The 54,939-nt window shown below is 42.4% G+C and carries 56 protein-coding genes; 46 read left to right on the top strand and 10 right to left on the bottom strand.

Features of this window, described 5'->3' with window-relative positions:
- The first annotated feature begins 126 nt into the window (after positions 1–126).
- From HMPREF2686_RS02255 to HMPREF2686_RS02230, 6 genes are all read left to right on the top strand, one after another.
- Complete coding sequence (locus tag HMPREF2686_RS02255) at positions 127–729, top strand: hypothetical protein (RefSeq protein WP_049506546.1); 603 nt, start codon at positions 127–129, stop codon at positions 727–729.
- Positions 730–750: 21 nt separating this feature from the next.
- Complete coding sequence (locus HMPREF2686_RS02250) at positions 751–1,386, top strand: copper homeostasis protein CutC (protein ID WP_049506545.1); 636 nt, start codon at positions 751–753, stop codon at positions 1,384–1,386.
- 85 nt (positions 1,387–1,471) lie between these two features.
- Positions 1,472–2,155 (top strand): MmcQ/YjbR family DNA-binding protein, encoded by a 684-nt coding sequence (locus HMPREF2686_RS02245; RefSeq protein ID WP_049506555.1) that lies wholly within the window; start codon positions 1,472–1,474, stop codon positions 2,153–2,155.
- 1 nt (position 2,156) lies between these two features.
- The gene (locus HMPREF2686_RS02240) at positions 2,157–3,911 is read left to right on the top strand and encodes an ABC transporter ATP-binding protein (protein ID WP_049506544.1); all 1,755 of its coding nucleotides are present in this window, start codon (positions 2,157–2,159) and stop codon (positions 3,909–3,911) included.
- Positions 3,898–5,652, top strand: a complete 1,755-nt coding sequence (locus HMPREF2686_RS02235) for an ABC transporter ATP-binding protein (RefSeq protein ID WP_070449055.1) — start codon at positions 3,898–3,900, stop codon at positions 5,650–5,652. The genes HMPREF2686_RS02240 and HMPREF2686_RS02235 overlap by 14 nt, the downstream gene beginning before the upstream one ends.
- A gap of 246 nt (positions 5,653–5,898) precedes the next feature.
- Positions 5,899–6,147 (top strand): hypothetical protein, encoded by a 249-nt coding sequence (locus HMPREF2686_RS02230; protein ID WP_049506456.1) that lies wholly within the window; start codon positions 5,899–5,901, stop codon positions 6,145–6,147.
- A gap of 29 nt (positions 6,148–6,176) precedes the next feature.
- Here HMPREF2686_RS02230 and HMPREF2686_RS02225 read toward each other — a convergent pair whose 3' ends face one another.
- The 3 genes from HMPREF2686_RS02225 to HMPREF2686_RS02215 form a co-directional block, all read right to left on the bottom strand.
- Positions 6,177–7,469, bottom strand: a complete 1,293-nt coding sequence (locus HMPREF2686_RS02225) for an aminotransferase-like domain-containing protein (protein WP_049506457.1) — start codon at positions 7,467–7,469, stop codon at positions 6,177–6,179.
- Positions 7,470–7,532: 63 nt separating this feature from the next.
- Positions 7,533–8,180: a PAQR family membrane homeostasis protein TrhA gene (locus HMPREF2686_RS02220; RefSeq protein ID WP_049506458.1), complete on the bottom strand. Its 648-nt coding sequence runs from the start codon at positions 8,178–8,180 to the stop codon at positions 7,533–7,535.
- A complete protein-coding gene (locus tag HMPREF2686_RS02215; protein ID WP_049506459.1) occupies positions 8,158–8,655 on the bottom strand; it encodes a DUF1836 domain-containing protein in 498 nt (165 codons plus the stop codon). Before HMPREF2686_RS02215 ends, HMPREF2686_RS02220 begins: the two co-directional genes overlap by 23 nt.
- A gap of 66 nt (positions 8,656–8,721) precedes the next feature.
- Here HMPREF2686_RS02215 and yaaA point away from each other — a divergent pair, with 66 nt between their 5' ends.
- Positions 8,722–9,447 carry a peroxide stress protein YaaA gene (yaaA, locus tag HMPREF2686_RS02210; protein ID WP_049506460.1) on the top strand — a complete coding sequence of 242 codons (726 nt, stop codon included), beginning with the start codon at positions 8,722–8,724 and terminating at the stop codon, positions 9,445–9,447.
- 118 nt (positions 9,448–9,565) lie between these two features.
- Here yaaA and HMPREF2686_RS02205 read toward each other — a convergent pair whose 3' ends face one another.
- Positions 9,566–10,012, bottom strand: a complete 447-nt coding sequence (locus HMPREF2686_RS02205; protein WP_003001765.1) for a MarR family winged helix-turn-helix transcriptional regulator — start codon at positions 10,010–10,012, stop codon at positions 9,566–9,568.
- A gap of 291 nt (positions 10,013–10,303) precedes the next feature.
- Between HMPREF2686_RS02205 and HMPREF2686_RS02200 the strand changes: the two genes are divergently transcribed.
- The 7 genes from HMPREF2686_RS02200 (at position 10,304) to HMPREF2686_RS02170 (ending at position 19,359) form a co-directional block, all read left to right on the top strand.
- A complete protein-coding gene (locus HMPREF2686_RS02200) occupies positions 10,304–10,717 on the top strand; it encodes a cell wall elongation regulator TseB-like domain-containing protein (protein WP_049506461.1) in 414 nt (137 codons plus the stop codon).
- 16 nt (positions 10,718–10,733) lie between these two features.
- The gene (locus HMPREF2686_RS02195) at positions 10,734–11,912 is read left to right on the top strand and encodes a pyridoxal phosphate-dependent aminotransferase (RefSeq protein WP_049506462.1); all 1,179 of its coding nucleotides are present in this window, start codon (positions 10,734–10,736) and stop codon (positions 11,910–11,912) included.
- Positions 11,913–12,060: 148 nt separating this feature from the next.
- A complete protein-coding gene (gene asnS / locus HMPREF2686_RS02190) occupies positions 12,061–13,407 on the top strand; it encodes an asparagine--tRNA ligase (protein ID WP_021153339.1) in 1,347 nt (448 codons plus the stop codon).
- A gap of 70 nt (positions 13,408–13,477) precedes the next feature.
- Positions 13,478–14,215 carry a DUF1003 domain-containing protein gene (locus HMPREF2686_RS02185; RefSeq protein WP_021153338.1) on the top strand — a complete coding sequence of 246 codons (738 nt, stop codon included), beginning with the start codon at positions 13,478–13,480 and terminating at the stop codon, positions 14,213–14,215.
- 58 nt (positions 14,216–14,273) lie between these two features.
- Positions 14,274–15,473 (top strand): MFS transporter, encoded by a 1,200-nt coding sequence (locus HMPREF2686_RS02180; protein WP_070449053.1) that lies wholly within the window; start codon positions 14,274–14,276, stop codon positions 15,471–15,473.
- Positions 15,474–15,892: 419 nt separating this feature from the next.
- The gene (locus HMPREF2686_RS02175) at positions 15,893–17,620 is read left to right on the top strand and encodes an ABC transporter ATP-binding protein (RefSeq protein WP_070449051.1); all 1,728 of its coding nucleotides are present in this window, start codon (positions 15,893–15,895) and stop codon (positions 17,618–17,620) included.
- Entirely contained in the window at positions 17,617–19,359 is a 1,743-nt protein-coding gene (locus HMPREF2686_RS02170; protein ID WP_024055544.1) for an ABC transporter ATP-binding protein, read from the top strand. Before HMPREF2686_RS02175 ends, HMPREF2686_RS02170 begins: the two co-directional genes overlap by 4 nt.
- 242 nt (positions 19,360–19,601) lie before the next feature.
- Here the strand turns inward: HMPREF2686_RS02170 and HMPREF2686_RS02165 are convergent, their stop codons facing one another.
- Both HMPREF2686_RS02165 and HMPREF2686_RS02160 read right to left on the bottom strand, forming a co-directional pair.
- Positions 19,602–20,342, bottom strand: coding sequence for an amino acid ABC transporter ATP-binding protein (locus tag HMPREF2686_RS02165; protein ID WP_003007564.1), 741 nt, complete (start codon positions 20,340–20,342; stop codon positions 19,602–19,604).
- Positions 20,342–22,525, bottom strand: a complete 2,184-nt coding sequence (locus HMPREF2686_RS02160; protein WP_070449049.1) for an amino acid ABC transporter substrate-binding protein/permease — start codon at positions 22,523–22,525, stop codon at positions 20,342–20,344. Before HMPREF2686_RS02160 ends, HMPREF2686_RS02165 begins: the two co-directional genes overlap by 1 nt.
- Before the next feature lie 262 nt (positions 22,526–22,787).
- Between HMPREF2686_RS02160 and HMPREF2686_RS02155 the strand changes: the two genes are divergently transcribed.
- From HMPREF2686_RS02155 to HMPREF2686_RS02140, 4 genes are all read left to right on the top strand, one after another.
- Entirely contained in the window at positions 22,788–23,744 is a 957-nt protein-coding gene (locus HMPREF2686_RS02155) for a CPBP family intramembrane glutamic endopeptidase (protein ID WP_186822855.1), read from the top strand.
- Positions 23,745–23,877: 133 nt separating this feature from the next.
- The gene (gene uvrB / locus HMPREF2686_RS02150; protein WP_070449047.1) at positions 23,878–25,866 is read left to right on the top strand and encodes an excinuclease ABC subunit UvrB; all 1,989 of its coding nucleotides are present in this window, start codon (positions 23,878–23,880) and stop codon (positions 25,864–25,866) included.
- Between the two features lie 13 nt (positions 25,867–25,879).
- A complete protein-coding gene (locus HMPREF2686_RS02145; RefSeq protein WP_070449045.1) occupies positions 25,880–26,377 on the top strand; it encodes a GNAT family N-acetyltransferase in 498 nt (165 codons plus the stop codon).
- Between the two features lie 93 nt (positions 26,378–26,470).
- Positions 26,471–27,094 (top strand): NAD(P)H-dependent oxidoreductase, encoded by a 624-nt coding sequence (locus HMPREF2686_RS02140; protein ID WP_070449043.1) that lies wholly within the window; start codon positions 26,471–26,473, stop codon positions 27,092–27,094.
- Positions 27,095–27,224: 130 nt separating this feature from the next.
- Here the strand turns inward: HMPREF2686_RS02140 and HMPREF2686_RS10505 are convergent, their stop codons facing one another.
- On the bottom strand, positions 27,225–27,398 hold the full coding sequence (locus tag HMPREF2686_RS10505; RefSeq protein WP_186822854.1) for a hypothetical protein: 174 nt from the start codon (positions 27,396–27,398) through the stop codon (positions 27,225–27,227).
- Positions 27,399–27,608: 210 nt separating this feature from the next.
- On the opposite strand from HMPREF2686_RS10505, the gene HMPREF2686_RS02130 reads away from it, so the two are divergent.
- From HMPREF2686_RS02130 to HMPREF2686_RS02075, 12 genes are all read left to right on the top strand, one after another.
- On the top strand, positions 27,609–28,043 hold the full coding sequence (locus HMPREF2686_RS02130) for a hypothetical protein (RefSeq protein ID WP_261673666.1): 435 nt from the start codon (positions 27,609–27,611) through the stop codon (positions 28,041–28,043).
- A 23-nt stretch (positions 28,044–28,066) separates the two neighbouring features.
- Positions 28,067–28,534 carry an 8-oxo-dGTP diphosphatase gene (locus tag HMPREF2686_RS02125; RefSeq protein WP_173020169.1) on the top strand — a complete coding sequence of 156 codons (468 nt, stop codon included), beginning with the start codon at positions 28,067–28,069 and terminating at the stop codon, positions 28,532–28,534.
- A 291-nt stretch (positions 28,535–28,825) separates the two neighbouring features.
- Positions 28,826–29,530, top strand: a complete 705-nt coding sequence (locus HMPREF2686_RS02120; RefSeq protein ID WP_070449037.1) for an ATP-binding cassette domain-containing protein — start codon at positions 28,826–28,828, stop codon at positions 29,528–29,530.
- Between the two features lie 432 nt (positions 29,531–29,962).
- Positions 29,963–30,631: a hypothetical protein gene (locus HMPREF2686_RS10620; RefSeq protein ID WP_261673665.1), complete on the top strand. Its 669-nt coding sequence runs from the start codon at positions 29,963–29,965 to the stop codon at positions 30,629–30,631.
- Between the two features lie 84 nt (positions 30,632–30,715).
- Positions 30,716–31,120 carry a PaaI family thioesterase gene (locus HMPREF2686_RS02110; protein ID WP_003016342.1) on the top strand — a complete coding sequence of 135 codons (405 nt, stop codon included), beginning with the start codon at positions 30,716–30,718 and terminating at the stop codon, positions 31,118–31,120.
- A complete protein-coding gene (locus HMPREF2686_RS02105) occupies positions 31,095–31,847 on the top strand; it encodes an HAD family hydrolase (RefSeq protein WP_070449033.1) in 753 nt (250 codons plus the stop codon). The genes HMPREF2686_RS02110 and HMPREF2686_RS02105 overlap by 26 nt, the downstream gene beginning before the upstream one ends.
- Before the next feature lie 127 nt (positions 31,848–31,974).
- On the top strand, positions 31,975–32,310 hold the full coding sequence (locus tag HMPREF2686_RS02100; RefSeq protein ID WP_003016288.1) for a zinc ribbon domain-containing protein YjdM: 336 nt from the start codon (positions 31,975–31,977) through the stop codon (positions 32,308–32,310).
- Between the two features lie 44 nt (positions 32,311–32,354).
- Entirely contained in the window at positions 32,355–32,990 is a 636-nt protein-coding gene (locus HMPREF2686_RS02095; RefSeq protein ID WP_070449031.1) for a Pr6Pr family membrane protein, read from the top strand.
- A gap of 262 nt (positions 32,991–33,252) precedes the next feature.
- Positions 33,253–33,771: a bifunctional pyr operon transcriptional regulator/uracil phosphoribosyltransferase PyrR gene (gene pyrR / locus HMPREF2686_RS02090; RefSeq protein ID WP_003001719.1), complete on the top strand. Its 519-nt coding sequence runs from the start codon at positions 33,253–33,255 to the stop codon at positions 33,769–33,771.
- 40 nt (positions 33,772–33,811) lie between these two features.
- Positions 33,812–34,735 (top strand): aspartate carbamoyltransferase catalytic subunit, encoded by a 924-nt coding sequence (locus HMPREF2686_RS02085; protein ID WP_003007497.1) that lies wholly within the window; start codon positions 33,812–33,814, stop codon positions 34,733–34,735.
- A 124-nt stretch (positions 34,736–34,859) separates the two neighbouring features.
- On the top strand, positions 34,860–35,951 hold the full coding sequence (locus HMPREF2686_RS02080; RefSeq protein WP_049507381.1) for a carbamoyl phosphate synthase small subunit: 1,092 nt from the start codon (positions 34,860–34,862) through the stop codon (positions 35,949–35,951).
- Complete coding sequence (locus HMPREF2686_RS02075; protein WP_049507379.1) at positions 35,948–37,687, top strand: ATP-binding protein; 1,740 nt, start codon at positions 35,948–35,950, stop codon at positions 37,685–37,687. The genes HMPREF2686_RS02080 and HMPREF2686_RS02075 overlap by 4 nt, the downstream gene beginning before the upstream one ends.
- A gap of 250 nt (positions 37,688–37,937) precedes the next feature.
- On the opposite strand, the gene pepT is transcribed toward HMPREF2686_RS02075, so the two are convergent.
- The 3 genes from pepT to HMPREF2686_RS02060 are packed head-to-tail and all read right to left on the bottom strand — an operon-like array spanning position 37,938 to position 40,734.
- Positions 37,938–39,158 (bottom strand): peptidase T, encoded by a 1,221-nt coding sequence (gene pepT, locus HMPREF2686_RS02070; protein WP_049507377.1) that lies wholly within the window; start codon positions 39,156–39,158, stop codon positions 37,938–37,940.
- Positions 39,159–39,160: 2 nt separating this feature from the next.
- Positions 39,161–39,982 carry a Cof-type HAD-IIB family hydrolase gene (locus HMPREF2686_RS02065; protein ID WP_024056087.1) on the bottom strand — a complete coding sequence of 274 codons (822 nt, stop codon included), beginning with the start codon at positions 39,980–39,982 and terminating at the stop codon, positions 39,161–39,163.
- On the bottom strand, positions 39,979–40,734 hold the full coding sequence (locus HMPREF2686_RS02060; RefSeq protein ID WP_024056088.1) for a LexA family transcriptional regulator: 756 nt from the start codon (positions 40,732–40,734) through the stop codon (positions 39,979–39,981). The genes HMPREF2686_RS02065 and HMPREF2686_RS02060 overlap by 4 nt, the downstream gene beginning before the upstream one ends.
- A 195-nt stretch (positions 40,735–40,929) precedes the next feature.
- On the opposite strand from HMPREF2686_RS02060, the gene HMPREF2686_RS02055 reads away from it, so the two are divergent.
- The 16 genes from HMPREF2686_RS02055 to HMPREF2686_RS01980 all read left to right on the top strand — a co-directional run bounded on the left by HMPREF2686_RS02055 (position 40,930) and on the right by HMPREF2686_RS01980 (position 54,929).
- Positions 40,930–41,367: a GNAT family N-acetyltransferase gene (locus tag HMPREF2686_RS02055; protein WP_024056089.1), complete on the top strand. Its 438-nt coding sequence runs from the start codon at positions 40,930–40,932 to the stop codon at positions 41,365–41,367.
- Between the two features lie 66 nt (positions 41,368–41,433).
- Complete coding sequence (gene lepA, locus HMPREF2686_RS02050; protein WP_009731117.1) at positions 41,434–43,260, top strand: translation elongation factor 4; 1,827 nt, start codon at positions 41,434–41,436, stop codon at positions 43,258–43,260.
- A gap of 161 nt (positions 43,261–43,421) precedes the next feature.
- Positions 43,422–44,066: a hypothetical protein gene (locus tag HMPREF2686_RS02045; protein ID WP_070449029.1), complete on the top strand. Its 645-nt coding sequence runs from the start codon at positions 43,422–43,424 to the stop codon at positions 44,064–44,066.
- An 84-nt stretch (positions 44,067–44,150) separates the two neighbouring features.
- Complete coding sequence (locus HMPREF2686_RS02040; protein WP_003001664.1) at positions 44,151–44,645, top strand: YkgJ family cysteine cluster protein; 495 nt, start codon at positions 44,151–44,153, stop codon at positions 44,643–44,645.
- Entirely contained in the window at positions 44,645–45,310 is a 666-nt protein-coding gene (locus tag HMPREF2686_RS02035) for a pyrimidine 5'-nucleotidase PynA (RefSeq protein WP_070449027.1), read from the top strand. Before HMPREF2686_RS02040 ends, HMPREF2686_RS02035 begins: the two co-directional genes overlap by 1 nt.
- 147 nt (positions 45,311–45,457) lie before the next feature.
- Entirely contained in the window at positions 45,458–45,730 is a 273-nt protein-coding gene (gene rpsP, locus HMPREF2686_RS02030; protein ID WP_003007475.1) for a 30S ribosomal protein S16, read from the top strand.
- Positions 45,731–45,750: 20 nt separating this feature from the next.
- Positions 45,751–45,990: an RNA-binding protein KphA gene (gene kphA / locus HMPREF2686_RS02025; protein ID WP_003001620.1), complete on the top strand. Its 240-nt coding sequence runs from the start codon at positions 45,751–45,753 to the stop codon at positions 45,988–45,990.
- 42 nt (positions 45,991–46,032) lie between these two features.
- On the top strand, positions 46,033–46,365 hold the full coding sequence (locus HMPREF2686_RS02020; RefSeq protein WP_070449025.1) for a MazG nucleotide pyrophosphohydrolase domain-containing protein: 333 nt from the start codon (positions 46,033–46,035) through the stop codon (positions 46,363–46,365).
- Between the two features lie 53 nt (positions 46,366–46,418).
- Positions 46,419–46,937, top strand: coding sequence for a ribosome maturation factor RimM (rimM, locus tag HMPREF2686_RS02015; RefSeq protein ID WP_003007471.1), 519 nt, complete (start codon positions 46,419–46,421; stop codon positions 46,935–46,937).
- Complete coding sequence (gene trmD / locus HMPREF2686_RS02010) at positions 46,927–47,643, top strand: tRNA (guanosine(37)-N1)-methyltransferase TrmD (RefSeq protein ID WP_070449023.1); 717 nt, start codon at positions 46,927–46,929, stop codon at positions 47,641–47,643. The genes rimM and trmD overlap by 11 nt, the downstream gene beginning before the upstream one ends.
- Positions 47,644–47,781: 138 nt before the next feature.
- A complete protein-coding gene (locus HMPREF2686_RS02005; protein ID WP_070449022.1) occupies positions 47,782–50,103 on the top strand; it encodes a CAP domain-containing protein in 2,322 nt (773 codons plus the stop codon).
- Positions 50,104–50,332: 229 nt separating this feature from the next.
- On the top strand, positions 50,333–51,076 hold the full coding sequence (locus tag HMPREF2686_RS02000) for a DeoR/GlpR family DNA-binding transcription regulator (RefSeq protein WP_049507360.1): 744 nt from the start codon (positions 50,333–50,335) through the stop codon (positions 51,074–51,076).
- On the top strand, positions 51,073–51,984 hold the full coding sequence (gene pfkB, locus HMPREF2686_RS01995; protein ID WP_049507359.1) for a 1-phosphofructokinase: 912 nt from the start codon (positions 51,073–51,075) through the stop codon (positions 51,982–51,984). The genes HMPREF2686_RS02000 and pfkB overlap by 4 nt, the downstream gene beginning before the upstream one ends.
- Positions 51,981–53,948, top strand: coding sequence for a PTS fructose transporter subunit IIABC (locus HMPREF2686_RS01990; RefSeq protein WP_049507357.1), 1,968 nt, complete (start codon positions 51,981–51,983; stop codon positions 53,946–53,948). The genes pfkB and HMPREF2686_RS01990 overlap by 4 nt, the downstream gene beginning before the upstream one ends.
- A gap of 123 nt (positions 53,949–54,071) precedes the next feature.
- Positions 54,072–54,509: a hypothetical protein gene (locus tag HMPREF2686_RS01985; RefSeq protein WP_049507355.1), complete on the top strand. Its 438-nt coding sequence runs from the start codon at positions 54,072–54,074 to the stop codon at positions 54,507–54,509.
- A gap of 57 nt (positions 54,510–54,566) precedes the next feature.
- The gene (locus HMPREF2686_RS01980; protein WP_049507352.1) at positions 54,567–54,929 is read left to right on the top strand and encodes a hypothetical protein; all 363 of its coding nucleotides are present in this window, start codon (positions 54,567–54,569) and stop codon (positions 54,927–54,929) included.
- The last annotated feature ends 10 nt before the right edge of the window (positions 54,930–54,939 follow it).

Below are 54,939 nucleotides of genomic sequence, written 5' to 3'. Positions count from 1 at the left end.
GAATTCTAACGAATTACCGATTTCTGTCCCACGCTCTCTTTTGCTTTGTAAAGGCCCCTCTTAGTCGCAATTTCTTTAGAATTAAGGTACAATAAGAATACAACTTTACACGTATTGGAGGAGCAGATGTTTAAGTGGATGAGACGCCTGATTGGCATGGTGATCGTTTTATTTATTTTATTAGTGGTCCTGTTGGTTCCTGGATCTATTCCTGAAGGGGAGCAGCTGAGAAATGTGCAGGCAGGGAGTTCTTTGATTGAGCTGGCTCAAAATGCAGTTTCAAATGCTTCTGTGAGCACTGAAGGGGTCTCAACTGAGCTAAGTCTCAATTCTGTACAATTAAGTCAGGTCGTCAAAACAAGTGCTGGATCCGCCCTTGACAATTCTGACTATCAAAAGATAGCATTAGGAATGGATGGCAATGACCTTCACGTCAAAGTTCCTGTATCATTAGGGCCAGTCGATAGCTATCTAGATTTAACCATGACCGGTCAAGTTGAAAACAATGTCATGAATTTGACTGTGACAGCTGCTAAATTAGGGAAAATGCCGATTCCAAAATCCTTAGTTCTCAACTATTTGAAGGATCAATCCAATCAAAATGGAGGCGGCTTCACAGTGAACGGTGATCAGATTACGCTTGAGATCCCTCAAGCAGGTTATACTATCTCAAAAGCGCGAGTAGAAAATGGCAATGCCAAGGTGACGGTTAGTATCTCCTTATTTTAAGACTATGAAAATGGAGTTGTCATGCTTATCTTTGAATTTTGTGCAGAGAATTTAACGTTTATTGATAAGGCGATTGCTGCTGGGGCAGGTCGCATTGAACTGTGTGACAACCTGGCAGTAGGCGGGACCACACCGAGCTTAGGGGTTATCCAGGAAGCAATCAAACTGACAGAAGAGAAGTCTGTGGATCTATGTGTCATTATCCGGCCTCGTGGTGGAGACTTTGTCTACACAGATCTTGAAGTCCAAGCTATGCTAGCGGATATTCGGGCTGCGAAGGAAATAGGTGTTTCTAGTTTTGTGCTGGGTGCACTGACGAGCGATCGAAAGTTGGACCAGAGGGTCATGCAGCTTTTACTAGCAGCCTGTGGAGAGGCAGAGGTTGTCTTTCATATGGCTTTTGATGAGTTAGCTCATACAGATCAGCTAGAAGCGATTGAGTGGCTTTCTATCCATGGTGTGGCTCGAATTTTAACTCGAGCTGGAGGTCTAGGTGCCACACTAGAGCAACGTTTTGAACATTACCATCGTTTATTAGATGCGGCTAAGGGAAAGATTCAGATCCTGCCAGGTGGAGGTGTGACCCTTGACAATCGTCAGCTCTTTTTGGAGCAATTGGGCGTTTGTCAACTGCATGGCACGCGCATTGTGTTTTAAAAAAGAAACGATCACTGCTTGAAGTAGTTTTGAAGATCCGTTATCAAGGTTGGGGACGTTGTTCCCAGCCTCTTCTAGTGCAAAAATGAATAAGGGAGAGAAATTGTTTTTAGAGAATTATTTTGACCGCTACACTTTTCAGCCAGAAAAGGGAATGGCTTATGGATTTGAGAAAATAGAGGCAGGCTATGAGTATCAGTGCCCCGTCTTTTCGGACACATTTCTCTTAAAATTCCGAGTCTGCGACCAGAAGATTTCCTTTCGGGTCTATGATCAGGATACAGGGGACGAGTATATCCAGATCCATCTGGAACAGCTACAAGGAAATTTCGTTGGCCAAGTCAGAGAAGCCTGTCAAGAAAGTCTTGCAAGGATCCGCCAAGCCTGTTTTGAGGTAGAAGATTTTCTCTATCCTCAAACCAAGCGTCTCATGGCCTATATTTCCCAACACTATCAGGGAACGATTGAATATTTGTGGGAAAGATCTCCTGAATCTGGTGCGATTCGCCACCGAGACACCCTCAAGTGGTATGGTGTCTTTATGACCATTAATTGGAAAAAACTAGATGCTGGCAAGTCAGGGAAAATAGAAGTTTTGAATGTCAAGTCTGATCAAGTAGCTCAGTTCGTTCAACAAAAGGGGATATATCCAGCTTTTCATATGAATAAAAAATATTGGGTGAGTATCCCGCTCGATGGAACAATTGCTGATGAGGAGTTGTTTGCTCTAGTGGACAGTAGCTGGCAACTCACCAAAAAGGGGAAATAAGATGCATCTGTTAGGGAAATTATCTTGGTTTTTTAAATTAGAGAAGAAGCATTACTTCATCGGGATAGGGTCCTTGATCTTGGTTAGTTTTTTAAATCTCATTCCTCCAAGAATCATGGGACTTGTGATTGATTTGATCGATAAAAGAAGGCTGACACTTAGGCAGTTAGTTGTGGATATCGCCCTTTTGGTCCTCGCAGCTCTAGCCATGTATGGCCTTCGTTTTGTTTGGAGACGCTATATTTTTGGGACGGCCAATAAGTTGGCTCGGATCTTGCGTTACCGTTTGTTTCAGCAATTTACGCTCATGTCTCCGTCTTTTTATCAGCGTTATCGGACAGGGGATCTCATGGCCCATGCTACTAATGATATCAATGCGGTAACCATGTTTGCTGGTGGTGGGGTTATGTCTGCTGTAGATGCTTCTGTGACAGCCTTGGTGACCCTAGTCAGCATGTTTTTCATGATTGATTGGCGCTTAACCCTCTTAGCTATTTTGCCCCTACCGGTCATGGTAGTAGTAACTTCGGCTATCGGACGCAAAAATCACAAAGCCTTCAAAGAGGCCCAAGAAGGCTTCTCAGAGCTGAACAACTTTGTTCAGGAATCAGTATCAGGAGTCAAGGTGACCAAATCCTTTGGCTTTCAGGCAGATGAGATTCAGGCTTTTGAAAAAACCAATCAAATGGTCTTTTCAAAGAATATGACTTCAGCCGGTTACAATGCTTTGTTTGATCCGACCACTCTTCTTTTTGTCGGTCTCTCCTATGTCTTGACGCTCTACTTCGGGGGGCTATTTGTTCAGGAAGGGAGCCTGACGGTTGGACAAATCGTAACCTTTATAACCTATCTCAATATGCTCGTCTGGCCTCTTCAAGCTATGGGCTTCTTGTTTAATATTAGTCAGCGTGCTAGCGTTTCCTATGATCGGATTGAGACACTTTTAGCAGAAACACCTGATATCCAAGATCCAAGTCAACCAGTCAAAAACATTCAAAATGGCGATCTGGAATATGACATTGAAGAATTCGCCTATGAGAAAGAGCCTGTCCTTGAAAAGGTTGTCTTTCATTTAGAAAAAGGGCAAACCCTTGGAATTGTGGGTCCAACTGGATCTGGAAAGACCACCTTGTTGCGTCTCTTGCTTAGAGAGCACGACTTGGAGCAGGGAGATATCTTGCTCAATGGAATCTCCATCAAACATTATCGCTTAGAAGATCTTCGAAGCTTGATCGGCTACGTCCCTCAAGATCAGATTCTCTTTGCCATGACCATTCGCGAGAATGTCGCTTTTTCAGATCCACAGATCAAGGAGGAAGAGGTGATGAAGGCTCTGAGAACTTGTGGAGTCTATGAAGATATTCTGGCCATGCCAGACCAGATGGAGACAGTGCTAGGAGAGAGAGGGGTCTCTCTTTCTGGCGGACAAAAGCAACGGATTGCCATGAGTCGTGCTTTGGTCATGAATCCTGAGATCCTGATTTTGGATGATTCCCTGTCTGCAGTAGACGCTAAGACGGAGCATCAGATTATCGAAAATATGAAACAGGAACGCAAGGGGAAAACAACCATCATCACAGCTCACCGCTTATCAGCGATCGTTCACGCGGATTTGATTCTGGTAATGGAAAACGGACAGATCAAGGAGAGAGGAAATCATGAGGAATTAATGGCTCAAAAAGGTTGGTACTATGAAACCTACCAAGCCCAACAATTATCAGAAGAAATGGAGGGAAAGCTGAATGAAAATATCTGAAGCTCATGTTATGAAGCGGCTCTTGACTTACATGTGGCGTTATAAATGGTTAACGGCCCTAGCTTTAGCCTTTACCTTCCTGACTAGTCTGTTATTGACGGCGATCCCTCTTGCAGCACGCTGGTATATTGATCACCTAGTGGATCCAACAGAAGCAGGCTCTCCAGTACTGACAGCTTTTCAGTTTCTCATTCTCTACTATGGGTTATTCATTGGGCGCGTGCTGGCAACTTACCTGAGTCAATTAACCTTTGCGCGTGTATCCAATTCTATCGTAAGAGACATCCGTCTAGATATTTTCCAAAATCTTCAAAGGCTGGGCATGTCCTTTTATGACCAGACAGCAGCAGGTTCAATTGTTTCGCGGGTGACCAATGATACACAGGCAGTCGCAGATATGTTTTCTACGGTCTTTTCAAGCCTGGTTTCATCCTTTTTACTCTTTCTAGTCACCCTGGTAACCATGTTTAGTTTGGACTGGCATTTGACCATTTGGATCCTGCCTTTTCTTCCCATTATTTGGTTTTCCATCCGTCTCTATCGCAAGTTATCCAATCGCTTGGTCAAGATGACCCGACAAAAATTATCAGATATCAATGTGAAATTATCGGAATCCATTGAAGGAATGCGGATCGTCCAGGCCTTTCGTCAAGAAAAACGCTTGACGGATGAATTCGAACAGATTAATGGGGAACATTTGGATTACGCCAACCGATCTGTGGATGTCAATTCCCTCTTTTTGAGGCCAGCAATGACCCTGTTACAGGTCCTGGCTTATGCGGTCATTCTAACCTTTTTTGGCCTAAATTGGCAGTCCTCTGGCTTTACAGCAGGTCTTATCTATGCCTTTATCCAGTATGTTAGCCAGCTTTTCCAGCCCTTGATTGATGTCACCCAAAATTTTGCAACCTTGCAGACCTCAACCATTTCTGCAGGTCGTGTGTTTGAAATGATGGATCGAGACGACTATGAGCCCAAGCAAGCTGGTAGCCTGAAAGAAATTGAGCAGGGAGATATTCGTTTTGAGCATGTATCTTTTTCTTATGATGGCAAACGGGATGTCCTAAAAGATATCTCCTTTGAGGTCAAAAATGGACAAACCATCGCTTTTGTTGGTCATACTGGTTCTGGTAAATCCTCTATTATCAATCTCTTCATGCGATTTTATGAATTTGATCGTGGCCGGATCTTGATTGATGGACAGGATATCAAGGACTACAGCCAGGAAGCCTTGCGCAATTCTATCGGTTTAGTGTTGCAAGAGCCTTTCCTCTATCATGGGACCATTGCTTCTAATATCCGGATGTACCATGAAGAACTGACTGATGAGGAAATCCGACAAGCAGCTGCATTTGTGGATGTAGCAGACTTTATTGAGGGTCTACCTGGTGGCTATGATCATCCTGTAACAGAGCGGGGTTCTACCTTATCGACTGGTCAGCGTCAGCTTCTGGCTTTTGCCCGGACCATTGCTGCCCAGCCTAAGATCCTCATTTTGGATGAGGCCACTGCCAATATCGACCAAGAGACGGAAGAGATGATCCAAAATTCTCTGAAGAAGATGCGCCAAGGACGGACAACCATTGCCATTGCCCATCGCCTTTCTACCATCCAAGATGCCGATTGCATCTATGTTCTCGATAAAGGAAAAATCATCGAATCGGGCAATCACGATCAACTCATTGCTCTAGGAGGAACGTATAAGAAAATGTATGACCTCCAGGCCGGTATGATGAAATAAGGAAAACAATGAGGCTGGGACAAAAGTCCTAGCCTCTCAGTTGTTTTTGGATTGTCGAGCAAGACGCAGTGGTTGAGTGGGCTCTACTACGCTGATTTTATCAGCTTTTACAGCCCTACTCAACTGTGCGGAGGTGGGGCGACGAAATCGAATTCTAACGAATTACCGATTTCTGTCCCACTCTCTTGTTTTTCTTCTTTGAAAGCTGTAAAATATAGAAAAGAACAGAAAAAGGGAGCATAAACCATGTCAAACGATCTGATCATGATGGGAGTTGTGATTGTCTTATTTGGACTCTACTTCACCCTTCAAGTTGAGCTCAATAGAGTCAGAAATCAATTTACTCATTATCTTCTAAAACCAGGTAGTATTTCCAAGGAACAAAGAGAGAAGTACCTCAAAGAACCAGAGATGGAAGCGATTCGCTTAATTCGCATCGACTATCGGATTGGCCTTCAAAATGCCAAACTTGTCTATGAGCACTTAAAGAAATAAGAAGACCCTCGTATAGTCTATACGAGGGTTTATCTTTCAAAAAAAGGCGTAAGCTTTGGTAAAACATTGGCCACATCTGCTGATTTGATCTTGGCGAGTTGATAAGGACAAGCCGTGATGTAGGCTGCTTCAAAGAAATCAAGCGGGAGTCCACTGTGTTTTACGGCAGCAAGAGATTGAACTTGGCTGAGTTCTAAAAGGATCCCGTCGTGGGTCAGGGTCAGATGGGGAAGAAGAGTAGACTGGGCCATCAAGGTCTTTAGACTGGCTTCTTCCTCTTTTTTTCTGGCTAGGAGTCGCTTTTTATTGGTCAGATACATACCGTTATCAATGTAGAGACTTAAGGCCTTTTGCATGATCAGATTGCTATCATAGTCCAGAATCGTCTTATAGGTTAAGACCGGCTTTAGAAGGGCTTGGGGAAGGATCATGGAAGTGATGCGAAGAGCAGAAAAGAGATTGGTCGAAAAAGATTTGATATAGATGACACGGTTCTTTTGATCCAAATAATGAAAAGATGGAGCATTGCTGCCATCAAGATCTCCCAAATAGTCGTCCTCAACAAGGTAGACATCATATTGGTCAGCTAGTTGCAAGATCGCTTCTTTCTGCTTGGTCGAATAGCTATGACCGAGCGGATAGTGAAAACGAGGGATCGTGTAGAAGAATTTGATATGGCCACTTTTGAAAATCTCTTCAAGCTCCTCAAGATCAATCCCCGTTAAATTACGTTGAATGGTACGGTAGGCAAGTTGCTGTGAATCTAAGAGTTGGTTCATCCGGTGATAAGTCGGTTGCTCGATCAAGATCTGCGATTTTTTATTGGGAAAGTCAATCTGGCTGAGGATATTAAGCGCCTGTTGAGTACCAGCAGTCAAAACAATCTGATCTGCAGTCGAATAAATACCTTCTTCCTTCAATAAGCCTTGAATGGATTGGCGTACTTCGAGCAAGCCTGCTTGGTCCGAAAAGTTGTTGAAGAGATAATTCTCCCGTCCAATCAAGGTTTCATTGATACAGGTCCGAAAGTCCTCGAAAGCCTGGTTGCGGTCTTTCTCTAATTTTAGTGGAAGATCCTCATGTCGATTAGGTTCTTGCTCCAAAACATAGTAGCCACTTTGAGGCTTAGCATAGAGGAAGTGCTGGTAAGTCAAGTCCAGCAAGGCTCGTTGCACTGTGTCCTTGCTACAAGAAAATTGACCGGCTAACTGGCGAACAGAAGGAATTTTCTCTCCAGTCTCCAGTTCGCCATCTTGAATGGCTTTTTTTAGAACATGAATAATTTGTTGGTATTTGCTCGTCTTCATCTTGACTGTCCCCATACAGTTTTTTACTATTGTACAGAAAAAATCACAAAAAAACCACTCATAAGAGTGGTGAGCGTATTACATAAAGTAAACGATGGCTAAATACTGAAGGGCAGAAGCAGCAAGGATGAAGAGGTGCCAAATCATATGGAAATAGGGTTTCTTCTTAGCATAAAAGCCAGCTCCCACCGTGTAGCACAGACCGCCCATGAGCATGAGCCCCCAGAAGATAGGGGTAGTTTGACTAACAATTTGGGGAATAATAAAGATAACCAACCAGCCCATGATCAAGTAAAGAGCTAGGCTGAATTTTTCATTGACTTTTTTAGCAAAGATTTTGTAGAGGATGCCAAAGATAGTGGTTCCCCATTGGATTAAGATAATGCTGTAGCCCATCCAGTTGTTCATCAAGGTGAGGACAACTGGCGTGTAACTGCCTGCGATCGCAATGTAGATCATGGAATGGTCGATAATGCGAAGCACATACTTTTGTGGAGAATCATAAGACATGGCATGGTAGATAGTCGAAGACAGAAACATCAAAAAGAGGCTAATGACAAAAATAGAAGTCCCAAAAGCACTAAGAAAACCGTGTTGCTCAAAACTGTAGACTGCTGAGATCGGAAGCAGGATGAGCATAAGGAGGGCGCCAACAGCATGGGTTACGCTATTGGCGATTTCCTCGCCAAAAGATAATTTTTTACTAAGTTTCATGGTATAATTCATCAGTTTCTTCCTCCTTGTTTGCTGGTTGTATATAAGATAGGGTTTCTAGATAAAGTTGAACTGTCTGACAGGCAGAGCGAATAATGGGTGCAATCGGCTCTTTTTGCTCATTGAGATAAGCAACAAAGCTATTATAGAGAAGATCTGAGCTTGCCTGGTCCTGTAAGAAATTTAAGGTAGAAGCGATCTCCTGAATAGAAAAGACCGTTTTTAAGGTTGTAATAGCGATCAAACGAGCCACCTGTCTACGCTGGTATTTCTTCTTATCTGGTTTTTCAACATAGCCATGTTTTACGTAATTATTGATCATGGCAGCCGTCAAGCCCTTGTCAGAAGAAGAGAGGACAGGTGCACAGGTTTTATTGACATAAAGAAGGACCTGATCAAGATAGAGATCTAGCTCAGGTAGTTGCTCCCACGTTGGATAGGAAAAAGTGGACACGAAATCTTCACCTTTCTTTAATCTAGTTTTCATAACTAGATAATAACATTTATAAAAACTCCTGTCAAGAAAATTTGAAAAATATGGTACAATAGACCTATGAAACTATTAATTCCATCCGCCAAAGAACTGAACGAACAGGCTCGTATCGTCGAGCCCCAACCCTTGTCAGAGAACACAAAAACCATCCTTCAAGCTATGAATCAATTCTCGCTAACAGAATTAGCGACCTTTTACGGGATCTCAGAGGAAAGAGCTCTAGTAGAAAAGGAAAGAATTGGGGCTCTGTTAGCTGGGAGTGCTAAAACCTATCCTGCTTTGGAACTGTTTGATGGCCTTATGTATCGTAGTATCGAGCGTCAAGACTTATCCGAAAAAGAGCAGGCTTATCTGCAGGAGCATTTGTTAATCACGACTGCTTTATATGGTGTGCTACCTGCCTATGAAGGGATTGCTCCCCATCGCTTGGATTTTATGATGAAGCTAAAACCAGCTGGAAAATCTCTAAAGGTACTCTGGAAAGAGGACTATGATCAGGCAGTAGAAGATGAAGAACAGATCTTATCTCTTTTATCTTCTGAGTTTGAACAAGTCTTTTCAAAAGCCATTCGTGAGCGAATGATTCGGATCAAATTCATGGAGAATCGTGGTGGGACCCTGAAGATTCACTCGACGATTTCAAAAAAAGCACGTGGGGCCATGGTGACAGCTATGATGAAGGAAGAAATCATCCATCTAGAAGATCTGAAATCATTAGAAGTAGCAGGTTTCTCTTATCGTGAGGATTTATCGCAAGAGAAGGAATGGGTCTTTGTGAAAGAATAAATAAAAATATTCCTGAGAAGCGTCAGGAATATTTTTTTGATCTGTTAGATAAAGAGAATGCACGATGAAAACTCCAAAATAGAGGATTTTGGAGTCAGAATCGTCTTGAGCAGTAGGCTTAGGCGATATGTTTGAATTTCTTCAAGAGTTCTGTCAACTCAGCTTGCTCGCCACTATTAAAGACTTGCATCAAGCGTTGAATATTTTTGATATGATCTGGAAGAGCTTCTTCGATCTTTTTACGACCGGCATCTGTAATAGATACAAGATAAGCACGGCGGTCTTCTGGATCGGTTTCGCGTGTAATCCAACCATCGCGGACCATATTGCGAATAACCACAGTCATATTTCCAGAGGTCGCAAGAATGCTATCAATCAGATCTTGAATGCGGAGATCGCCTTTGCTGTACAAGGTCTCAAGTACAGAGAATTGAGTTGGTGTCAACTGGTGCTTTTTAAAGATATGAGCCTCAGAGGCACGGATCAATCGTTCTGCCTTGTGGAAGACGATCATGGTTTTTAAATCTACGTTTGCTTCTTTGAATAATCTCTTTAAATTTTCCATATCTATATTTTATCAATAAATAGTATTTCTGTCGTTTAATTTTATTTTCAAATTAGTTACAAAATTGTGACAAATTTATTAAACTATGAACAAATGATAGCAAAGGTGTTAATTTTACTTTGTTTATCAAACAATTTTATACTAAAACATTGTAACAGGTATGAAATATTAGTAACAATTCTTTCTTGAAAATCTATAGAATTCTAGGTGGCTTTGGTGTATAATGAGGGAGTGAAACAGAAAAATAATCTTTTTATAATATGGCAACATATAATAGGAGTCTGTATCTTAGTGTTGACGGTCCTTTTTTCTTGGCTATTTCTTGCTGAAAAAACTTCTGATCGCTTGCAGGATCAAATGGCGCAAGCAAGAAAAATAGCTCTGTCTCACTCTTCGATTGCGACCATTGAGACGGAGAGTTTCTTTCATGGCAAAGAAGCGTATCTTTCCTTCATTGGCAAGGACCAAGAGGGGCAAGATCTAGCGGTTTTGGTGGCGCAGGCGGATGATGCAGTCTACACCTACCCTTTGAAAGAAGGAGTTAGTTCCAAAGAGGCAGCTTCTGTCGTCAAAGAGAAGAGTCAGGACGCGATTGATCGGGTAACTTTTGGACGCTTTAAAGGCAAACCGATCTGGGAAGTCAAGGCTGGGAGCTCTTATTATGTGGTGGATTTCAAGACTGGGAAAGTCACCGGTGTTTTTTAAGATTTGAGGAGGAAATATGAAATTATCAAATCGTGTATTGGAAATGGAAGAAAGTGTGACCTTGGCTGCAAATGCGCGTGCCAAAGCTTTGGCAGCAGAAGGTCGTGATATCTTAAGTTTGACCCTGGGTCAACCTGACTTTGCGACTCCAAAAAATATTCAAGAAGCAGCAGTCGCATCGATCGAGGATGGTCGCGCTAGCTTTTATACGGTAGCATCTGGACTTCCAGAATTGAAGGATGCCATTAGCGACTACATGAAAGAGTTTTATGGCTATGCTGTGAACCGGAATGAAGTAGTGGTCGGTACTGGTGCTAAGTTTATCCTCTATGCCTTCTTTACTTCTGTCATCAATCCAGGTGATGAAGTCATCATTCCAACCCCTTGCTGGGTTTCTTATGTAGACCAGGTGAAGATGGTAGAAGGCACACCTGTTACTTTCCAAACAACAGAAGAAAATCACTTCAAGGCAACGGTAGAGCAATTGGAAGCAGCACGGACAGACAAGACAAAAGTTGTTTTGCTGAATTCGCCATCCAATCCAACAGGAATGATCTACAGTAAAGAAGAACTCGAAGCAATCGGAAACTGGGCTGTCGAGCATGATATCTTGATTTTGGCAGACGATATCTATGGTCGATTGGTCTATAATGGCAATACCTTTACGCCCATTTCTAGCTTATCAGAAGCGATTCGCAAGCAAACCATCGTGATTAACGGAGTTTCTAAAACCTACGCTATGACTGGTTGGCGGGTTGGTTTTGCTGTAGGAGATTCTGAGATTATCGGAGCTATGGCCAAGGTGATCAGCCAAACAACTTCCAACTTAACAACCGTTTCCCAATATGCCGCCATCGAAGCCCTCACAGGAGACCAATCTTCTATTGAGATCATGCGTCAAGCTTTTGAGGAACGCTTGAATACTATTTATCCTTTGTTGAATGAAGTACCTGGTTTTGAAGCCATCAAACCTCAAGGAGCCTTCTATCTCTTCCCAAATGTCAAGAAGGCCATGGAGATGAAGGGCTATACGGATGTGACGGAATTTACCACAGCAATTTTAGAAGAAGCAGAGGTTGCTTTAGTAACGGGAGCTGGCTTTGGTGCCCCTGAAAATATTCGCTTGTCTTATGCGACAGATTTGGACACCCTGAAAGAGGCTGTTCGCCGACTCAAGGCCTTTATGGAAAAATAAAATCGCAAGATCCTTAGTAATGAGCTGAGGATCTTTTTCTTTAAAAAAAATCTGGTTTTCACAGGTAGAGCCTAGCACTGAAAGCCTTTTTATGATACAATTAAGAAGATAATGTCTTCGGACAAGTTTAACGAGAAAAGGAAGATGAATGATGACAAAACGGATTACTATCATCGAAGTAAAAGACTATGTTGGTCAAGAAGTGACCATCGGTGCTTGGGTGGCCAACAAATCAGGTAAAGGAAAAATTGCTTTCTTGCAATTGCGTGACGGGACTGCCTTTTTCCAAGGTGTGGCTTTTAAACCAAACTTTATCGAAAAATTCGGCGAAGAAGTGGGGCTTGAAAAATTTGATACCATCAAACGCTTGAGCCAAGAAACATCAGTGTTTGTGACTGGTATTGTCAAAGAAGACGAGCGTTCTAAATTTGGTTACGAATTGGATATTACAGACATCGAAGTGATCGGTGAATCTCAAGATTACCCAATCACTCCTAAAGAACACGGGACAGACTTCTTGATGGACAACCGCCACTTGTGGTTGCGTTCACGTAAGCAAGTAGCCGTGATGCAAATTCGTAATGCTATCATCTATGCAACTTATGAGTTCTTTGATAAGAATGGCTTCATGAAGTTTGATAGTCCAATTCTTTCAGGAAATGCTGCAGAAGATTCTACAGAACTTTTCGAAACAGACTACTTCGGAACACCAGCCTACTTGAGTCAATCCGGTCAGCTTTACCTTGAAGCTGGTGCTATGGCCCTTGGTCGCGTCTTTGACTTTGGTCCAGTATTCCGTGCTGAAAAATCAAAAACTCGTCGTCACTTGACTGAGTTCTGGATGATGGACGCTGAGTACTCTTACTTGACACACGATGAGTCACTTGATTTGCAGGAAGCTTATGTCAAGGCTCTTCTTCAAGGTGTCTTGGACCGTGCTCCTCAAGCCTTGGAAACATTGGAGCGTGATACGGAGCTCTTGAAACGCTACATTGCTGAACCATTCAAACGCATCACTTACGATGAAGCGATTGATCTCTTGCAAGAGCATGAAAACGATGAAGATGCTGATTACGAGCATTTGGAACATGGAGATGACTTCGGTTCACCACATGAAACATGGATTTCAAACCACTTTGGTGTACCAACCTTCGTGATCAACTATCCATCAGATATCAAAGCCTTCTACATGAAGCCAGTTCCTGGTAATCCAGACCGCGTGCTTTGTGCAGATTTGCTCGCACCAGAAGGCTACGGGGAAATCATCGGTGGATCTATGCGTGAGGAAGACTACGACGCCCTTGTTGCGAAGATGGAATCTCTTGGCATGGATCTTACAGAGTATGAATTCTACCTTGATCTTCGTAAATACGGTACAGTCCCACACGGTGGATTTGGTATCGGTATCGAGCGTATGGTAACCTTCGCAGCTGGTACTAAACACATCCGTGAAGCCATTCCGTTCCCACGTATGTTGCATCGTATCAAACCTTAATAGACGTAAAAACGCCATTAGGCGTTTTTAACTTTTATATCTGCTCCTAAAAACTATGAAAGGAATTTCAATGCTGAAAATAGATATCATTGATGGGAAAGAATACGAGGATGGTCAGGGGTCTTTGATCGCAGATCTAGACCATAGCATTCAACAGATGCTCAAGACCTCCTACCCGGAAAGTCAAATGGATGATTTTATCACCTATAAAAATTTGAGCCAATATTGTATGGATTATCTAGGTCAGATTATTGATCGTGCCAATGATAAAAATGATGCGATTAAACAGCAGGTAACAGCTGTCATGCCCGAAAGCGAGCGTCCCTTTAACGTTGAAGACCGCTTGACAGCCAGCTATACCTTCGGTCAGCGTGTGGCGGATTCGGTTGCGCGCTTCGGTGGTTCTTGGACCTTTATTATTAGCTTCATCATGATGATGGCTATCTGGATGTTGATCAATGTCTTGCATCCCTTTGGCTGGAATTTTGACCCTTATCCTTTCATCTTGCTGAATCTAGCACTTTCTACGATTGCGGCGATTCAAGCTCCTTTGATCATGATGAGCCAAAACAGGGCAGCTGATTATGATCGCCTGCAAGCGCGAAATGACTTTAACGTCAATATGGAGTCTGAACGGGAAATTCGCTTGCTTCACACGAAGATTGATCATATGGTGCAGCAGGACCAGACGGATTTACTGGAAATTCAAAAGTTGCAAACCGAATTGTTGGTGTCCTTGTCTAATCAAGTGACCCAATTGCGTCAAGAACTGAATCAAGAAAGAATGAAGGAGGTGGAGAAAATGTAGGCAAATTTAAGTAAGTCTTTTAGAAACACTCATATAATCTATTGAAAGAGGAAAAACAATGTTTAAAAGAACTTACAAACGCAATATTTCACTCCTAGCAGGTTTGGAATTTACATCTTATTTTGGAATCACCAGTTTTTGGATTCTCTTTTTTATTCAAAATGGCCTTTCTTTGCTTCAGATTGGTTTATTAGAGAGTATTTTTCATGGGACGAGCCTTTTATGTGAGATCCCATCTGGTATGTTGGCCGATCGCTTTAGCTACAAGACCAATCTTTATTTGGCTCGCTTGTCCAGTATTGGATCCTCGATCTTGATTTTATTTGGTCAGGGGAATTTTTGGATCTATGCCATTGCTATGATGGTCAATGCTTGGTCTTATAATTTTGACTCGGGGACCAGTACCGCTTTCTTATTTGATTCAGCGGTGGAAGCAGGTCAAAAAGACCGTTATCTTCAGATTTCTAGCTTCTTGTCTGGTGTGGCCGAAGTCACCCGAACGTTAGGTACAGTTGTGGCAGGCTTCTTTATTCACGGAGCATTGGCTTGGACCTATTATATTGCTATTGGGCTTTCCTTGCTTTCCATTCTTTTGATCTTTCTGATGAAAGAGCCAGAGAGCAAGAGTGATGAAAGAAATCATTTGACCTTAAAGCGGATATTGGAGGTAGTGAAACAAGAATGGCAGGAAAAAACAGTCTTGTTTTACTGGATGCTCACCTATCAGTTGGTAGGGACCATCATGTGTATGTTTTATTTTTACTACCAACAGAAAATCAGTGACTTAGCCAGTTGGCAAGTTTCGCTCATCATGTTAATTGGTAGTGGATTCAATCTCCTGGCGGTTTATTTGGCCAGTCAAATCGGGAAAAAATGGAATAGTAATCAAGTCTTTCCGATTCTGGTTGCACTGACAGGGTTGACCTTGCTTTTGGTAGGTGCGAAGACTCCATTCGCCTATTTGAGTGTCTATCTCTTAACCAATGCCCTTTATGCCGTTTACCAACCCATCTACTACAATGATTTACAAGCCTATCTACCTTCCAGTGTACGAGCAACCATGCTGAGTATCAATTCGATGATGTTTAGTTTATCTATGATCGTGATTTTCCCACTGACTGGTTGGTTGATCGATACTTGTGGATTTGTAGCAGTCTTTCTTGTGCTAGGCCTTATAACATTCCTATCTTTCCCTCTCTTACTGATTGGTTTAGGGAGAATGGGCAAGACCTTAAGCGAGGTGACAAAGACTGAATAAAACTTATAGGGTTCTTGAGTCTAACAAGATTTAAATAGCAGAAAAACTGAACAATCCTTCTATGCTATGTAGGAATAGTAAGATTGAAGACAAAGTCATCTTAGAAACTTTCCTTAGGTGAGTACGGACGTCAGCGAACTTCGAAGAAGTTCCATGACTAATTATTGAGCCTAAGGTCTCAACAATTCCGAGTGCTAGAAACAATAGTGTTTCTAGCACTTTTCTCACTGCGGAAAGTTTCAGTAGATGATTAAATATCTCTACCAAAATAAATTATTTTCTACTTATAGAAGTTAATAGATTTATATTAAAGAGCTGTTTGTCTACGTTCTTACTTTTTCTGCTCTGCAGGGAGAGTTTTTTTGTCAGTTAAAATTGTGGTAAAATAGGTATATCCTATTTAGAAAAGATCGAGTAGTATGAAATCATTATTGAAGTATTTTAAGGGCTATCTATGGGAAACTTTTCTAGGGCCCGTGTTTAAGCTTTTAGAAGCTATTTTTGAATTGTGTGTCCCCTTAATCATCGCCCACTTAGTCGATCAGGTCATTCCGAAAAAGGAAACGAGCGCAGTGGTGATGACGGTCGGTGTTTTGTTTTTATTTGCGAGCTTTGGTGTCGTCGTAGCTATTACGGCCCAGTATTTTTCTTCTAAAGCAGCTGTCGGCTTTACCCGCGAGATGACCAAGGATTTGTATGAGAAGATCTTGTCGCTTCCAAAGGACAAACGAGATAGGATCGGGACTTCTAGTTTGGTAACCCGTCTCACTTCGGATACCTATCAAATCCAGGTTGGGATCAACCAATTCTTGCGCCTCTTTTTGAGGGCACCGATCATTGTCTTTGGTTCTATCATCATGGCCTTCACCATCAGTCCCAAATTAACCCTTTGGTTCTTGGGGATGGTGGCGATTTTAACCTTGATTATTGTTACCATGTCACGGATTGTCAATCCGCTCTTTGCTAAGATTCGGAAAATCACAGACCGAATGGTCACGGTGACGCGTCAGCAATTTCAAGGGATGCGGGTGATTCGGGCCTTTGGACAACAGTCTAGTGAATTAGAGGACTTTAGAGAGGTTAATCAGGACTACAAGATCTGGCAAATTCGCGCTGGTATCTGGTCTAGTTTGGTGAGTCCCTTGACCTTCCTTGTGGTCAATACGACCTTGGTCTGTGTCATTTGGCAAGGACAATTGAATATCTCTGCTGGCTTACTAACCCAAGGGATGTTGGTCGCTTTGGTCAATTATTTATTACAAATTTTAACAGAATTGATCAAACTGGCTATGCTGGTCACGTCTTTAAATGTCAGCTATATTTCAGCCAAGCGGGTACAAGAGATCTTTGATTTGAAAGAAGAAGACCTCCTAGAAGCTTTGACAGAGGAAACCGCAAGAGAACAAGAAGCGATTAGCGCCCAGAAAGTTTTTTTCACTTATCCAACGGCTTCAAGCCCAGCCTTAGAAGATATTTCCTTTGATCTGGATCATGGACAGATGCTGGGAATTATCGGTGGTACAGGATCTGGGAAGTCCACCCTTGTTCAGTTATTGAGTCATTTGTATGCTGTTAGTCAGGGGAAATTAGCCCTCTATCATCAAGGTAACTCTCCTAGAACTCTCAAGGAATGGCGGGAGTGGGTAGCTCTTGTCCCACAGAAGGCAGAGCTCTTTAGAGGGACTATCCGCTCGAATCTCTTACTAGGGATGGAAGAAAATCTATCGGATGATGATTTGTGGTGGGCCCTAGAAACAGCTCAGGCGGCTGATTTTGTCCGTGAAAAAGAAGGACAACTCGATGAGCCAGTGGAAGCCTTTGGTCGAAATTTCTCAGGTGGGCAACGTCAGCGTTTGACCATTGCGCGTGCCCTTTTGAAGAAGGCTCCTTTCTTGATTTTGGATGATTCAACTTCTGCCTTGGATTATTTGACGGAAGCACGTCTCTTAAAATCGATAAAAGAAGAATTGAGTGATACGAGTTTGATCCTAGTATCTCAACGAACCAATAGTCTCAAGTCTGCTGATCAGATTTTGGTCTTGAACAAGGGACATCAAGTAGGACTAGGAAATCATGATTTCCTTTTGTCTACCAATGAGATTTATCAAGAAATTCATTATTCACAACACGGGAGGGAGGAAGCATGAGTCAAAAACGTTCTAGTTATGTAAAACGTCTGTTTAGAGATTTTGCTCACCATCCCGGGCTCCTGATTCTAGCTAGTCTTGGAACCATTGCTCAAGTGGCCTTAACGGTCTGGTTACCGATCCTGATCGGACATGCGGTTGATTTAGTCATCAATCCTCTAGGGATGACAGTCTTATGGCCTGTTTTGATCCAAATGGTTCTGGTCATTGTGACCAATACCTTGATCCAATGGATCAATCCTCTTCTCTACAATCAATTGGTCTATCGGTTTAGCCAAAGCCTGAGAGCAGAAGTGATGGAAAAAGTGCATCGCTTGCCCTTGTCTTATCTAGATAAACAAGGGAGCGGGGACTTCGTCAGTCGCCTCACGACCGATGTAGAGCAACTCAATAGTGGTCTTCTGATGGTCTTTAACCAGTTCTTTGTTGGTCTCTTAACCATTCTTGTCACCATCGTGACCATGGCAGAATTGGATTTCTTTATGATGGTGGCGGTTCTTGTCTTGACCCCTTTATCCCTGGTGATTGCTCGTTTTATTGCCAAGCGTTCTTATACGCTTTTCCAAAAGCAGACCAAGGCGCGTGGTCTTCAAACTCAGTTGATAGAAGAGTCTTTGACCCAGGAAAGTTTGATCCAGTCCTTTAATGCTCAGGATCAATTCCGTAAGGCTTTTAAGGGGACGAATGAAAGCTATGCCAACTATTCCCAATCCGCTGTCTTTTATTCTTCAACTGTCAACCCTGCCACTCGCTTTGTAAATGCCTTGATTTATGCAGTAGTGGCTGGATTTGGTGCGGTGCGCATTATTTCGGGATCTCACTTTACTGTCGGTCAATTGGTGACCTTCCTCAATTATGTCAATCAATACACCAAGCCCTTTAATGATATCTCCTCTGTCTTGTCAGAACTCCAAAGTGCCCTTGCCTGCGCAGAGCGCTTGTATAGCGTCTTGGATCAAGCTGAGGTCGAAGAGACAGGGCAACGGGTTCTGGAAAGTCAGGATGTTAAAGGTGCGATTGGTTTTGAACACGTCACATTTGGCTATGATTTGGGACGGACTTTGATCAAAGATTTAACCATTCAGGTTCCAGCTGCCAGTAAAGTGGCCATTGTAGGACCTACAGGAGCAGGAAAATCGACCTTGATTAATCTGCTCATGCGTTTCTACCCTGTTAATTCTGGAGAGATCACGATTGATGGGGTGCCAATTACGGACTACACTCGTGCTTCTTACCGCCAACAGTTTGGTATGGTTTTGCAAGAAACCTGGCTCAAGGTTGGGACCATTCATGAAAATATTGCCTTTTCTCGTCCAGATGCAACTAGAGAAGAAGTCATAGAAGCAGCCAAAGCAGCCAATGCAGATTTCTTCATTCGGCAGTTGCCACAAGGGTACGATACCTATCTTTCAGATGCTGGAGAGTCTTTGTCCCAAGGCCAACGCCAGCTCTTAACGATTGCGCGGGTTTTCCTTTCAGTTCCTAAGATTTTGATCTTAGATGAGGCTACATCCTCCATCGATACTCGGACTGAGGTCTTGATTCAAGATGCCTTTAATCAGCTCATGAAGGGACGGACCAGCTTCATCATCGCTCACCGCTTGTCGACTATTCAAAATGCTGATATGATCCTTGTCATGGTGGATGGCGATATTGTTGAGCATGGCACTCATGAAGAGCTAATGGAAGCGCAAGGTGTTTACTACAAGATGCAGACAGCTCAGCAACAGATTAGTTAATATGAAAAGAGAGTGGGACAGAAATCGGTAATTCGTTAGAATTCGATTTCGTCGTCCCCCCTCCGCACAGTTGAGTAGGGCTGTAAAAGCTGATGAAATCAGCGTAGTAGAGCCCACTCAACCACTGCGTCTTGCTCTACAATCCAAAAATAATTGAGAGGCTAGGACTTTTGTCCCAGCCTCTTTTTTCGTCAAAAAAAGCATCTAGCAAAATTGCTAGATGTTTCAAAAACCACTATTTTTTAAACGTTTAGAACCTTATCCAAGAATTCTTTCAAACGTGGGTGTTGTGGGTTGTCGAAGATTTGATCTGGTTTGCCGTCTTCGAGGAATTCACCATCAGCCGTGAAGATGACGCGGTTGGCTACTTGGCGGGCGAATCCCATCTCGTGGGTAACGATGATCATGGTCATGCCTTGCTCTGCCAACTCTTTCATAACGTTCAATACATCTCCAACCATCTCAGGGTCAAGGGCAGAAGTCGGTTCGTCAAAGAGCATAATATCTGGATTCATGGCAAGTCCACGTGCGATAGCCACACGTTGTTTTTGACCACCGGAAAGGCTGTTTGGATTGGCATCGGCTTTATCTGCGAGTCCAACTTTTTCCAACAATTCCATCCCGACTTTTTGAGCTTCCTCGCGAGTCATCAGTTTGTGCTCTACTGGCGCAAACATAATGTTTTCAAGGACGCTCATGTGAGGGAAGAGGTTGAAGTGTTGGAAAACCATCCCGATATTTTCACGGACTAGATCAACATTAGTTTTTGGATCGGTTAGATCATATCCATTAACTGTAATTTGACCTTTTGTAACTTCTTCGAGGAGATTGAGACTACGAAGGAAGGTCGATTTACCTGAACCGGATGGTCCGATAATACAAACCACATCTCCTTCATAGAATTTTGTTGAAATTCCTTTTAGGACCTCATTTTCACCATAGTATTTGTGGAGGTCATGGACATCAATTTTTAATTTAGCCATTAGTTAACCTTCTTTTCTAATTTTTTTGCAAATCGTGTTAGCAAGGTGATAATCACGAGGTAGAAGACGGCAAGGATCGCATACATCTTGAAACTTTGGTAGTTTCGAGCGATGATGATCTTACCAGTTTGGAAGAGTTCTACCAATCCGATCGCAGACACAATAGTTGTATCTTTCAGGGCAATGACGAATTGGTTAACAAAGTTTGGAAGCATGAGTTTGGTTGCTTGTGGCAAGATGATCTTGCGCATGGTCTTGCCATAAGAGATCCCAAGGCTTCGGCTGGCTTCCATCTGTCCAATCGGTACAGCTTGGATCCCCCCACGGACAATTTCTGCGATATAGGCAGCAGCATTGAGAGAGAGGGCAATGGTACCTGCGACAAAGTCGTTGATTGGGGATTGGTGACCTGTGATCGATTCAATCAAGTTTGGAATTCCCCAGAAGATGAAGGCGGCGAGGATCATGAGTGGGATCCCACGAATAACATCGACAAAGATCTCAGCAGTCCAGCGGAGCCATTTATAAGGGCTAACACTAAACATCCCAAAGATAACACCGATCACCATAGCAATGGCAAAAGAGAGAAGTGCAAGGGCAAGAGTGACACCCAAACCACTTAACAATTGTTTGTAGTTATTTTGAAGCAAGCCCAAGATCGTTGTTTCATCTACGGCTGTACTTGAAGTACTTGATTTGCTATCTGCTTTAAGATATTTATCGAGAATCTTTTGGTATTGACCACTTTTCTTCAAGTTTGCAAGACCGTTATTGAACATTTCGATCAATTCAGGATTTTCACCTTTTTTAACGGCAAATGCTAGTTGACCACTTGGAGTTCCTTCGATAGGTGTTTTGAATTTGCGTCCTTGTTTAATAGCGTATTTGATAACAGGTTCGTCATCCATGATCGCTGCAACAGAACCAGAATTCAAACTGTCATACATAGAAGCTCCGTCAGAGAATGTTTTGATCTTGTAACCATATTTCTTTTGGTTCTCTTCAAGGAAGTTTTGTGAGGAAGTACCGTTTTTAACACCGACTGTCTTTCCTTTAAGGTCATCATAAGAATCAATCTTGCTACTTTCTTGAACGGCTAGAATAGAATTGGCCGTGTAGTATGGTTCAGAAAAATCAAATGTTTCTTTCCGAGCATCTGTCACAGTCATCCCTGCGATCATTCCTTGCGCATGACCGGACTGGACATCACTTACCGCAGCATCAAATCCAGGATTGTCAATCTCGATAGTAAATCCTTGGTCTTTGGCAATAGCCTTGATCAAGTCCATATCAATCCCTGTGTATTTATTTTTTCCATTTTGGAAGACAAATGGTGCAAAAGATGAGTCACTTGAAATGCTATATTTTGATTTTTTAGGAGTTGCTTTTTGACCAGCAGGAGTGGTGGTTTCTGGAACAGCACTGTTACTTGATGATTGACTTTCACCTGTCCATTTCTTGATGATCTCATCAAGTGTTCCATCAGCTTTCATTTGAGCGAGAGCCTTGTTAAATTCAGTGATCAACTTTTCATGATTTCCACCTTTTTTAACACCAAAGGCAAAGCCACCGACTGCTTCCCCGTCCATATTGATAGCTAGGTCCTGACCCTTTTGGATGGCGTATTGAATAACAGGTTGGTCATCCATGACTGCATCCACTGCACCAGCTGATAAACTGTTATACATGAGATCACCGGTATCAAAAGTCTTGATCTTGTAGCCGTACTTGTCCTTGTTTTTATCGAGGAAGCGTTGGGCTGCAGTTCCGTTTTTAACACCGACTGTCTTCCCTTTTAATTGGCTGTACTTCGTGATTTTATCGGCTTTCGTAGTCGCGATGACAACTTTTGTATCGTAGTAAGTATCAGACATGGTGAAGACTTTTTCACGTTCTGTTGTTTTGGTCATACCGGCCATGATGGCATCTGCTTGACCAGCTTGAACTGCATTGACCGCTGCATCAAATCCTGGGAAGGATTTGTCCAAATCCCAGCCATTGATTTCAGCGACCTTGTCCAAGATCTCTACGTCAATTCCTTTATAGGTTTGATCTGAATCCTTAAATTCAAATGGTGCATAAGCTGTGTCGAAAACGACCTTGATCGTTTCAGCATGAGCATGACCAGCGAATGCAACGAATGGAAATAAGAACAGCAAACATGCTAGTAATTTTTTCTTCATTTCTGTCTCCTTTTAATTCTTTTCTCTTTGGGTATTTGACCCATGAGCACATTGACCAAAGGATGGCCTTAAAAAAACAAATCATTCATACCAAAACGAGTATGAATGGTCTTATGTTTTTCTACAGAAGCTATTATATCAGAAAAGACTTTACTTTGCAAGAAAAATCGAGTCGTCATGTTAGGTTTTCTGACATGAAACGATATTGCAGCTCTTGATTTTCTTTGCTACAATGGACCTATTAGATAAATGGAGGTTGATCATGAAGAAAGGAAAGATCATTCAGGATATAAAAACAAACACATCTATGCCAGTTCTTATTTCTACACTATTCTATGTATTTTTAGCCTCCTTCTTTATAGAAGGGGGACTATGGCTTAGTAGTGAATTGGTGGGACCATTTTCCTTAGTGATAGGTTTTCTGGCGGAGTTCTTTTCACCAGGAAATGGGACAGCAAGTATTCAAGAATTTTTCTACCATTATCTTCTCTATTATGAGCTTTTCAGTTTTGTAATCATACTATTTCTCTTTATTTTTTGGGTGAAGGTCATAGAGAAGAATACTTTATCAAGCTTAGGCTTTGTAAAAAGAAATTGGCTCAAGTATCTAGTCTGGGGGATCGTGATTTCACTTATTCAAATGGGAGTGATCGCGCTTGTCTACCAAGTAAGTGGCATCGGGTCTTTTGTGTTAAATGAGCTCAGTTTAGAGCCCTTGCTTTTTATCCTAGGATTATTTCCATTTTGGCTTCTGCAAGGGGGGACGGAAGAAGTAGCGACGCGAGGTTGGCTTCTGACTCGGATTGCTGCAAGAACTAATCTGCCTTTAGCGATCGCGATTTCTAGTAGTCTCTTTGGCATTCTGCATATGGGAAATGCAGGAGTGACCTTCTTATCCGTTCTGAATATCATCCTCGATGGAGTGCTGGCTGGTCTGCTTTTTATCTATACGGATAGTATCTGGCTAGTGGTCGCCCAACACGGCACTTGGAACTATGTACAAGGAAATCTCCTTGGTTTTCAAGTCAGTGGTACGGGCGCAGATGCGTCTATCTTTAGCTTTACCATGGGAGATGGACCTGACTGGTTGACCGGAGGGGCATTTGGAGCAGAAGGATCAATCATCACAACCCTGGTTCTTCTTGTATCCCTAGTGATTGTCTATCTCTTAGGGGAAAGGAAAGAAAGAGTTGATAATGAACAAGTGTGTCATGACTGACAGGAAATGATGATGAATATGAAGACCGGAACTTGAGCCTGGTCTTTTTCTATGTGAGGATTCTCTCCTCAAAAGTCAGAGAAATATCGTCTATTGTGGTAAAATAAGGGAAGTATAATCAAAGGAAGAAAGTATGATTAATCGAGTAACAGATAACAAATTTAAACTAGTATCGAAATACCAACCGTCTGGGGATCAACCGCAGGCCATTGAACAGTTGGTGGATAACATCGAGGGTGGTGAGAAGGCGCAAATCCTGATGGGAGCGACTGGTACGGGGAAGACCTATACCATGAGCCAGGTCATTGCCCAAGTCAATAAACCGACCTTGGTCATCGCCCACAATAAAACCCTAGCAGGCCAGCTCTATGGAGAGTTCAAGGAATTTTTCCCTGAAAATACCGTCGAGTACTTCGTATCTTACTATGATTACTACCAGCCAGAAGCCTATGTACCATCGAGCGATACCTATATCGAAAAAGATAGCTCAGTTAATGATGAGATTGACAAGCTTCGTCACTCCGCAACCTCAGCTTTGTTGGAGCGTAACGATGTCATCGTTGTAGCTTCCGTCTCTTGTATTTATGGTTTGGGTTCGCCGAAGGAATATGCCGATAGCGTGGTGAGTCTGCGTCCAGGTCTGGAGATTTCTCGTGATAAACTGCTCAATGACCTGGTGGATATCCAGTTTGAGCGCAATGACATCGACTTTCAACGGGGCAAATTCCGTGTTCGTGGGGACGTGGTGGAGATTTTTCCAGCTTCGCGTGATGAGCATGCCTTTCGGGTTGAGTTTTTTGGAGACGAGATTGAGCGGATTCGTGAGATTGAAGCTCTGACGGGCCAAGTTCTAGGAGATGTGGACCACTTAGCCATTTTCCCAGCCACTCACTTCGTGACCAACGACGACCATATGGAAGTGGCCATTGCCAAGATTCAAGCGGAACTAGAAGAGCAGTTAAAAGTCTTTGAAAAAGAAGGCAAGCTTTTGGAAGCTCAACGCCTGAAACAACGTACTGAGTACGATATTGAAATGCTACGGGAGATGGGCTACACCAATGGGGTCGAAAACTACTCCCGTCACATGGATGGACGGAGTGAGGGAGAGCCACCTTACACTCTTCTTGACTTTTTCCCAGAAGATTTTCTCATTATGATCGATGAAAGCCACATGACCATGGGACAGATCAAGGGCATGTACAATGGAGACCGCTCGCGCAAGGAAATGCTAGTCAACTATGGTTTCCGTTTGCCGTCTGCCTTGGATAACCGGCCACTGCGTCGGGAGGAGTTTGAAAGTCATGTCCACCAGATTGTCTATGTGTCAGCGACACCGGGTGATTATGAGATGGAACAAACGGATACTGTCATCGAGCAGATCATTCGTCCGACAGGCCTACTCGATCCCGAGGTGGAAGTGCGTCCGACCATGGGTCAAATGGACGATCTCTTGGGTGAGATCAATGCGCGTGTAGAACGTGGAGAGCGGACCTTTGTCACCACCTTGACCAAGAAGATGGCAGAAGACTTGACCGACTACTTTAAAGAAATGGGTGTCAAGGTCAAATACATGCACTCGGATATTAAGACCTTGGAGCGGACGGAAATTATCCGTGATTTGCGTCTGGGTGTCTTTGATGTCTTGGTCGGTATCAACCTCCTTCGCGAAGGGATTGACGTACCAGAAGTTAGTCTGGTGGCCATTCTCGATGCGGACAAGGAAGGTTTCCTTCGTAATGAGCGTGGACTGATCCAGACCATCGGGCGTGCTGCCCGTAATAGTGAGGGACATGTGATTATGTATGCGGACACCATGACCCAGTCTATGCAAAAAGCCATCGATGAAACGGCCCGCCGTCGTCAGATTCAGATGGCCTATAATGAAGAGCATGGCATTGTGCCACAAACCATTAAAAAGGAAATCCGTGATCTCATCTCTGTTACCAAGGCGGTGGCCAAAGAAGAGGACAAGGAAGTGGATATCACCAGTCTCAACCGCCAAGAGCGTAAGGAACTGGTCAAGAAACTGCAAGGCCAAATGCAAGAAGCCGTCGAAGTGCTTGATTTCGAATTGGCAGCGCAAATCCGTGATATGATGTTGGAAGTCAAGGCTTTGGATTAGATAGGAGGGAAGAATGAAGATTATCATTAAAGCAATGGAAACTCCTGAAGAGATAGAAGGAAAATCTCTCGTTCATTGGCAAACGTGGAGAGAGGCTTATGACGATCTTTTACCCGCGGATTTTCAGGAGACGATGACATTAGAAAAATGTCGATTCTTTGGTCAAAAATATCCAGAAAATACCTTGATTGCGATGGATGGAAAGAAGGTCGTTGGATTTATCAGCTATGGAAATTACCGTGATGAGACCATTCAAGCTGGTGAAATCATTGCCTTATATGTTTTAAAAGATTACTATGGAAAAGGTGTGAGTAAACAGTTAATGCATGCGGCATTTGTTGCTCTCGATCATTTCTCTGAAATTTATTTATGGGTATTGAAAGATAATAAGCGAGCCATTGCTTTCTATCAAAAAATGGGTTTTACTTTTGATGGCCAAGAACAAATACTTAAACTTGGAAAACTTGTTAAGGAATTGCGGATGATGTGTTCTTCAAATAAAAATTCCTAAAAGACGTATCTATCAATCTTTGAGCCATTATCAATTAATCAAGTATAAAGAATGAAAGAGATTGAACAAAAAAAGACTTGAAGGAGAATACGAATGAAAATTTTAGTAATCAATGGGCATCCTGATAAGGAAAGTTACTGTCAGGCTATTTTTCAAACCATTGTCGAAAATATTGACCCAGGTCGCCATGAACTTAAAGTGATCAGTCTCAATGATGAGGACTTTGATCCGGTCCTTCGCTACGGCTATCGAAAGCGGATGGAGGAAGATTCCTTTATCCTTCGTTCTCAAGAATGGATCCAGTGGGCGGATCACCTGATCTTTGTCTATCCCATCTGGTGGAGTAGTATGCCGAGCCTCATGAAAGGCTGGATCGATCGGGTCTTTACACCGGGGATTGCCTACTCTGCTAATGATCAGGGAAGTTTTATCTGGAATTATCTGAGAGGCAAGCAATTCAAGAAGTTACTCAAAGGGAAAACAGCCAGTATTTACGCAACCTCCATGGCGCCTACTTGGTGGTATAAGATCTTTTCAGGCCCTCTCAACATTCCTGATAGTTATGGCATCTCTGTTTTGAAGAATGCCGTCTTGAACCACTGTGGGATTAAAACCAAGCGCGTCTGCATCTTGGGTGAAGTCGGACGAGATGTGAATACCGCTAGCATGCGGGAACACCATCTCCAAAAGGTAGCAGCAGAAGTGAAAAAACTCTGAGTAAAAGTTAGTTTGTTCTAATTAGTGTCTTTAGTTGTATTTGGAATAGGTTTTAGTTAAACTATTAATATAATCTATAAAAATAGGAATGATTCAATATGCTACTTTTTATCTATATGATCTATGTCATTTATTCACTATCAAAAATGAAAAATGAAGGTAAAAGGGTCTCTATTCTTACGAAGATTGTCGTCTTTGGTTTATTGGTTTTATCATTGATTAAGATGTATTTCAGTTTTTTGGCATTTTTATTTTCCCCGCTGCCATTTTTTGGATTTTTAGCCTCTTTTGTTTTTGGCGGCATGATTCTATCTCTGAAAATTGTTATTGCCCTTTTTTTGCTTTTATTATCACTCAGCCTATTCTTAGATAGTAAAAATAGTGATCCGGATACACCTTTAATTGATCATTGGCTACGGTTAGCAGTCCATATTCTGTTAATTATTATTTAAGGGGAGCACGCTATTCGTTTTATCTTAAACTCAAACCAATGTTTACATAGGAGAGGTCAATTATGGGAAAGTATTTGTACCTGTTTAGGATTGTGTATCTTATTCTTTTACTTTTCGTGTTTGCCAACTTCCTTTTAGAATTGTTTGGCTACGCATTTACGCCACTTCTTTGGAATCCCTGGCTGTATCTTGGAGCAGTGACGATTTTTTGTCACATCTGGTATCGCTTCTATCGAACTCACGCAGTCAATTGGAAGAATGTAGTGGGGCTACTGTTTAGTTTCTTTGCTAGCCTGATCCTAGTATTATTCATTGTGTTTTTCTTTACCTTTGATGGTCATGGTCTGGTAACGATTCACTCGGAGTATTATTTAAAAGAGAAGTCAATTGTCTTTGAGAGAGGCTTTCTTTTGGATATTTTTGATGAATACCATGAGTTGGTGAATCCCTTTGTGATGAATAAGGAGATAAAGAAAAAAGTTTATTTTGATGAATGAATTACATGATAGAAAGGAAATATATGTCACGTACAACGCCTACTATACTGTGCAATCTTTGCATGGTCGAAGATCTTGAAAATGGGAAAGTAGTCCTCCAATACCGCTCACCTGAAAAGACTCACTGGGCTGGCTATGCTTTTCCAGGTGGCCATATCGAAGAAGGAGAAAGCCTTGTAGAATCCGTCATTCGTGAAATCTACGAAGAGACAGGACTTACAATTACAAATCCAAAACTGGTCGCAGTCAAAGACTGGCCACAAGATGAGGGCGGCCGCTACATCGTCTTTTGCTACAAAGCGACAGAATTTACAGGCCAGCTAAGATCGTCTGAAGAAGGAGAAGTTTATTGGGTTGAGAAGGATCAATTAGAAAAGTTGGATTTATCCTACGATATGCTTCCTCTGCTGGAAGTGATGGAAGACCCAGATTTGTCCGAGTACTATTATCGTAAACGAACAGACGATGATTGGGAAAAATTAAGATTTTAAGCAAAGGGCTAGAGGGATCTAGCTTTTTTTGCTTGAAAGGTAAAAGAAGAAAGAATATTCCATTCGTGCTTGAATCTGCTCAGAAAAAGTACTATAGTATAAGCATAAAATACAATTGTAATCTTTCATACTGTGAATAGAAAGAAGGCAAGATATGAAATTACAATTTAGAATTCTAATAGGAATTTGCTTCTTGATCGGTGCCTTAGTCTTTGCCTTTCAAAAGGAATGGTTATACGCTTTGCTGTTGCTTTTGGTTGGGGCTTATTACCTTTATAAAGGAGTGCGTCGATGAAGAGTGAGTGTTTAAACATCAAGGGGCTAAATGTTTGGTATAAAAAAGACAAGCCCATTATAAAAGATACGAATTTGTTTGTACCCAATCATTCTGTAGTCGGGTTGATTGGTCGAAATGGAGCAGGGAAGACAACCTTGCTAAAAGCTTTAAGTAGTGTCTTTGATCATCGGCAGTATGTAGTTGAGTCTATTACCATAGAAGACAAGGCGACCTCTTTTCATACGAATTTCTATAAGAGCTGTACCTATACAGTTTTTACTGAAAACAATAGTTTTTTAAACTGGGATTTTGTTCATTATTTTAATTTTGTCTGTCGTTTGTATCATCGAAAGAGAGATGAAACGTTATTGCAGGACTTGATTTCAAGCTTTCATTTTGAAGAGTTTCTCAACACCGATATCGGTAGTTTGTCAACGGGAAATAAGAAGAAAGTCTTCTTGATCACAGCTTTTTATCTCAAACCTCCCCTCCTTATTTTGGACGAACCATTTGATGGCCTAGATTTTGATGCGACAGAATTTCTATATGGTTTGCTATTGCAGTATAAGGAAGAAGGCTCTATTCTGATGAGTTCGCATATCGCAGAGAGTATCGTTCGGGTGTGTGACACAGCTTATTCTATTGAAGATGGTCACCTAGACGCGATCGAATCGAATTTAGAAGATTGGTTTCATGACGTCAATCGTCAAAGGGGGTAGAGCATGCTACTAGCAATTTTTAGAGATTTGGTGTCCAAAAATCGGCTCTTCTTGTTCTTAACTTCCTTAGCCTTTGCTCTTTATTACCATCTTGTTGGGGCAAAATTTTCTACGAGCTTTCAAGTCTTGCTGATCAGTACGGCTATTGTTACTGCTCTATCAACCTTTCAGTTGCTCTATTCCTATTTTTCGATGGACAGGGTCCAGGCCTACTACCAGCTTCCCCTGTCTCTCAATCGTTTTAAAAGGTCTTTTCTGACGGTCACCTTTCTTCTCAATTTGTTGGAGCGCGTGCTGTTATTGATCCTCTTTTTGGGAGTCAGGTTAGACCTGCTACAATCCTTTAAGCTTGTCCTCCTATCTTTCCTAGTGATACTAAGTGTGTTTTATGTCTTTATCCAGTTCAATACAAGGCCTAGTTTTCTAGGAGGGGTGCTCATTTTTGTAATGACTGTTCTTACAGCATCTTCCTTATGGGTCCAACAAGTGTCCTATATGATCTTACTGTCAGTCCTCCTTGCTGTCTTAATTTTTAAAAATGAGGACCTGGTCGCGATTTCAAAAAATGATCAGTTGCTCGTCGCAAAGAGAAGAAGTGGCAATTATTTTTGGATTTCCTTATTTCAAGAGCGCTATTTTTCCATCAATTTTGTCTTTACTCTCATCTTCCTCCTTCTCATTCTGATACAGGATTATGAGGCTCCATTAAAAATCATCATCCTGTTAACGATTGCTTCTGTCAATACGCCATTAACCACTCTCATTTCCGCTGATAAAGATTTGATCGATCATGTTAAGTCTCTTCCTAAGAGTCTGTTCTTTTACCTGATGTATTACCGTGTATTGCTGACCTATTTCCTATCTGTGAATCTATTTGTTGCTTTTTTATTAAAAATGGTGGTCATGCCTGACTTGGGGATCCTATTTTTACTAGGAGTGATGATTCTAGCAGTAGTTGAAGCTGTTTTTCACTTACTGATTGAAATCTATTTCCCTTTAAGAAAATGGAATTTAAAGAGAGAATGTTGGAAGCACCCAAGAAAATATATTGTTCCTAGTATCGTCTTCTTACTTAGTTGGAGTCTCCTTTTCTGCTTCTAAGGAATTGCCCCTTTGCTTGTATCTACTCCTTAATTGTAGTATGATAGAGGAGTTGAAAAGATGCTAGAAAAGGTGGCAAGTAATATGAAAGATTTTCACTTTGATGCAATTGCTGCATTTGAAAATTATGAAATCGAAAAGATGAGAGATGGCCATGTAGTGGTGACAACCAAGGTCGTGGAATCATCACTCAATTATTATGGAAATGCGCATGGAGGTTATCTCTTTACTCTGTGTGACCAAGTCAGTGGTTTGGTCGTAGTTTCTCAGGGGGTTGATGGTGTGACCTTGCAATCCTCCATCAATTACTTGAAAGCAGGGCGTCTGGGTGACGTCCTCACGATCCATGGCGAATGTGTCCACAGTGGACGGACGACTCGAGTTGTGGATGTCGATATTACCAATCAAGACGGGGCCAATGTCTGCAAGGCAACCTTTACGATGTTTGTTACGGGAGTGAGAGATGAATCCGCACAAGTACGCATTTAAAAACTATATTTTTGATTTTTATGGAACCTTGGTCGACATCGAAACGGATGAGTCGAGTCCCTTTTTATGGGATACCATGGCTCAGATCTACCAATCCTACGGGGCAAGTTACACAGGAGAAGGATTGCGACTGCGTTATAGAGAGTTGGTGCAACAAGCCGAAGAAGACTTGGCTAAGGAAAAACAAGTTGCCTTCCCAGAGATTGATCTAACGGTTATTTTTGTGCAATTGTATTTAGAAGGTCATCCAAGTGGGGATAGTGTTGCCCGCCTCAAAGAGTGGGGGCGTTTGATTGCGCGGACTTTCCGTGTCCTTTCTCGCAAGCGGTTGGAGCTTTATCCTCATACGAAAGAAGTATTAGAGGATATGAAAGCTGCAGGTTGCCGGATCTTTCTCTTATCCAATGCCCAAGCAGATTTTACAAATCCGGAGATTGATTTGGTTGGTTTGAGAGATCTTTTCCATGCCATTTACTTGTCGTCTGACGCAGGTATTCGTAAACCTCAGTCAGAGTTCCTCTTGGAAGTCATCAAAGAACACCAGTTGAACCCTGAGAAAACGGTCATGGTGGGGAATGACTTTACGACAGATGTCGCTGTTGCCCGAAGTATCGGGATGGAGAGTATCTTGATCAATACCTTCCCCTACTCTGAAGCTGAACTGCGCGAGAAGAATCAAGCAGGTGTGCGCGTGATTCGAGACATTCAAGAATTGCAGGAAGATTGAAAATATCATCCATGTAGGGAGGCCAAGTCGCCTCCTTTTTTCTTGAAAATGCTACAGTGGAACAGGATTTGTCAAATTTTCGCTTTCATGGTATACTATGAAAGTTAATTTGAATAAGGAGATAAAAATGAATAACTTACCAAACTGTCCAAAATGTAACTCTGAATACGTCTATGAAGATGGAGCGCTCTTGGTATGCCCAGAGTGTGCGTATGAATGGAACCCAGCTGAGGTCGAAGAAGAAGAGGGTGTTGTAGCGATTGACGCCAACGGAAACAAATTGGCTGATGGCGATACGGTGACCTTGATCAAAGATTTGAAAGTTAAGGGTGCACCGAAAGATTTGAAACAAGGTACGCGCGTGAAAAATATCCGTATCGTGGAAGGAGACCACAACATCGATTGTAAGATTGATGGCTTTGGTGCAATGAAACTCAAATCAGAATTTGTGAAGAAAATCTAAAGATAAGAGGAAGGGCCTAGCCCCTTTTCTTTCAGGAGAATACTATGAAATTCAAACTATTATTTAGCTATCGTTTTCTATTGTTTATCTTAAGTGTACTCGGCGTTTATCTGCAACTGACCAAGCATGGTGGCTTTGGCATGATGCTCTATTACACCATTTTATCCAACATGTTGGTCATGTTCTTTATGGGAGACATGGTTTGGCGCATGGTTCGAGGTCGTTCGACCCAGACTCAGGGTTACCTTCGTATGAAAGGCGCCGTAACCATGTCCATTATGATCACCTGTGTCATCTACCACTTTATGTTGGCGCCTCTTGCGACACCAGAGAAGTTTTATCGTTTGGAAAACTTCCTCTGTCATTACATCGTTCCTTTGATGTTCTTCTTTGATACCCTAGTGATTGATAAAGCCAAGCAATACCGTAAGCTCGATCCCTTCCTTTGGTCCTTGATTCCCCTAGCTTACATGCTCTTTGCTCTTCTCAATGGTTTGGTCTTGAAGTGGCCAATTCCAGGTGCAAAAGATAGTCCCTTTGCCTATTTCTTTATCAATGTTAATAAATACGGCTGGGCCTTTGTTGGAAAATGGGTGGTGATCATCTTTATCGCTTACCTCTTGGCTGGCTATGTGCTTTATGGGATTAAAAATATCAAGCGGAAATCGGCTGTTTCTTAGTAAAAACCGAACATTATTCGGACGAAAAGTCATGTTTTTAAATTTTTTTGAAAAATGTTGAGTTTTTTCTTGCATGTCGTTTGAAACTGTGATATAGTTATCTCAATTAAATAAATCCTTTAATCCTGTCCCGTGAGGCAGGCAAGGAGACTGTGAAAAACAATGGCTAGGACCATAGGGCGAGACTCTATCCTCTTAGACCATTCATTTGCTGAACCTCCTTGAAAAAGGAGGTTTTTCTTTTACAACTAAGGAGGACTGAATGAAAACCAAAGAAGTCGTTGATGATTTGACGATGAAACGGGCCATTACCCGCATCACCTACGAAATCATTGAACGAAACAAAGATTTGAGCCAGATTGTGCTGGTGGGGATCAAGACGCGCGGTGTTTACATTGCTCGCCGGATCCAAGAACGCCTCTCTCAGCTGGAACAAATTGATGTCCCTGTTGCAGAACTCGATACCAAGCCTTTCCGAGATGATATGAAGGCAACAGAAGATACAACGGTGTTACCAGTTGATATCGCTCATAGAGAAGTCATCTTGATCGATGATGTCCTCTATACAGGTCGCACGATTCGCGCTGCCATTGATAATCTGGTCAGTCACGGTCGTCCTGCTCGAGTAAGTCTTGCGGTTCTAGTCGACCGTGGGCATCGGGAGTTGCCGATTCGTCCGGACTTTGTTGGGAAAAATATCCCGACCAGTAAGTCAGAGGAAATCATTGTCGAGATGGTGGAGCTAGACGGCCAAGACCGCGTCCTCATCAAAGAAGCTTAAATAAATAATAAACCATTCACAACATAAAAGGAGAATCAACATGTCTGAAAATCAAATCGCTCTTAAAAACCTTGTCTCAATGGAAACTCTTACCAATGAAGAAGTAATGGCTTTGATCAAGCGTGGGATTGAGTTCAAAAACGGAGCTAAAGCATCCTATGAAGACCAACACATCATCTCGAACCTTTTCTTTGAACCTTCAACTCGTACCCACAAAGCCTTTGAAGTGGCAGAGTTGAAATTGGGATGTGATCTCCTTGACTTTGATGTAAAGACAAGCTCTGTGAACAAAGGGGAAACACTTTACGATACCATCTTAACCATGTCAGCTCTTGGAGTAGATGTCTGTGTCATCCGTCACCCTGAAGTCGACTACTACAAAGAATTGGTTGAAAGTCCAACGATCACTGCATCTATCGTCAATGGTGGGGACGGTTCAGGTCAACACCCAAGCCAAAGCTTGCTTGATTTGATGACTATCTACCAAGAATTCGGTCACTTTGATGGCTTGAAAGTTTGTATCGCTGGGGACTTGGATCACTCACGTGTAGCAAAATCAAATATGCAAATCTTGAAACGTTTGGGAGCAACCCTCTACTTTGCAGGTCCAGACGAATGGAGAAGTGCGGAATTTGAAGACTATGGAACCTTCGTCACTATCGATGAAGTCATTGAAGAAGTAGATGTGATGATGTTCTTGCGTGTGCAACACGAACGTCATGATTACGAATCACTCTTCTCTAAAGAAAACTACCACCGTCTTCATGGTTTGACACAAGAACGTTATGACCGTATGAAAGATACTGCGATCTTGATGCACCCAGCACCAGTGAACCGTGACGTTGAAATTGCGGACCACTTGGTAGAAGCTCCTAAATCACGTATCGTAGAACAAATGACCAATGGTGTCTTTGTCCGTATGGCCATCATTGAAGCCGTCCTTAAAGGTCGCGGAGCAAAATAAGATAACTGATAATTCATTGAAAGGAAAGAAAGAGGACAGAGTAGAGAGCTACATGGAATCTGACTTTCCTTTTTTTGAGGAACTGTGATAAAATTGGACTAGAGTAAAAGAAGGGAGGGGTTCGATGAAACGATTATTGGTCTTAGAGGATGGGACTGTATTTGAAGGAGAAGCCTTTGGTGCAGACCTATATGTGACTGGTGAGTTGGTCTTTACCACAGCCATGACAGGTTATCAAGAATTGCTCACGGATCAGGCTTTTAGTGGCCAGATTCTCTCCTTTACCTTCCCGGTTATTGGCGCAGCAGGGATCAATCGGGATGATTCTGAATCCATTACACCCACTTGTTTAGCAGTAGTGGTTCAGCATCTGGTGGAGATGCCAAGCAATTGGCGGCAGCAGATGACCTTGGATGAATTCTTGAAGCGAAAAAAAATCCCTGGTATTGTAGGGATTGATACGCGGCAGGTGGCAAAAATTGTCCGCAGGTATGGACGGATGAAGGCAACTGTTATTAACAAGGGGGATTCGATCGAGCATATCTTGGATCAGTTGCGAGCGACAGTCCTTCCAAAAGATCAAGTACGTCAAGTCTCAACAAAAACGGCCTATGCTGTCCCTGGTTTTGGAAAGAGTATTGCCTTGATTGATCTAGGGGTCAAGCACTCTGTTTTACGTCAGCTGAGTCAAAGGGACTGTAATGTGACAGTCTATCCCTATGATATCTCTTATGATGAACTGATGGAGCAGCAACCAGATGGGGTTATTTTATCCAGTGGGCCAGGCGATCCCCATCAGGTGAAAAAACTCTGTCGCTTGATACAAAAGCTCAATGGTCAAATTCCGATCTGGGGCATGGGCTTGGGAGCACAGGTACTAGCTCAAGCTTATGGAGCGGAGCTAGCTCCCATGGAAGTTGGACATTTCGGCTTGAACATACCTGTGCGTGAAATTGCGACAGGAAAAATTGAGATAACCAGTCAAAATCACTTGTATAGTATCGCACGCGATAGCCTACCCCACGATTTATTGGTCACACATGAAAATGTCAATGACCATAGTATTGAAGCTTTTCGTCATCGTTACCAACCAATTTTAGGGGTTCAATTCCAAGTAGATGCTAGTCCAGGTCCAAGAGAAAATCTCTATTTTTACGATGAATTTTTAGAGTTGATTGATGCCAAAATTCACGAAAGTAGAAGGGAGAAGGAATGATGAAACAAAACCAGAAATTGCTTCTCCTGTGTGGAGATTCTTATCAAGATATTAGCCTTTTGGCTGCGGTAAATGAAGCCCAAAAACTCAATGCCAAGGGTGGGAATGCTCTTGTCCTTTACTTGGGCGAAGAAAATGCTATCACCCAAGAAGCTGCAGATATAGTTGTAGTTAGTAAGCTCAAGCTGGATGCTCTTAGGACGACTCTTCTTTCTTATACTGGATCTCGCTTGCTCCTAGCTTTTGCGGATAAACAGATTTTGAATCTCTTGTTTCGTTTGGAAGAAACTGGATTTTTCAAAGATGCATCGATCATGATTGTCGGGCCGAGTCTCCAACGCTACCGGACCTTTTATCAGCAGGCAGATCAACGACGTCTCTTTCAAGAGCTGGGCTATCAGGTACCGGCTTCGGCACTGGTAAGCTCAGTTCGAGAAGCTATCGAGTTTTCTGAAGGCATTCAATTTCCTATTATGATCTGGCCGGTAGCAAGTAAGCAAGGGCAAGGGCGAAAGATTGCTCATAACCTTGATGATTTGTGCGAAGCTGTAGAAATGGGACTTTCGGTTTCTCCAAGTCAGCAGTGTTTGCTGGAGTTTTCGACCTATGGCTTTAAGGAACTGGATTTTGTAGTCATGCGGGATCGTGAAGACAATCACTACCTGGCAGCCTCTATTGAAAGCATTGATCCTGTTGGGATCCACTCCAGTGACTCTTACCAATTCATGCCAGCGGTCACTCTGACTGACCGGGAGTTTCAAAATCTTCGTGAAGCGGCGATTCATATCAGTCGCTATCTGAAGCTGACAGGAGCCATTTCGATCAAGTTTGCTTTAGATCCGACGAGCTATGCTTTTTATATCCTAGAGGTTAATCCATTTGCTTCAGATAGTATCTCGATGGCCTCTATGGGCTTGGGCTATTCCTTGTTTGAGCAAGGCGTGCAGCTGCAATTGGGGCGCTCTCTCGAGCATTTGCCCCATCCATTATTACAGAAGGTAAAGGCAGTCTATGAACCTAGTCTAGACTATATTTTCTTTAAGATCCCGATTTTTTCGGATGCTGCACAGAATGCCCGTCTCAATACCCAAATTCACTCTTATGGGGCAGTTTATGGATTTGGAAAGAGGATCGATGAAGCTTACCAACAGGCCTTAGAAACCATTAAAGATAAGAACTTGCTGACCATCCTTCCTGAGGAAATGAGCGATGATGAGTTAATCCAAAAAATAGCTCGTCATATGCCCCATCGGCTCTTCTATATCTTAGAAGCCTTGAAACGTGGTTTTGAGTTTGAGGAACTCTTGGATTTGAGTAAATTAGCACCTGTTTATTTGCAGGTTCTGGCCAACCTCGTAGCAATGGAAAAAGCAGCAGAAGTTGCAACCGGTCCAGCCTTCCTTCCGGTTGAGCCATCAGCTGGCTTATATGAGGTCAAAGCGGGCGCATCCTATTATCTGACCCAAAACGGAACCAATGAATCATTGGGTTTGGACGCTGCTTGTGTCTTGGTGGATGATCTAGAAATCTGCGATGAGCGTTTTTACCAAAAGGTGAGAAAGCAGGTGAAAGAGCTGAAAGAAAAAGGACAACAGGTGATCTTACTCACGAATCGTCCTTTTACAGAATCATTGGCAGATAAAGTCTATTATCTTTCGATCAATGAGACAAGCCTTCGCCTGATTCAGACCATTGATCAGGTCAAAGATATTGTCAAGCTTTCTAATAGACAATAAAGGATCCGGACAAACTATCCGAATCCTTAGATTGAAAATAAAATTATATTTTAAAACTTTCCTTAGGTGAGTACGGACGTCAGCGAACTTCTTTGAAGTTCCATGACTTAGTTTTGAGCCTGAGGTCTCAAAACTCCCGAGTGCTAGAAACAAGTGTGTTTCTAGCACTTTTCTCACAGCGGAAAGTTTCGGTACATTCTCAATGATATTTAAAGGATTTGGATGTATAATCCGAATCCTTTTTTGTTTCTTATTTTTTGGTCACAATACCGATAATGGTATCAACTGCGCGTTCCATGGTTTGGAGGCTGACGTATTCAAAGCGACCATGCATGTTTTCGCCACCGGCAAAGATGTTTGGTGTTGGAATCCCCATAAAGGAAATTTTAGAGCCATCTGTACCACCACGGATCGGTTCAATGATTGGAGTGATGCCAAGATCTTCCATGACTTCCTTAGCAAGGGTGATTGGTGTCATATCTTGTTCAATCACTTGCTTCATGTTATAGTACTGATCTTTGAGGGTGAGGAGAATGCGTTCACTACCGAGTTCCGCATTCATTTGATCGGCAATTGATTTCATAAGGTCTTTGCGTTTCTCAAAGCTTTCGGTTTCAAAGTCCCGAATTATGTAGCTGGCACTTGCTTCTTCGACAGTTCCATCGATGTTCATCAAGTGGTAGAAGCCTTCATAGCCTTCGGTTAATTCTGGACGTGCTCCTTCAGGGAGTTTGTTATGGAAATCAATGGCCAATTGAAGAGCGTTGATCATTTGATCTTTAGCTGTACCTGGGTGGACATTGCGTCCTTTGAAGGTAATTTCAGCCCCAGCTGCTGAGAAGGTTTCGTATTGAAGCTCTCCAAGAGGACCACCATCTACAGTATAGGCAAAATCTACATCAAAATCCTCTGCATCAAATTGATCTGCGCCGACTCCGATTTCTTCATCTGGACCAAAACCGACACGGATTTCTCCGTGTTTGATTTCAGGATGAGCTGTCAGGTATTCAATAGCTGTCATGATTTCAGCGATACCAGATTTATCGTCTGCACCAAGAAGAGTAGTACCATCCGTCGTGATCAAGGTTTGTCCCTTGTAGTTATTCAAATGAGCAAAATCAGCTGGATCGAGTGTGAAACCAGAGTCACCAAGGGCAATGACACCCCCATCATAATTCTCAACGATTTGAGGATTGACATTTTCGGCATTGAAGTCAGCGGTATCCATGTGAGAAATAAATCCAATCTTGCGTGTAAAGCTTGGATCATTGGCTGGAAGTGTCCCAATAGCATAGCCGTTTGGTAAATAGTAGACGTTTTGAAGGCCCACGCGTTTCATTTCAGGGATCAAGACGTTTGTTGCAAAATCAACTTGTGATTGGGTACTTGGAGTGGTTGTAGAATTTTCGTCTGAACGTGTGTTAACCTTTACATAGGTAATAAAACGGTCCAACAAATTTTGGTATTTCATGATCATTCTCCTTTTTCAGTTTCAATTAATTTGTGAATAGCATGGGCCACGCCATCCTCATCATTGGTCAGGGTGATGAAGTCTGCGATTTCCTTGACAGCAGCATTGCCATTTCCCATAGCGACGCTGTAACCAGCAAAACGTAGCATTTCAAGGTCATTATTGGCATCTCCAAGAGCCATGACCTGGTCTCTCCTGTAGCCTAATGTTTGACTTAATGCTTGAAGAGCAGAAGCCTTGCTCGCTCCTTTTGGAAGGATTTCAAATAAGATATCCTGTGAACGTACAGTGTTAAAATCGGCCTCTAATGCAGCCTCATTCTGAGCTTGGAAGTCATCAATAGCAGAAGGATCTCCCACGTACATGGCTTGAAAAATAGGAACAAGGTTGGGTAGATCCTCTTCTGAGACAAGTGTCGGTTTACTATTAACAATACCCGCATCCATCGTGACAAGTTCACTGGCTTCAGGTGCGACCACTAGGTAGTGATCCATGTCAAATAAGGTTAGCTGGACGTCTGTATCTTCCGTCAAAACTTGCAACCGGTGCATGTCCTCAAGGCTCAATTCTTCCTTGCCAATGATTTCCCAATTCTGAGTCGACAAGGTTGTACACCCGTTATTGATAATCATATAGTAGTTGCCATCAGGGAGTCCAATCTCTTCAAAGATGGGCCGTACCCCTGCTAAGGGGCGCCCCGTACAGATCACAATGTCATAGCCGGCTTCATGGGCTCGGTGAAGAGCTTCAATATTGCCTTTAGATAGAGTCTTATCCTCATGCAAAAGAGTTCCGTCCAAGTCAATCGCAATTAATTTAATCATTTGATTTCCTCCAAATCAAGAGGAACAAAGCCATCAATCACTTTTCCAATCACCCCAGGTTCCTCATCTAGTGGAATGATTTGATCACTATATTTCTTATTGAGGGAAACCAGTCGAATACCGTTGGCCTCACGAAATACTCGTTTGATCAACGTTTGCCCATCAAAATCAATGGCATAAATAGCCCCTGCCTGATCATAATAGGTTTGCTTGATTAACACAACGGCCCCTTTTACGTATTTAGGCTCGAGGGAATCCGTATGAATCCAAAAAGCCAAATCGTAAGGAATCTTTTGATCAAACCAGACGATATCAGCTTGTTTCTGATTTTGGTAAGCTGCAAAAGAATCATAGACAGAATAAGAGTGGTATTGCTTTTCAATTTTCTGTCTTTCTTTCTGATGGGTCAAGAGACTCTTTCCATAAGAAAGAAGATTTTCTTGATTTCCTTCATCGAGCTTTTTATACAATCGTTCGATCTCTGAATCAATGACCACAAAATCATTGCGCAAACGAGGGTCAATTTCAGCAACTGCTACCTGGAAAAAGGCTGCAATCTTCTCTAAATTTTCAGGAACGGGAAGAGAAGTTCCTTTTACATATCCAGTCAGGGTACTTGCAGGGATTCCAGTAATACGAGATAATTCGATCTGTTTTTTTCCTTGTTCTTTCAGTAATTCTCTGATTTTTTCCGATATAATCCGTAATGCCTCTTTGTCTTGAGGGCTTGCTTTTCCACGACCTCTAGCCAACGTACTCACCTCCTTGTATTTACCCTTACTATTATAATGAATTAAATCGAAAAAGTAAATAGAAATCCCTGAGAAATGCGAAAAAAGATGAATTTGATCTAAATCGGATTTTCATTTTAAATTTTATCAGATATTCCTTTACTTTTTGAGGAAAAAGATCTAAGATAAAACCAAAGAGTTCATGGAGGTGGAGATATGATTCGTACTGTTCAAGTCAAAGATGCAGTTCAAATTAGAGATTTATGTCACCAAGCATTGGGGTATAATTCGACCCTTGAGAAAGTGGCAGCTCAGATTGAAAAATTCAATCTGCCAGATTCGGATCATTTTTGCTTTGTTTATGAAGAGGACCAAACAGGAAATATTCTTGGTTATGTGGAAGCGGAAGTTTATGAAAGCCTCTATAGTGACTCTGGTCTAAATGTTTTGGGACTTGCGGTTTTTCCAACTGCACAAGGACGTGGGATCGGTCGCCAATTGATGGAGCGAGTAGAAGATCTTGCCAAAAGCAAGCATTATGCTTTTATCCGTTTAAATTCTGGATCTCATCGAAAAGAAGCCCATATCTTTTACGAACACATAGGCTATGAGGGAAATAAAACGCAGAAGCGATTTTTGAAAATAATGAATTAAGATAGGCAAAGGCCTATCTTTTTTGTTATAATGAGGAGTACGATTAAATTTACTAGGAAGATGATTATGCCAAATTTTGAAGAATTAAAAAAACGACAAGAGAAGATTCGGAACTTCTCGATCATCGCCCATATTGACCACGGAAAGTCAACCTTGGCCGATCGAATTTTAGAAAAAACCGAAACCGTGTCTAGTCGGGAGATGCAAGCCCAACTCCTAGATAGCATGGACCTGGAACGGGAACGTGGGATTACCATCAAGCTGAATGCCATCGAGTTGAACTACACGGCTAAAGATGGGGAAACCTATATCTTCCACTTGATTGACACACCAGGACACGTGGACTTTACCTATGAGGTTTCGCGGTCGCTTGCTGCCTGTGAAGGTGCCATTCTCGTAGTGGATGCCGCTCAAGGGATTGAAGCCCAGACTCTAGCCAACGTTTACCTAGCGCTGGACAATGATTTGGAAATCCTGCCAGTCATTAATAAGATTGACTTGCCAGCTGCAGATCCAGAACGTGTGCGCACAGAAGTAGAAGATGTCATCGGGTTGGATGCTAGTGAAGCTGTCCTAGCCTCTGCCAAAGCTGGTATTGGGATTGAAGAGATTTTGGAGCAGATCGTTGAGAAAGTTCCAGCACCGACGGGTGATGTTGAAGCCCCTCTTCAAGCCTTGATTTTTGACTCTGTATATGATGCCTATCGTGGGGTAATCCTTCAGGTCCGAGTGGTCAATGGAATGGTTAAACCAGGCGATAAGATCCAGCTCATGAGCAATGGCAAGACCTTTGATGTCACAGAAGTTGGGATCTTTACTCCTAAAGCAGTTGGACGTGATTTCCTTGCAACTGGAGACGTTGGCTATATTGCGGCCTCTATCAAGACCGTTGCGGATACCCGTGTCGGGGATACGGTGACCCTAGCGACCAATCCAGCAAGTGAGCCCCTTCATGGATACAAGCAAATGAACCCAATGGTTTTTGCTGGTCTTTATCCAATCGAATCTAACAAATACAATGATCTTCGGGAAGCTTTGGAAAAATTGCAATTGAATGACGCCAGTCTTCAATTTGAACCGGAAACTTCTCAGGCCCTTGGTTTTGGTTTCCGTTGTGGTTTCTTGGGGCTCCTTCATATGGACGTTATCCAGGAGCGTTTGGAGCGTGAGTTCAATATTGACTTGATTATGACGGCACCGTCTGTTATCTACAAGGTTAATTTGACAGATGGAGAAGCACTGGATGTCTCAAACCCTTCTGAGTTCCCAGATCCAACCAAGATCGCTTCGATCGAAGAACCGTATGTTAAAGCCCAAATCATGGTGCCACAAGAGTTTGTCGGGGCGGTTATGGAATTAGCCCAACGGAAACGCGGGGATTTTGTGACCATGGATTACATCGATGAAAATCGGGTAAATGTCATCTATCAAATCCCACTGGCGGAAATTGTCTTTGATTTCTTTGATAAATTGAAATCCTCTACTCGTGGCTATGCGAGCTTTGACTATGAGTTGTCTGAATACCGTCCTTCTAAATTGGTCAAAATGGATATCCTCCTCAATGGCGATACTGTCGACGCCCTCAGCTTTATCGTTCACAAGGACTTTGCTTATGAACGTGGTAAGTTGATCGTTGAGAAGCTTAAGAAGATCATCCCTCGTCAACAGTTTGAAGTGCCTATCCAAGCAGCCATCGGTCATAAGATCGTGGCCCGTACAGATATCAAGGCCCTTCGGAAGAACGTCTTGGCCAAGTGTTATGGAGGGGACGTCTCACGGAAACGCAAGCTTCTTGAAAAACAAAAAGCCGGTAAGAAACGGATGAAAGCCATCGGTTCGGTAGAAGTGCCACAGGAAGCCTTCTTATCCGTATTGTCAATGGATGAAGAATAAGAAATAAAGTGCCCCCTAGAGGGCACTTTTGTTTTCTGTTTGATATTAAAAAGAAATGAACGGGATTAGTGGGCTTGGATCAGATGTGACACTTTTCCTATTTTAAAATACCCTCATTCATGGTAGACTAGAAGTAGAAAACGTTCTCAAGGAGGTTGAGCATGAAACACAAATTATTGACCGCATCACTGACGATTCTTTCTACCAGCACACTAATGGCTTGTAGTCACACCACTCAAAAGGACACAGCAGCTTCTTCTACAAAAGAAAGTAGCAGCAAAGTCGAAAAGCAAACAAGCAGCTCTTCGTCAAAGGATACTGCTTCTACAAAGAAAACCACTCCCAGTCAAGAAACCAAGCGGATTGGAAATGCAGATTATGGATACATCGATATTCCAAGTAAATGGTTCAAGTTCACGGATATCGATGGGACAGAAGCTGTCCAGTATACGGATGGGAGTGGCTATAATATCGTCACCTTGAACAGCTATACTAAAGAAAAGGCAAAAGTTCCTGCAGATATCGAGTTTAATGCTGAATTTCTAGCTAAGAAACTGGCCGTAATGTGGCAAGATAACCAGGATGTTGGGAAGATGACGGGAGCGCGGACTAAAGTCTCAGGTCTGGATGCCTACCAGCTTCAAATTGTCATGAAATCTGGTCAATACCTGATTACTTGGATCTTCCAGAAGGGTGAAAAAGTTTATACCATTTCTTTTGAAGGGGATGCAGAAACCTTGAAAACCTTTATCCCATACATTGAAAATACTTGGAGCCTAGATGGAACAGGCGCTGTAACGGATTAATCAAGTGAGATAGATCTCAGGATCTATCTTTTTTTAGAGTCTTTGTGGTATAATGCTTCTATTGTTTAGAAGAGGAAATAGAGGATGACACAGGAAATTGATATTGAAAAATACCATCAGTTAGCTCTCCAAAAGCAAAAGGAGCACCGCAAGGTATTGGCGAATCTCAAGAAGAAGCCACCTAAGAATTTAGATAAAATAGCTCAGGAAATCCACGATGAAGTTTTCCAAGAAATCGATTGTACCGCTTGTGCTAATTGCTGCAAGACCTTAGGGCCTGATTTTAAGGAAGCCGATATCACACGGATTGCCAAATATTTCAAGATGAAACTTCCTGCCTTTGAGGCTGAATTTCTTCAAGTTGACGAAGATGGGGACAAAGTTTTTAAATCCATGCCTTGCCCCTTTCTTGGTGGGGACAATCTCTGTTCGATTTATGATGTTCGTCCGAAAGCTTGTCGGGAGTTCCCTCACACCGATCGCAAGAAGATCTACCAGATCAACCATCTGACCATCAAAAATACACTCACTTGCCCAGCCGCTTATTTATTTGTAGAAAAATTGAAAGATCGTTTGTAATGGCATATACATTTTTACTTTTTGATTTGGACCATACTTTGTTGGATTTTGAATCTGCTGAAGAAACAGCCTTGACGCAGATGTTAGAAGACATGAATTTTCCAGATGTAGAGGCCTTTAAAGATTACTACAAACCTATGAACCAAGGGCTCTGGAAGGATTTGGAACAAAAGAAGCTCACCAAACAAGAACTCGTGGATAGTCGGTTTGCGATTGGGTTTGCCCACTTTGGGATCACGGTTGATGGAGCCGAGATGGCTCTTCGCTACCAAGATTACATTAGTCTTCAGGGGCAGTCTTTCCCCGGTGCGGAGGACTTACTGGCTCGACTTGAAAAAGCAGGTTACCAGCTCTATGGTGCAACGAACGGAGTGACTGCCATTCAAGAAGGACGCTTAGCTCATTCTACCATCGCACCTTATTTTAGAGAGGTCTTTATCTCTGAACAGCTTCATACTCAGAAACCAGAACCTGCATTTTTTGACAAAGTAGGGCAGCTGATTCCAGGGTTTAGCAAGGAAGAGACCCTCATGATCGGTGATTCTTTGACAGCTGATATAGCAGGAGGGAATGCTGCGGGGATTGCTACCGTTTGGTATAATCCAGATCACAAGGAAAATACCAGCCAAGTAGTGCCAACTTATGAAGTTAGCACCTATCAATAAATAGCCGATTTTCTTCTTAAATAAAAAATTTTAAACACTGTCAAGTTTTTTTCTTGACAGGTTGATGAAATGTGTTATAATAGATCATGTGCTAAATAGCTTGTCTATTTCACCGAAAATTAAAATATAGAAAAGAGACTTATAAAAATGGCAGTTAAAATTCGTTTGACTCGTATGGGTTCTAAGAAAAAACCTTACTACCGTATCAACGTAGCAGATTCACGTTCACCACGTGATGGACGTTTCATCGAAACAGTTGGAACTTACAATCCACTTGTTGAAGAAAACCAAGTAACTTTGAAAGAAGACCGCGTTCTTGCATGGTTGGCTGATGGAGCTCAACCTTCAGATACAGTTCGCAACATCCTTTCAAAAGCTGGTGTGATGAAGAAATTCCACGATTCTAAATTCTCAAAATAATTTTTTAAGTAGGTTGATGTATGGATACGATTGAAAATCTCATTATTGCAATTGTGAAACCCTTGATTTCACAACCGGATGCCTTAACCATCAAGATCGAAGATACTCCTGAATTTTTGGAGTACCATCTTGACCTTGATCCTAGCGATGTTGGTCGTGTAATCGGTCGAAAAGGTCGCACCATTTCTGCGATAAGAACGATTGTCTACTCTGTCCCAACTGAAGATAAAAAAGTAAGAATCGTTATTGACGAAAAATAAAAAGGCGGGACTTGGTCCCGTTTTTTGTTGCAAGGAGAAAGAATGAAAGAAGTGACTATTCGGCAGTTACAAGCCTATTTACAAGAACATTACCAGAATACCCGGACGGAAGAAGGTTTGTTTATCAAGCTGGTTGAAGAGGTTGGCGAAGTAGCCGAGGTGTTAAATGGACGTTCTGGACGGAAAGAGGGTGTCCAAGATTCAAATGAGGAATTGGCTAAAGAACTAGCTGATATCATTCACTACACGGTCGCTATCGCGGCCATTAATGAAATCGACCTTACTAAAACTATCTTTGAAAAAGATAAAACAGCAGCCGTAAAATACCAGCACGAGGGGGATTTGGAGCAGTTTCTAGCAGATAAGTCCATTTGAGAAAATCTCTTGAACGTGATAAAATAGAGTGAATAAACTACACTGGAGAAATCATGAATTACTTTAATGTCGGGAAAATTGTCAATACCCAAGGCTTACAAGGAGAAATGCGGATCTTGTCTGTGACAGACTTTGCAGATGAACGCTTTAAAAAAGGAGCTGAGTTGGCTCTTTTTGATGAGAAGGATCGTTTTGTCCAAACAGTGACCATTGCCAGTCATCGCAAGCACAAGAACTTCGACATCATCAAGTTTAAGGATATGTACCATATCAATGCCATCGAAAAATTCAAAGGCTTTAGCCTCAAGGTTGCGGAAGAAGACTTGACAGATTTGGAGGATGGCGAGTTTTATTACCATGAGATCATCGGCCTTGATGTTTACGAGAATGACCAACTAATCGGTCAGATCAAGGAAATCCTGCAACCAGGTGCCAATGATGTCTGGGTCGTAAAACGCAAAGGAAAACGTGACCTTCTCCTCCCTTATATCCCACCAGTGGTCCTCAATATTGATATCCCAGGAAATCGGGTGGATGTAGACATCTTAGAAGGGTTAGACGATGAAGATTGATATTTTAACTCTCTTTCCAGAGATGTTTTCACCTTTGGAGCATTCGATTGTCGGAAAGGCGCGTGAAAAGGGACTCCTTGAGATCAACTACCATAATTTCCGTGAAAATGCTGAGAAGGCGCGGCATGTGGACGATGAACCCTATGGTGGGGGGCAAGGTATGCTCTTACGTGCTCAGCCAATCTTCGATACCTTTGATGCCATCGAAAAAAAGAATCCGCGAGTGATCTTGCTAGATCCAGCTGGTCGGACTTTTGACCAATCTTATGCTGAAGAATTAGCTCAAGAAGATGAATTGATCTTTATCTGCGGTCACTATGAGGGCTACGATGAGCGGATCAAGACCTTGGTAACGGATGAGATTTCACTGGGGGATTATGTGCTGACAGGTGGGGAACTTGCTGCCATGACCATGATTGATGCGACAGTCCGCTTGATTCCAGAGGTGATCGGCAAAGAGTCCAGTCACCAGGATGATAGTTTCTCATCTGGACTTCTAGAATACCCTCAATACACACGGCCTTATGAATACAGAGGAATGACAGTTCCCGATGTTCTCATGAGTGGTCATCATGAAAATATCCGTCAGTGGCGCCTCTATCAGAGTTTGAAAAAGACCTTAGAACGTCGGCCAGACTTGCTAGAAAACTATGAGTTGACAGCAGAAGAAGTGAAGATGTTGGAACAAATTAAACAAGAAGACTAACAGCGTCAGCTGTTTTTCTTTTGCTCCAAAATTTTATGAAAAAAACTTTTTAAACCTACTAGTTATTGGTAACAAAATGTGGTATGCTAAGGGGTAGAGAAACTTCAAGAAAATGATTCAGTTTTGGGGGTGAGTTTAATGGGAAAGAAATTAGGAAAATCGGTTTTCACGACTGGGATTGCTGCAACAACGGTCCTATCTGGTATGTTTAATCACAAGGCTAGTGCCGAAGAGGTGAAGCAAAATGAAAATGCAGAAACCAACAGCACGGAAGTAGTCGAAAAACCAATTACGGTTGATGAGTTGAAGCAAATTACAGCTCAAAAAGGCCAAGTGGTGAAAGATGTCCACTACCAAGAGCAAAAAGTGATCGATGCTCAAACGGAAGTCAAGGCTGCTGGACAAGAACTGGAAGAAAAGAAAGCAGAAGTGACGGATGCGGAAAACCTCATCGCAACGACATCGGATGCCCAAGTTCAGAATGCAGAAAATGACGTCAAGGTGGCTCAAGCCTATGTGACTATCGAAGAAAATAAGGTTCGAGAAGCAGAAGCTGCCCATGACCAAGTTGTAGAGGCTGTTCGTCAACAGGAAAATCAAGTCACAGCTCAAGAATCTTTGGTCGATGTAGCACAAAATGAATTGAACCAAGCCAAAGCACCGATTTCAAATGATGAGAATGTGCTAAACCAAGCCTTGTTGGAGCAAAGTCAAGTCGAGCAAAGTATCCGAGAATCTCAGAATTACCTTGCAACCTTGCAAGCGAGTCAGCAAACCGGTTCAGATACAGTGGCTCAAATTGAGAGCGATATTCAACTGGCTCAAACGCGTCTGACAGATTTGAAAGCGGTCATCGCAACCAAAGAAGCAGAATTGGCAGCTTTAGAACAAGCCGCGGCCAATAGCCCAGTTCAGTTGAGTCAAGCGACTTATGAAGGTTATTTGCAACACTTAGCAGACAATGGCAATGAAGCTGCAGCGAGCGCTTTAGCCCTCTACAAACGTGGTCGGGAAGAAGATGGCTTGACAGTTGGAGAGTCTGGCTCTTTGCAAGCTAACCTTCGAGCTCTTGAAATTGCCGATGCCATCAATAGCTATCGTCGGAATGCCGGCTTGCCAGAATTGGAACTGGATCCTTATTCCCTTCCTGCCAGCCAAGTACAGTTAGAATACTTTAAGAAAGCCAACTGGCATATGTTTAAGTATTTGCCAAATGAGAACATTGCATATGGCTTCTCACCTGCTGGTGCGGTTGACTTTTGGTACAATGAAAAAGCGGCTTATCAAGAAGTAGCGGCTCAATATGGTCTACCAACAGACGAAACTCAAATCGATGCCAATGATATCTATATGAAGATTGGTGCTGAGGCCTTTGCTAAGGTTGGTCACTACCTCCAAATGGTAGACAACAAAGCGACAGCTTTATCAGTCGCTTATGACCCAAGTAATGCCATGTCAGAAGCAGCCTTCTTACACAGCCCAGTCCATTCAGCAGTGTCAACCAGTGCACTCGCTTATCAATTGCGTCAGGGAGCTGGGGCCACGACGACAAGATCAGATGTGAAAGCAAAATCTGATGAAGTCGCTAATCTCAAGTTAGACAAGGCCAATCAAGAGTGTCAAATCATTATCTTGCAAGGCAAATTAGAAGATGCCCGCCATGCTAATTCAAATGTGGCAGTAGAGATGTCCAATGTCCAAAAGACCATCCAAAATTACAAGATTCTTCTCGTTAGCAAGGATCATGCAGTTGAAAAAGCAAAAGCGACTCTTGATGTATCTCGAGGTCGGATTGAAACAGCAATCCAACCAAAAGAAGTAGCCCTTCAAAAAGCGAAAGATTTGTTGGCAGCTGCGCGTGAGAAATTAGATCGTTTAAAAGCGGAAGAAGCAGAAAAAGCCCAAGTCGTTCAAGAAGCGCATGAGGGCTTGAAGGCGGCGCAAGAGCGCCTGGTTGCTGCTGAAAAACGTCTTTCTGACTTTAAAAATGCTCCAGAATTATTGGTAAAAGCCCAATCTGTTCTATCAGCTGCGGTGGCTAATTTAGAGAATAAAAAAGAAAAATTGGAAGCAGAATTCACAACCCTTCAATCTTATCAAAGTGTCGTGGAACTGTTGAATTCCCAATATGAAGATCTAGCGTCACGAATGGATCCAGCTATTTTAGAAGCAGCAGATATGCCAATGGATATCCGCTCAAGCAATCCAACAACTTTCTCGGATAGACCAACTGTTCTTCCAACAACTACCAATAGTCCACAAGTGCAAGCACCAACAGCTACTCCAGCTCCAAAACAAGAAGCCAAAGTAGAAGAGATCAAACCCAAAAAAGAAAACAGCCAAGCTGTGGCAAGTACAGATTCTTCCAAATATGCAGTAGCAACAACAGGTGTTGCCGTCGGGCTACTTGCTGGATTGTTTGGTTTCAAGAAAAAGAAACAATCATCAAAAAATGATTAAGACATACCGAAGATAGAGTGGATGCTTAGACACTTTATTGCTTAAACTCTTCAAAGAAGATATATGAGGGTGGGAAAAGAACTCGCTTAACAAAATGAGTTCTTTCCTGCTATTTTTTTGTACAATTTTAGAATTTTTGAAAGAAAATGATAGAAAATGATAAAAAGTGTTGACATTTTTTGGAGATGGAGTATAATAGTCCTTGTAATCGATTGCAAAAGGAGGAGAAATGCTTAAGTCTGAACGAAAACAATTCATCCTCGAGAAGGTACTGAAGGAAAAATTTGTTTCCTTAGAAACCCTTGTACAAGAGCTAGGGACGTCTGAATCAACGATTCGACGTGACTTGGATGAATTAGAAGCTGAAAGTAAACTTCGCCGGGTTCACGGCGGTGCGGAAAGCCTGCATTTTCTTCAAGAGGAAGAAAGCAATAAAGAAAAATCTATCAAAAACATTCAAGTTAAGTCAAAAATCGCGATAAAAGCGGCGGAATTGATCAAAGATCATGATGTGATCTTTATCGATGCTGGGACGACCAATGAACTTTTGGTACAAGAAATTGTCAATCCAACGGTAACCGTGGTGACCAACTCGATTCACCATGCGACCAAGTTGGTCGAGCGAAATGTTCCGACGGTCATCATCGGTGGGAAGGTAAAATCTTCTACAGATGCTAGTATCGGAGGGATTGCGCTCAATCAGATCGGTCAGTTGAACTTTGACAAGGCCTTTCTTGGAATGAATGGAATCGATGATGAATTTTACAGCACTCCAGACCTGGAAGAAGGATCTGTTAAGCGTGCGATTATCGAAAATGCGAAAAAGACCTATATCCTAGCGGATGATTCGAAAATTGGGGTGACATCCTTTGTCAAAGTGGCACCTATCAAGCGAGCCATGATTATCACCAATCAATGTGAACCGCAACGATTAAAGGTTTTAAAAGAAAAAACGGAGGTTATAGAGGTTTGATTTATACAGTTACACTGAATCCAGCAATTGACTATATTGTCCGTCTCGATCATGTAGAGACCGGAGCAGTCAATCGGATGGCTTCGGAAGATAAATTCGCCGGTGGTAAAGGGATCAATGTCAGTCGTGTCTTGAAACGTCTCGATATCGAGAACACAGCGACTGGATTTATCGGTGGTTTCACAGGACGCTTCATCGAAGACGTACTGACTAGCGAAGCCATTTCCACCAACTTTGTGACAGTGGACCAAGATACCCGGATCAATGTCAAGATCAAGGCTGATGAGGAAACAGAGATCAATGGGAATGGCCCAGAAGTGACGGAAGCGCAGTTGCAAGAATTGCTCAACATCTTATCGAGCTTAACAACAGATGATGTGGTAGTCTTTGCAGGATCTGCCCCATCTTCACTTGGGAATGGCGTTTACAAACAATTGATCGCAGCAACTCGTGCGACAGGTGCGCAAGTGGTTTGCGACTTTGAAGGGCAAACCTTGATTGATTCCTTGGAGTTCAATCCCCAATTGGTCAAACCAAACAACCATGAATTGGGAGATATCTTTGGCGTTACCTTGACGGAATTGCCAGAAATTGAACGTTATGCTAAAGAGATTTTGGCCAAGGGTGCACAAAACGTCATTATTTCCATGGCGGGTGATGGTGCTCTCCTTGTCAGTCCAAACGGTACTTACTTCGCAAAACCAATCAAAGGTCAAGTGAAGAACTCTGTTGGGGCTGGAGATTCCATGGTAGCTGGCTTCACTGGGAAGCTCGCAACAACAGGAGATGTCATCGAAGCTTTCAAATGGGGCGTGGCTTGTGGAACAGCGACCACCTTCTCAGATGATTTGGCGACAGCTGACTATATAAAAGATACTTATGAAAAAGTAGAGGTAGAAAAACTATGAAAATTCAAGACGTTTTAAATAAAAACGTAATGTTGTTTGATCTTCAAGCAACAGATAAAGAGGGCGTGATCAATGAGATGGTCCAATCGCTCCTTGACAATGGAGTGGTGACAGATTTTGACACCTTCAAGTCTGGAATCATGAACCGTGAAGCACAAACTTCAACTGGTTTGGGTGACGGAATTGCCATGCCCCACAGCAAAAATGAAGCAGTCAAAGAAGCAACGGTATTGTTTGCGAAATCTAACAAGGGTGTGGACTATGCTTCGCTTGATGGACAACCAACAGACTTGTTCTTCATGATCGCAGCTCCAGAAGGAGCAAACGACACTCACTTGGCAGCCCTAGCTGAATTGTCTAAGTACTTGATGAAACCAGGATTTGCGGACAAACTTCGTCAAGCAAGCACTCCTGATCAAGTGATCGCAGCCTTTGATGCAGAAGAGCAAGAAGCTGCAGCTGAAGAAGCTAAAAAAGCAGAAGCGGTCAAAGAAGCAGCTTCATCTGACAAACCTCTCATCGTTGCCGTTACAGCTTGTACAACAGGTATCGCTCACACTTACATGGCAGAAGAAGCCCTCATCAAAAAAGGTGAAGAAATGGGTGTTACGGTCCGCGTTGAAACAAACGGTGCATCAGGTGTCGGCAACCGCTTGACAGCTGAAGAAATCGCAAAAGCTGAAGGGGTCATCATTGCTGCAGATAAAGCAGTTGAAACCGCTCGTTTCGATGGTAAAAAATTGATCTCTAAACCAGTCGCAGCTGGTATTCGTCAAACAGAAGAATTGATCCAAACCATCTTGGACGGTAAAGCAGATGTCTTCCACGCTGAAAATGCAGCACAAGCTAGCGCTAGCCAAGAGAAATTGAGCTTGGGTGGAGCTTTCTACAAACACCTGATGAGTGGGGTTTCTCAAATGCTTCCATTCGTTATCGGTGGTGGTATCTTGATCGCCCTTGCCTTCTTGATTGACCAAGTTCTTGGTGTGCCTCAAGATCAATTGTCTAGTCTTGGTTCTTATCATGTATTAGCAGCACAATTTAAAACAATTGGTGGAGTAGCCTTTGGCTTCATGCTTCCTGTACTTGCAGGTTACATTGGATTCTCAATCGCTGAAAAACCTGGTTTTGTAGCAGGGTTTATCGCTGGATCTATTGCTAGCTCAGGGTCAGCATTTGGAAATATCGCCTACGGTGCTGCTAAAGGTGAATTACCAGCAGCCGTATCATCAGGTTTCCTTGGAGCTTTGGTAGGTGGTTTCCTTGCAGGTGGAGTTGTTCTCTTACTTCGCAAAGCCCTTGCAGGTCTTCCACGTTCACTTGATGGTATCCGCTCTATCCTTCTCTTGCCATTGCTTGGTGTTGGTTTGACAGGATTCTTGATGTTCCTCATCAATATTCCAATGGCTGCTATCAATACTGGTCTTAACAACTTCCTTTCAAGCTTGTCAGGTAGCTCAGCTGTCCTTCTTGGACTTCTCGTCGGCGGTATGATGGCTGTCGATATGGGTGGACCAGTTAACAAAGCCGCTTATGTCTTCGCTACAGGTACACTTGCTGAATCTGTTGCTTCAGGTGGTTCTATTGTTATGGCAGCTGTTATGGCAGCTGGTATGGTTCCTCCATTGGCAGTATTCGTAGCAACTGTATTGTTTAAAGATAAATTCACACAAGAAGAACGAGATTCTGGTTTGACAAACATTGTTATGGGTCTTTCCTTCATCACAGAAGGTGCCATTCCTTTCGGTGCAGCTGACCCAGCTCGTGCCATCCCTAGCTTCATTGCAGGTTCAGCATTGACAGGTGCCCTTGTTGGTCTTGCAGGCTTGAAACTCATGGCTCCTCACGGAGGAATCTTCGTTATCGCTCTTACATCAAATCCACTTCTTTACATCTTGTTTGTATTGATCGGTGCAGTCGTAAGTGGTATCTTGTTCGGATTGCTTCGCAAACCTAAAAACTAAACATGACTAAAAGGTTGGGAATGCCCAACCTTTTTTATTGCGCAAAAACACCAACTAGTGATGAAGTTGCTTATCTCTATAGATTTCGATATGATAGTAGAAAGCATTTTTCTTGGAGGATCAATGAGAAAAAAGAAGAAAATTCTTATATTGGGATTTACAGCAATTACTTTATCAGGAATGGCCATTATCGGTTCTCAACATCCAAACTTGTTTTCAATTAATAGTCATCAAGCAAAGCAAGCCAGTTCCAAGGAACAACAGTTAGAAGATTTAAAGAAGCATGCGAAAGAAATTGAAGATTTTGTAAAATCGTTAAGTCCTAAAGTTGAATCTGTCCAGATTGCTTGGGATGAAACGCAATGGGATGAGATAGGAAATGGTACGCCACAAGGAGGTGGCGAAATTCTTATGGTCTATGGAGGATTTAATCATATCCAAAATTCAAGTTGGAGTGTTTTGGTCTATTTAAAAGACGGTAAAAATGGCGAGAAAGATTTAATCGAAGGTTTTGGTAGCGGTAGTCCACTTCGTGTAGAAGGAAAACTTTTTGACGAGTAGCCTTTTATAATTTTTTAGCAATTTATTAGATTTATAATAGAAATGGAAAAAAGATAGATGAAAAGGAAATTAGTTATTGTTGCTTCGTTAGTTCTAGTAATCGCAGTCGCTGTTTTTGGACTTTTTACCTATCAACACCACCGACAACAAGTGAAAGCTAAGCAAGAGCGTGCAAAATATGAGAATTATGATTACTATACTGGAAAATGGGAAATCGATTCTTATAAATTTTTAGAAGATGATCGAGGTGTTGTGGTTCATTGGAAATCCCTAACTCCTGAAGAAGATAAGTTATTTGCAAAGTACAATCCATATTTAAGTGAAAAGTATTTAGGTGTACATGGGGCATCTAATGAACGCTATATTATTCGTCAGAATATAAAAAGATTAAAGAATATTGTACTGACCCCAAAAAGTTAGACAAATAATT

The sequence above is a fragment of the Streptococcus sp. HMSC057G03 genome (assembly GCF_001808745.1).
GTDB classification, from domain to species: domain Bacteria; phylum Bacillota; class Bacilli; order Lactobacillales; family Streptococcaceae; genus Streptococcus; species Streptococcus parasanguinis_Z.
The sequence above is the reverse complement of the archived record's forward strand: the minus strand, read 5'-3'. Positions and strand labels throughout refer to the sequence as shown.

What these genes read in the sequence shown, in the direction of transcription:
- kphA (WP_003001620.1), top strand. Translation starts at nt 45,751, where the DNA reads ATGGATACGATTGAAAATCTCATTATTGCAATTGTGAAACCCTTGATT.
- HMPREF2686_RS02160 (WP_070449049.1), bottom strand. Translation starts at nt 22,525, where the DNA reads ATGAAGAAAAAATTACTAGCATGTTTGCTGTTCTTATTTCCATTCGTT.
- HMPREF2686_RS02035 (WP_070449027.1), top strand. Translation starts at nt 44,645, where the DNA reads ATGGCATATACATTTTTACTTTTTGATTTGGACCATACTTTGTTGGAT.
- HMPREF2686_RS02205 (WP_003001765.1), bottom strand. Translation starts at nt 10,012, where the DNA reads ATGGAAAATTTAAAGAGATTATTCAAAGAAGCAAACGTAGATTTAAAA.
- HMPREF2686_RS02250 (WP_049506545.1), top strand. Translation starts at nt 751, where the DNA reads ATGCTTATCTTTGAATTTTGTGCAGAGAATTTAACGTTTATTGATAAG.
- HMPREF2686_RS01990 (WP_049507357.1), top strand. Translation starts at nt 51,981, where the DNA reads ATGAAAATTCAAGACGTTTTAAATAAAAACGTAATGTTGTTTGATCTT.
- HMPREF2686_RS02080 (WP_049507381.1), top strand. Translation starts at nt 34,860, where the DNA reads ATGAAACGATTATTGGTCTTAGAGGATGGGACTGTATTTGAAGGAGAA.
- rpsP (WP_003007475.1), top strand. Translation starts at nt 45,458, where the DNA reads ATGGCAGTTAAAATTCGTTTGACTCGTATGGGTTCTAAGAAAAAACCT.
- HMPREF2686_RS02055 (WP_024056089.1), top strand. Translation starts at nt 40,930, where the DNA reads ATGATTCGTACTGTTCAAGTCAAAGATGCAGTTCAAATTAGAGATTTA.
- HMPREF2686_RS02000 (WP_049507360.1), top strand. Translation starts at nt 50,333, where the DNA reads ATGCTTAAGTCTGAACGAAAACAATTCATCCTCGAGAAGGTACTGAAG.
- HMPREF2686_RS02005 (WP_070449022.1), top strand. Translation starts at nt 47,782, where the DNA reads ATGGGAAAGAAATTAGGAAAATCGGTTTTCACGACTGGGATTGCTGCA.
- HMPREF2686_RS02240 (WP_049506544.1), top strand. Translation starts at nt 2,157, where the DNA reads ATGCATCTGTTAGGGAAATTATCTTGGTTTTTTAAATTAGAGAAGAAG.
- HMPREF2686_RS02130 (WP_261673666.1), top strand. Translation starts at nt 27,609, where the DNA reads ATGGGAAAGTATTTGTACCTGTTTAGGATTGTGTATCTTATTCTTTTA.
- HMPREF2686_RS02145 (WP_070449045.1), top strand. Translation starts at nt 25,880, where the DNA reads ATGAAGATTATCATTAAAGCAATGGAAACTCCTGAAGAGATAGAAGGA.
- rimM (WP_003007471.1), top strand. Translation starts at nt 46,419, where the DNA reads ATGAATTACTTTAATGTCGGGAAAATTGTCAATACCCAAGGCTTACAA.
- HMPREF2686_RS02175 (WP_070449051.1), top strand. Translation starts at nt 15,893, where the DNA reads ATGAAATCATTATTGAAGTATTTTAAGGGCTATCTATGGGAAACTTTT.
- HMPREF2686_RS02235 (WP_070449055.1), top strand. Translation starts at nt 3,898, where the DNA reads ATGAAAATATCTGAAGCTCATGTTATGAAGCGGCTCTTGACTTACATG.
- HMPREF2686_RS02225 (WP_049506457.1), bottom strand. Translation starts at nt 7,469, where the DNA reads ATGGGGACAGTCAAGATGAAGACGAGCAAATACCAACAAATTATTCAT.
- uvrB (WP_070449047.1), top strand. Translation starts at nt 23,878, where the DNA reads ATGATTAATCGAGTAACAGATAACAAATTTAAACTAGTATCGAAATAC.
- HMPREF2686_RS02245 (WP_049506555.1), top strand. Translation starts at nt 1,472, where the DNA reads ATGAATAAGGGAGAGAAATTGTTTTTAGAGAATTATTTTGACCGCTAC.
- HMPREF2686_RS02255 (WP_049506546.1), top strand. Translation starts at nt 127, where the DNA reads ATGTTTAAGTGGATGAGACGCCTGATTGGCATGGTGATCGTTTTATTT.
- pepT (WP_049507377.1), bottom strand. Translation starts at nt 39,158, where the DNA reads ATGAAATACCAAAATTTGTTGGACCGTTTTATTACCTATGTAAAGGTT.
- HMPREF2686_RS02045 (WP_070449029.1), top strand. Translation starts at nt 43,422, where the DNA reads ATGAAACACAAATTATTGACCGCATCACTGACGATTCTTTCTACCAGC.
- HMPREF2686_RS02120 (WP_070449037.1), top strand. Translation starts at nt 28,826, where the DNA reads ATGAAGAGTGAGTGTTTAAACATCAAGGGGCTAAATGTTTGGTATAAA.
- HMPREF2686_RS02040 (WP_003001664.1), top strand. Translation starts at nt 44,151, where the DNA reads ATGACACAGGAAATTGATATTGAAAAATACCATCAGTTAGCTCTCCAA.
- HMPREF2686_RS02165 (WP_003007564.1), bottom strand. Translation starts at nt 20,342, where the DNA reads ATGGCTAAATTAAAAATTGATGTCCATGACCTCCACAAATACTATGGT.
- HMPREF2686_RS02155 (WP_186822855.1), top strand. Translation starts at nt 22,788, where the DNA reads ATGAAGAAAGGAAAGATCATTCAGGATATAAAAACAAACACATCTATG.
- HMPREF2686_RS02095 (WP_070449031.1), top strand. Translation starts at nt 32,355, where the DNA reads ATGAAATTCAAACTATTATTTAGCTATCGTTTTCTATTGTTTATCTTA.
- trmD (WP_070449023.1), top strand. Translation starts at nt 46,927, where the DNA reads ATGAAGATTGATATTTTAACTCTCTTTCCAGAGATGTTTTCACCTTTG.
- HMPREF2686_RS02170 (WP_024055544.1), top strand. Translation starts at nt 17,617, where the DNA reads ATGAGTCAAAAACGTTCTAGTTATGTAAAACGTCTGTTTAGAGATTTT.
- lepA (WP_009731117.1), top strand. Translation starts at nt 41,434, where the DNA reads ATGCCAAATTTTGAAGAATTAAAAAAACGACAAGAGAAGATTCGGAAC.
- HMPREF2686_RS02110 (WP_003016342.1), top strand. Translation starts at nt 30,716, where the DNA reads ATGAAAGATTTTCACTTTGATGCAATTGCTGCATTTGAAAATTATGAA.
- HMPREF2686_RS02185 (WP_021153338.1), top strand. Translation starts at nt 13,478, where the DNA reads ATGCTGAAAATAGATATCATTGATGGGAAAGAATACGAGGATGGTCAG.
- HMPREF2686_RS02125 (WP_173020169.1), top strand. Translation starts at nt 28,067, where the DNA reads ATGTCACGTACAACGCCTACTATACTGTGCAATCTTTGCATGGTCGAA.
- asnS (WP_021153339.1), top strand. Translation starts at nt 12,061, where the DNA reads ATGATGACAAAACGGATTACTATCATCGAAGTAAAAGACTATGTTGGT.
- HMPREF2686_RS02215 (WP_049506459.1), bottom strand. Translation starts at nt 8,655, where the DNA reads ATGAAAACTAGATTAAAGAAAGGTGAAGATTTCGTGTCCACTTTTTCC.
- HMPREF2686_RS02195 (WP_049506462.1), top strand. Translation starts at nt 10,734, where the DNA reads ATGAAATTATCAAATCGTGTATTGGAAATGGAAGAAAGTGTGACCTTG.
- HMPREF2686_RS02020 (WP_070449025.1), top strand. Translation starts at nt 46,033, where the DNA reads ATGAAAGAAGTGACTATTCGGCAGTTACAAGCCTATTTACAAGAACAT.
- HMPREF2686_RS02075 (WP_049507379.1), top strand. Translation starts at nt 35,948, where the DNA reads ATGATGAAACAAAACCAGAAATTGCTTCTCCTGTGTGGAGATTCTTAT.
- HMPREF2686_RS02180 (WP_070449053.1), top strand. Translation starts at nt 14,274, where the DNA reads ATGTTTAAAAGAACTTACAAACGCAATATTTCACTCCTAGCAGGTTTG.
- HMPREF2686_RS02140 (WP_070449043.1), top strand. Translation starts at nt 26,471, where the DNA reads ATGAAAATTTTAGTAATCAATGGGCATCCTGATAAGGAAAGTTACTGT.
- HMPREF2686_RS10505 (WP_186822854.1), bottom strand. Translation starts at nt 27,398, where the DNA reads ATGCCGCCAAAAACAAAAGAGGCTAAAAATCCAAAAAATGGCAGCGGG.
- HMPREF2686_RS01985 (WP_049507355.1), top strand. Translation starts at nt 54,072, where the DNA reads ATGAGAAAAAAGAAGAAAATTCTTATATTGGGATTTACAGCAATTACT.
- HMPREF2686_RS02085 (WP_003007497.1), top strand. Translation starts at nt 33,812, where the DNA reads ATGTCTGAAAATCAAATCGCTCTTAAAAACCTTGTCTCAATGGAAACT.
- HMPREF2686_RS02105 (WP_070449033.1), top strand. Translation starts at nt 31,095, where the DNA reads ATGAATCCGCACAAGTACGCATTTAAAAACTATATTTTTGATTTTTAT.
- HMPREF2686_RS02065 (WP_024056087.1), bottom strand. Translation starts at nt 39,982, where the DNA reads ATGATTAAATTAATTGCGATTGACTTGGACGGAACTCTTTTGCATGAG.
- HMPREF2686_RS02230 (WP_049506456.1), top strand. Translation starts at nt 5,899, where the DNA reads ATGTCAAACGATCTGATCATGATGGGAGTTGTGATTGTCTTATTTGGA.
- HMPREF2686_RS02100 (WP_003016288.1), top strand. Translation starts at nt 31,975, where the DNA reads ATGAATAACTTACCAAACTGTCCAAAATGTAACTCTGAATACGTCTAT.
- pyrR (WP_003001719.1), top strand. Translation starts at nt 33,253, where the DNA reads ATGAAAACCAAAGAAGTCGTTGATGATTTGACGATGAAACGGGCCATT.
- yaaA (WP_049506460.1), top strand. Translation starts at nt 8,722, where the DNA reads ATGAAACTATTAATTCCATCCGCCAAAGAACTGAACGAACAGGCTCGT.
- HMPREF2686_RS02220 (WP_049506458.1), bottom strand. Translation starts at nt 8,180, where the DNA reads ATGAATTATACCATGAAACTTAGTAAAAAATTATCTTTTGGCGAGGAA.
- HMPREF2686_RS01980 (WP_049507352.1), top strand. Translation starts at nt 54,567, where the DNA reads ATGAAAAGGAAATTAGTTATTGTTGCTTCGTTAGTTCTAGTAATCGCA.